This window comes from Streptomyces sp. NPDC093071 (assembly GCF_044754545.1).
Classification (GTDB): Bacteria; Actinomycetota; Actinomycetes; order Streptomycetales; family Streptomycetaceae; genus Streptomyces.
Map to the genome: position 1 here is coordinate 104,611 of NZ_JBIVPH010000014.1, position 45,746 is coordinate 150,356.

Here is a 45,746-nt window from a genome sequence, read left to right on the forward strand (position 1 = left end):
CTTGTTGACGGCCTCGCCCGCGTCGCCGGCCTTGAGGACCTTGACGGTGAAGCCGGTCTGCTTGGTGAACTCGGCCAGGACCTCCTTGGAGGCGTTGAACGAGTCGTGGCTCACGAGGGTCACGGTCTTCGGCGCGGGCGCGCCGGACTTGCCGGCGTCCTGGCCGGCGCCGTCGGTGCCGCAGGCGGCGAGGGCGGTGACGCCGAGCGCCGCGAGGACCGCGACGGCGGCCTGCTTCTTGATGCTCACTGAAGTTTTCCTCCTGGGTGGGACCAGGAAGAGACGCGGCCCTGCCCGTGTCCGGCGGACCGGACGCGGGCAGGGCGCAACAGCTCGAGTTACGACCGAACTTCCTACCCAGAATGACCTGGGCGAGGTTCAGAGGGTCTGCGGTCTGACGGACACCGCACTCTCAGCGCTGTGGCGCTCCCCTGTCGGAATATGGAGATGTGTTCGAGCTCAGAGTACAAGCTCAGCGCTCGGCGGCGGCCAGCTGTCCACAGGCACCGTCGATCTCCTGACCTCGGGTGTCCCTCACGGTCACCGGCACGCCGTGCCGCGCGATCGCCTCCACGAAGGCCTTCTCGTCCTCCGGGCGGGACGCCGTCCACTTCGAACCGGGCGTCGGGTTCAGCGGGATCAGGTTGACGTGCACCCGCTTGCCCTTGAGCAGCCGGCCGAGGAGGTCGCCGCGCCAGGCCTGGTCGTTGATGTCCCGGATGAGGGCGTACTCGATGGAGATCCGGCGGCCGGACTTCTCCGCGTACTCCCAGGCCGCGTCGAGGACCTCCCGGACCTTCCAGCGCGTGTTGACGGGCACGAGGGTGTCGCGCAGCTCGTCGTCGGGGGCGTGCAGCGAGACCGCGAGGCGGCACTTGAAGCCCTCGTCGGCGAAGCGGAGCATCGCGGGCACGAGCCCGACGGTGGAGACGGTGATGCCGCGCTGGGACAGGCCCAGGCCGTCCGGCTCGGGGTCGGTGAGACGGCGGATGGCGCCGACGACCCGCTTGTAGTTGGCGAGCGGCTCGCCCATGCCCATGAAGACGATGTTCGAAAGCCGCGCCGGGCCGCCGGGGACCTCGCCGTCGCGCAGGGCCCTCATGCCGTCCACGATCTGGTGCACGATCTCGGCGGTCGACAGGTTCCGGTCGAGGCCGGCCTGCCCGGTCGCGCAGAACGGGCAGTTCATCCCGCAGCCGGCCTGCGAGGAGATGCACATGGTCACCCGGTCCGGGTAGCGCATGAGCACCGACTCGACGAGGGTGCCGTCGTGCAGCCGCCACAGGGTCTTGCGGGTGGTGTCGTCGTCGCACGAGATGTGCCGCACCACGGACATCAGGTCGGGCAGCAGCTCCCCGGCCAGCTTCTCCCGCGAGGCGGCCGGGATGTCGGTCCACTCGGCGGGGTCGTGCGCGTACCGCGCGAAGTAGTGCGTGGACAGCTGCTTGGCGCGGAAGGGCTTCTCGCCGATCGCGGCGACGGCCTCCTTCCGCTCGGCGGGCGTGAGGTCGGCCAGGTGCCGCGGCGGCTTCTTGGCTCCGCGGGGGGCGACGAAAGTGAGTTCTCCGGGCTTGGGCATGGTGCTACCAGTGTCGCAGAGATACGAAGAGGGACCCGCCGCCCTGTGGACAACGGGTCCCTCCTCCAAAGAACCGCAGGTCAGCCGGTCCATGCCGTGTCGACGTGCGACTCCGCCGCGTGGACCGTGACCGGTCAGCCGGTCCCGACGAACAGCGCGAGCAGCAGCCACACCACCGGCGCCGTCGGCAGCAGCGAGTCCAGCCGGTCCATGATGCCGCCGTGACCGGGCAGCAGCGTGCCCATGTCCTTGATGCCCAGGTCCCGCTTGATCATCGACTCGCCGAGGTCGCCGAGCGTCGCGCTCGCCGCCACCGCGAGGCCGAGGATCAGACCCTGCCACCAGATCCCGTCGTCGATCATGAACTGCATACACAGCGCGCCCGCCGCCATCGCGAACGTCACCGCGCCGACCAGGCCCTCGCGGGTCTTGCCGGGGCTGATCCTCGGCGCCAGCTTGTGCTTGCCGAAGCGCCAGCCGATCGCGTACGCCCCGGTGTCGCTGACCACCGTCAGGATCAGGAAGGTGAGCACCCGCTCCGGACCGTCGTCCGCGGTCAGCAGCAGCGCCACGAACGTCGCCAGGAACGGCACGTAGAACGCGGCGAACACGCCCGCCGTGACGTCCTTCAGATAGCCCTCGGGCGGCTCCGTCATCCGCCACACCAGGACCGCGAGCGCCGTCAGGGCCATCGCGACCCAGGCACCCTCGGCACCGCGCACGTACCCGGCGACGACCATCGCCGCGCCGCCGACCGCGAGCGGTACCAGCGGCGCCTTGATCTGCTTGCGCTCCTGGAGCCGGGACGTCAGCTCCCACAGCCCGACGACCACGGCGACCGCGATCACCCCGACGAACGCCGGCGCCCAGATGTACAGCGAGGCGATGATGACGGCGCCGAGGCCGACCCCGACCCCTATGGCCGCGCCCAGGTTCCGCCCCGCGCTCTTCTTCTGCCGTGGCGCCGGCGGCGCGGGCGGCGGAGGCGGGGTGGGGCTGGGCATGGGCTCCTGCGGGTGCTCGTGCGGCGTCTCGTCACGGAACAGGGGACCGCTCGGGTGAGCGGCCCCCCGGCCGTGACCGTCCTGGAATCCGCCGGTGGGAACGTCGGGCACGATGGGCATGGGCCGAGTCTGCGCCGCCCGGTGCCGATCGTGTGCGGGACCCGCCGGGGCGGGACCCTGGTGGGGTCCCCCGCGGCCGGAACCGGCCGGGGCATCCCAGGAAGAGTCGTTCATCAGACCTCGAGCAGCTCGGCTTCCTTGTGCTTGAGCAGCTCGTCCACCTGCGTGACGTACTTCGCGGTGGTGTCGTCGAGCTCCTTCTCCGCGCGGCGGCCCTCGTCCTCGCCGACCTCGCCGTCCTTGACGAGCTTGTCGATGGACTCCTTGGCCTTGCGGCGCACCGAGCGGATCGAGATCTTCGAGTCCTCGGCCTTGCCCTTGGCGACCTTGATGTACTCGCGGCGGCGCTCCTCGGTCAGCTCGGGGAACACCACCCGGATGATGTTGCCGTCGTTGCTCGGGTTGACGCCGAGGTCCGAGTCACGGATCGCCTGCTCGATGTTGCGCAGCGCGCTCTTGTCGAACGGGGTCACCACGGCCATCCGCGGCTCCGGGACGGAGAAGGAGGCCAGCTGGTTGATGGGGGTGATGGCGCCGTAGTAGTCCGCCACGATCTTGTTGAACATCGCCGGGTGCGCACGGCCGGTGCGGATCGCGGCGAAGTCCTCCTTGGCGACCACGACGGCCTTCTCCATCTTCTCCTCGGCCTCGAGGAGGGTCTCTTCGATCACCACTTGCTCCTGCGTGTCGTCGCGTTGTGTCCTGCACGGTGTACGACCGGCAGGGCTCTGTCCATCCCCTGGCGGGGCGGTTCCCGGTTCGGGTCAGGCCCGGGTGCCCTGGTCGCTCACGAGCGTGCCGATCTTCTCACCCTTCACCGCGCGCGCGATATTGCCCTCGGCGAGCAGTTCGAAGACGAGGATCGGGAGGTTGTTGTCCCGGCACAGGGTGACGGCGGTGGCGTCGGCGACCTTGAGGTCGCGGGCGATCACCTCGCCGTACTCGAGCGCGTCGAACTTGACCGCGTCGGGGTTGCGCTTCGGGTCGGAGTCGTACACGCCGTCGACGCCGTTCTTGCCCATGAGCAGGGCCTCGGCGTCGATCTCCAGGGCGCGCTGGGCGGCGGTGGTGTCCGTGGAGAAGTACGGCATTCCCATGCCCGCGCCGAAGATGACCACGCGGCCCTTCTCCAGGTGGCGCACGGCGCGCAGCGGGATGTACGGCTCGGCGACCTGGCCCATGGTGATGGCGGTCTGGACGCGGGAGTCGATGCCCTCCTTCTCCAGGAAGTCCTGGAGCGCGAGGCAGTTCATCACGGTGCCGAGCATTCCCATGTAGTCGGAACGGGCCCGGTCCATGCCGCGCTGCTGGAGCTCGGCGCCGCGGAAGAAGTTGCCCCCGCCGATCACGATGGCGATCTCCGCGCCGTCGCGGACGACGGCCGCGATCTCACGCGCGATGGCGTGCACGACATCGGGGTCGACGCCGAGGCCGGTGCCGCCGGAGAAGGCCTCCCCGGACAGCTTCAGCATGTAGCGGCCGGCCTTTTTGCCGTTGTTGTCGTCGCCCTGTACGGCGCCCTGGTTCATGGAGCTCTCCTCGTGCACATACGAAGGAGGCCATTGCCTTGGGTCCTCGCGGTATCCCGTGCGGCAATGGCCTCCTCGTCAGATCTGCGGTCGTCCTGCGCGGGCGCGGACGACTGCTTCAGACCCTACCGGGGTCCGGTGTCCGTCGCGTTCGCGACCGGACTCAGATGCCGACCTTGATGCGGGTGAAGCGCTTCAGGGTGACACCGGCCTCGTTCAGGACCTGCTGGACGGACTTCTTGTTGTCCAGGGCGTACGGCTGGCCGAGCAGCGTGGCGTCCTTGAAGAAGCCGTTGACGCGACCCTCGACGATCTTGGCGATCGCGGCCTCGGGCTTGCCCTCGGCGCGGGTGGTCTCCTCGGCGATGCGGCGCTCGGACTCGACGACCTCGGCCGGGACGTCCTCACGGGTGAGGTACTTCGGCGCGAAGGCGGCGATGTGCTGGGCGACGCCCTTGGCGACGGCGGCGTCGGCCTTGTCGAACTCGACGAGGACACCGATCTGCGGCGGCAGGTCGGGCATCGTGCGGTGCATGTACGCGTAGACGAAGCCGTCGGCGTACTGCGCGAAGCGGTCGAGGACGATCTTCTCGCCGAGGTTGGCGTTGGCCTCGTCCACGTAGGCCTGCACGGTCTTGCCGGGCTCGATCTCGGAGGCGAGGAGGGCCTCGATGTCGGCCGGGGCGGTCGCGGCCACGTGGGCGGCGAGCGCGTTGGCGACGGCGAGGAACTTGTCGCCCTTGGCGACGAAGTCCGTCTCGCACTTCAGCTCGACGAGGACGCCGGAGGTGTTGTCGTCGGCGATGAGGGAGACCACGGCGCCGTTCTCGGCGGAGCGGCCCTCACGCTTGGCGACGCCCTTCTGGCCCTTGATGCGCAGGGCCTCGACGGCCTTGTCGACGTCGCCGTCGGCCTCGTCCAGGGCCTTCTTGCAGTCCATCATGCCGGCGCCGGTGAGCTCGCGGAGCTTCTTGACGTCAGCGGCGGTGTAGTTCGCCATGAGTCTGTTTCTCTCTCGAAGTCTGAAAGATCGGGCGGGTCCACGGGTGGACGGCGGGGGCTTCGTGGGCCCCCGCCGTCGTCACCCGAAGGTCCTGTTCCTGAAGGGTCAGGCCTGCTCGGCGGCCTCGGCCGGAGCCTCGGCGGCCTCGGCGTCCGCGACCTTCTCGGTCTCGGCGGAGGTCTGGACCTCGGCGGCCTCGGCGGCGGCCGGGGCCTCGGTCTCGTCGGCCTTCTTCTCGCCCTCGAGCAGGTCGCGCTCCCACTCGGCGAGCGGCTCGCCCTGGGCCTTCTCGCCCGGCTTCGAGTCGCCGGTCGCGGCGCCGGAGCGGGCGATGAGGCCCTCGGCGACGGCGTCGGCGATCACGCGGGTGAGCAGGGTGACGGAGCGGATCGCGTCGTCGTTGCCCGGGATCTTGTAGTCGACCTCGTCGGGGTCGCAGTTGGTGTCGAGGATCGCGACGACCGGGATGTGGAGCTTGCGCGCCTCACCGACGGCGATGTGCTCCTTCTTGGTGTCGACGATCCAGACGGCGCTGGGCACCTTCTGCATCTCGCGGATACCACCGAGGGTCTTCTCCAGCTTGGCCTTCTCGCGGGAGAGGACCAGGAGCTCCTTCTTGGTGAGACCCGAGGCGGCGACGTCCTCGAAGTCGATCTGCTCGAGCTCCTTGAGGCGCTGCAGACGCTTGTAGACGGTGGAGAAGTTGGTGAGCATGCCACCGAGCCAGCGCTGGTTGACGTACGGCATACCGACGCGCGTCGCCTGCTCGGCGATGGCCTCCTGGGCCTGCTTCTTCGTACCCACGAACATGATGGAGCCGCCGTGCGCGACGGTCTCCTTGACGAACTCGTAGGCGCGGTCGATGTACGACAGCGACTGGAGCAGGTCGATGATGTAGATGCCGTTGCGCTCGGTGAAGATGAAGCGCTTCATCTTCGGGTTCCAGCGACGGGTCTGGTGACCGAAGTGGACGCCGCTCTCCAGCAGCTCCCGCATCGTGACGACGGCCATGGCCGTATCTCCTTGGGTTTCTCGGTTGTGTTCCTGACGCCCCGGCGCGCCATGCCCACGAGGGACCGAAAGGCGCTGCCACCGTCTGAGGACCGTGGCGGGGCGTGCGAAGTCGACCCGGTGACCCGAGTCGCCATAGGAAGTGTACGGGACCCGGGGGGCGGCGGGTGACGGCGCTGTCCACAACCGGTGAGCGGTCCACAGAAACCGTCCGCGACCCCCGTGAACCGGACGGCCGGGGGAGCCTCCCCCCATGCGCTTCACGACGTACGTCACGGCCCTGCTCCTGGCCCTCGGCTCCTTCTGGCCGGTGGGTCCGCCCCCGCCCGGGATCGTCCGCGGCTGGCAGCCGCCGCCGGGCCCGTACGCGGCGGGTCACCGCGGCGTCGACCTCGCCGCACCGCCGGACGCCCCGGTCGTGGCCCCCGCCGCGGGCACGGTCACCTTCGCGGGTCCGGTCGGCGGCCGGGGCGTCCTGACCCTGACCCTCCCGGGCACGGGCGCTCCCCCGCTGCGCACGACCTTCTCCCCGGTGACCCCGCTGGTCCCGGCCGGCACCACCGTCGCCGCGGGCACCCCGATCGCCCGGGTCGCCCCCGGTACCCACTGCCCGGAGACCTGCCTCCACTGGGGCCTCCGCAGGGGCGACCGGTACCTGAACCCCTTGCTCCTGCTGAGAAGGGGCCCGTCACGGCTGCTGCCGCCGGGCCCATGAGGGGGCGGGGAAGCCCCCGGAGTTCCTTCGGGCGCTCAGGCCGGGGAGCCGTTGACGCCGTGGAGGGCCATCGTGACCGCCGCCTCGGTGATCTCCGCAGGGTCCTCGGCCGCGCCGAGTTCGAGGCGGCGGACGGCGGCGTCGACGACGCCCTGGAGGAGCATGGCCGCCAGGCGGGGCCGGGGCTGGCCCAGGGCGGCGAGCGCTTCGACGACCATGGAGACGAGGCCGCCGTGGGCCGCGCGGATCTTCTCGCGGGCGCCGTCGTCCAGCTCGCCCGCGGAGATGGCGACGACCGCGCGGTGGCGCCGGTCCCCGACCAGTTCCAGCTGCTTGCGGACGTACGCCTCGACCTTGTCCTGGGGCGTCGCGGCGTCGGCCATGGCCAGCTCGACCTCGGCGGCCCAGACCGGGAAGTCGACGGCGCACAGCTCCTCGACGACGGCGGCGCGCGATCGGAAGTACTCGTAGACCGACGAGCGGGCGAGGCCCGTGCGCTCGGCGAGTGCGGGGAAGGTCAGCGCCTCCGTCCCGCCCTCGGACAGCAGGGAACGCGCGGCGTCCAGCAGGGCGCCGCGCTGCATCGTCCGGTGCTCGGCCACGGAGGCCGCTCGAATCCTGGGCACGGCTCCACTGTACGACCGGACCGCGGCGCTCAGCGTCCGACGTCGGCCAGCTTGGCCCGGAGCTGAAGCACGGATTTGGTGTGGATCTGGCTGACCCGGCTTTCGGTGACGCCGAGGACGTGGCCGATCTCGGCGAGCGTGAGGCCCTCGTAGTAGTAGAGGGTGACGACCGTCTTCTCCCGCTCGGGGAGCGTGTTGATGGCGCGGGCGAGCAGGCGGCGCAGCTCGCGGTCCTCGGCTACCTCGACGGGGTTGTCGGCGGCCGTGTCCTCCAGGGTGTCCATCAGGGAGAGCCGGTCCCCGCCCTCGCCGCCGACGTGCAGCAGCTCCTCCAGGGCGACCACGTTGGCCAGGGACAACTGGCTGAAAACCGAGTGCAGTTCCTCCAGCGTGATGTCCATCTCCGCGGCGACCTCGCTCTCGGAGGGGGTGCGGCGGAGCTGGGCCTCCAGTGTGGCGTAGGCGCGTTCGACGTTGCGCGCCTTCTGCCGGACGGAGCGCGGGATCCAGTCGAGGGCGCGGAGCTCGTCGATCATGGCGCCGCGGATGCGGGTGATGGCGTACGTCTCGAACTTGATGGCGCGCTCGACGTCGAACTTCTCGATGGCGTCGATGAGGCCGAAGACGCCCGAGGAGACGAAGTCGGCCTGTTCCACGTTGGACGGCAGCCCGACGCTGACCCGTCCCGCGACGTACTTGACGAGGGGCGAATAGTGCAGGATCAGCTGCTCCCGCAGCCGCTCGTCGCCCGTGTCCTTGTACGAGCGCCACAGCTCGTCGAGGGAGGTCGGTGCGGGTGGTCGCACGGTGCCCCGGGCTGCTGGGGGCACCGCAGCGCGGTCAGACCCGGAGGTGTGCTGGGGCATTCGTTGCCTTGAGCCGTTCTGCTGTCGGGTGTGTCGGTGCGGGTGTCCTGGAGGGAATCCCGGTGAGCGTAGCGTGAGTGCGCCGTCGCGGTGAGCGAACAACGGTGGATCGCGCCGCTCCGGGTGGACGCCGTCGGCCACATCTTCGAACCGGGGCCGTGGCGCGGGTCGGCCCCTCGGGCGCGGCCGAGAGAACTCGATTGTTCATCGCCATCACCTTTTCACCCGAATGCTCCAGGTCAAGTACCGCCTCGCCGCGCGTTCGACGCTTGTGTGGCGGTGTTCGTCAACCGCCAGCCCTCCCCGTGCCGTTCGACGAAGCCGAGGGAGTGGAGTTCGTACAGCTTGGCGAGGGTCTCGTCGGGGTGGGTCCCGGCCCGGCGGGCGATGGCGGTGGTGGGGGTGGGTCCGCGGGCGGGTACGGCTTCCAGGACGTGGGCCGTGGCGGGGGCGAGGAGGTCGCGGGGCAGGACGGGCCCCCGGCGCTCCGGGGCGAGCTGGCCCATGTCCCCGACGAGCTCGACGATCTCCTCGGCGTCGGTGACGAGGGTGGCGTCGCCCCTCAGGAGCTCGTGGACGCCTGCGGAGAGCGCGCTGGTGGCCGGGCCGGGGACGCCCATGGTGTGGCGGCCGAGCCGGGCGGCGGCGCGGGCGGTGGAGAGGGAGCCGCTGCGGTGTCGCGCCTCGACGACGACGGTCCCCCGGGTGAGGGCGGCGATGACGCGGTTGCGGAGGATGAAGCGGCTGGGGGTCGGATGGCTTCCGGGCGGCAACTCCCCGATGACGAGGCCTTGTTCGGTGACGCGCCGGATGAGCCGGTCGTGGCCCCGGGGGTACGGGACGTCGACGCCGCAGGCGAGCACGGCGATGGTGGCGCCGTCGGCGGCGAGGGCTCCCCGGTGGGCGGCGCCGTCGATGCCGTAGGCGGCTCCGGAGACGACGACCCAGCCCTTTCTCGCGAGACCGGTGGCGAGGTCGGTGGCGAGGTGGGCGCCGTAGGGAGTGCAGGCGCGGGCGCCGACCAGGGCGACGGAGCGCAGGGCCCAGGTGCGCAGGTCGGCGGGGCCCCGGAGCCAGAGGCCGAGGGGGCGGGCGTCTCCGAGGTCGTCGAGCTGCCGGGGCCATTCGGTGTCGCCGGGAACGAGGAAGCGGCCGCCGAGGGCGTGGACGGCGTCGAGGTCGCGGGCGGGCTCGGCGGCGGTGGCGCGCAGCCGCCAGGAGGCGACGCGCTTGCGGCCGGTGCCGGGGAAGTCCTCTTCGCCGGGAGAGCCCGGCGGCCCCGACGAACCCGGAGAGGCGGCGGAGACGCTGTCGGGTCGGAGGAGCCGTTCGAGGAAGCCGATGGCCCCGTACCGGCGGATCCAGCGGCCGGCGTGTTCGTCGCCGGGTTCGACGGTACGGGTGAGGGCGGCACGGGCGAGCCGCTCGTCCATGAATGCCGGGGAGCCCAGGGAGCCCGTAGGGACGGTAGAGGCGGTGGGGGTGGCGGGGTCGGTGGCGGTCATGCGCGGTCTCCCGTTCCTACGGGTACGCCCCGGGTGACGCCGGTGCGCAGTTCCAGGGCGAGGGCGACGTCCCGGCCTTCGGGCCGGTCGTGGCCCGCCAGGTCGGCGACGGTCCAGGCCACGCGCAGGACGCGGTCGAGGCCTCGGGCGGTGAGGAGTCCGCGTTCGATGTCGCGTTCGGCCTCGGCGAGGGCTCCGGGCGCGGCGTGGTAGCGGGTGCGGAGTTCGTGGCCGGGGATCTCGCTGTTGACCTTCCAGGGGGTGTCGGCGAGACGGGCGGCGGCCCGGTCGCGGGCCTCGCGGACGCGCGCGGCGACGGTGGCGGTGGCCTCTCCCCTGCCGCCCTGCCCGAGCAGGTCGGCGCGGGTGACGGGCTCGGCCTCGACGCGGAGGTCGACCCGGTCGAGCAGGGGCCCGGAGAGCCGCGCCTGGTAGCGGCGGACGAGTGAGGGCGGGCATTCGCAGCCGGCGCCGTGCAGGGTGTGCCGTCCGCAGGGGCAGGGATTGGCGGCGAGGGCCAGGAGGAAGCGGGCCGGGAGGCGGACGACGCCGGCGGCGCGGGCGATGACGACGTGCCCGGATTCGAGGGGCTGGCGGAGCGCGTCGAGCGCCTTGCCCGAGAATTCGGGGGCTTCGTCGAGGAAGAGGATGCCCCGGTGCGCGAGGGAGACGGCGCCGGGCCTGGGAAGTCCGTTTCCGCCGCCGACGAGGGACTGCATGGTGGCGGAGTGGTGGGGCGCGCAGTAGGGGGCGCGGCGGACGAGGGGTTCGCCGGGCGGGAGGATGCCGGCGACGGAGTGGACGGCGGTGACCTCCAGGGACTCCTGCCGGGTGAGGGGCGGGAGGATGCCGGGCAGGCGCTCGGCCAGCATGGTCTTCCCCGCTCCGGGCGGACCGGAGAGCAGCAGGTGGTGGCTGCCGGCGGCGGCGACCTCCAGGGCGCGGCGGGCGTGGTGCTGACCGGCGACGTCGGCGAGGTCGGGTCCTTCGGCGGGGTCGGCGGCCAGCCCGGTGCCGATGCCGGCGCCGGGGACGAGGAGCCCGGCGAGCATGGCGTCGGGCCGTCCCTCCTCGGTGGGCTCCTCGTCGGGGACGGGTTCGTCGGTGAGGACGGCGATCAGCTGGCGGAGGCTGCGGATGCCGAGGACGGAGACGCCGGGGACGAGCGAGGCCTCGCCCGCGGTCTGTTCGGGGACGACGACCTGCCGGTATCCGGCGTCGGCGGCGGCGAGGACGGCGGGCAGGGTGCCGCGGACGGGGCGGACGCGTCCGTCGAGTCCGAGTTCGCCGATGAGGACGAGGTCGGCGATGGTGCGCGGGTCGATGCGCTCGGCGGCGCCGAGGACCGCCGCGGCGACGGCCAGGTCGAAGCCGCTGCCGCCCTTGGGGACGGACGCCGGGCTGAGGCCGACGGTGAGCTTCTTCTGGGGCCATTCGGCGCCGGAGTTGACGACGGCGGCGCGGACGCGGTCACGGCTCTCGGTGAGGCTCTTGTCGGGGAGGCCGACGAGGGTGAAGGCGGCGACGCCGGGTTCGAGGTCGGCCTGGACCTCGACGACGACGCCCTCGACGCCGACGAGGGCCACGGAGCAGGTGCGGGCGAATCCCATCACGCCACCCCCTGGGCGTGGGTGAGGACGGGGGCGCCGCGACGGGGCAGGACGATGCCGACGAGGTCGATGCGGACGCCGCCCGCGGGGGCCGGGGCGCCGCTGCGGTCGAGCCAGCAGTCGGCGAGGCGGCGGAGCCGCTCGGCCTTGCGGGGCGTGACGGCGGCCATCGGGTGCTCGTAGGCCCCGTGGCGCCGGGTCTTGACCTCGCAGATGACGAGGGTGTCGCCGTCGCGGGCGACGATGTCGATCTCGCCGGTCCGGCCGCAGCGCCAGTTCCGGGCGAGGATGTGCATCCCGGTCGCGGTGAGCCGGCGGGTCGCCAGCTCTTCCCCGTACCGTCCGAGCGCGCGGGTGGCGCTGGTCTTGTCGGTCGTGTTCATACGGACCACCTCCGTCACCGACTGTGACGGGGTGGAGCGTTCCGCGTGCGGGGCTGTGGACGGCCGAGGGGGCTGTGGAGAACTCCCTCACTCGTGGGGGTGGTTCCGGGGGGCCGGGGCCGGAGCCGGTGTGCCTGCGGCGTCCCCGCCGCCGTCCTCAGCTGCCGGGGAGTTCGAGGTCGCTCTTGTTGAGCTCCTCGATGTTCACGTCCTTGAACGTAAGGACGCGGACCTGCTTGACGAACCTGGCCGGCCTGTACATGTCCCAGACCCAGGCATCGGCCATGCTGACCTCGAAGAAGACCTCGCCCTGCACCGAGTGCACCTGCATCTCGTAGTCGTTGGTGAGGTAGAACCGCCGCTCGGTCTCGATCACGTATTTGAACAGCCCGACGACGTCGCGGTACTCCCGGTAGAGCTTCAGCTCCATCTCGGTCTCGTACTTCTCGAGGTCCTCGGCGCTCATGGCATGTTCCCCTTCAGCCGTGCGTCCCCCCATTGTGCGCCAGCCGTACGCGCCCCTAGACGATTTCCGGGGCGAGGGCGACCGGTGCAGGAGGAGGTCCCTCGTCGAGCAGCGTGCGCAGCAGCTCGGCGAGCCTGGTCGGGTACACCGTCTCACGGGCGGCCGACAGTTCGGCGGAGGTCCACCATCTCAGGCCCGAGAGGCTGCGGGTCTCCAGCTCCGTGAGGGCCCGGGGCCCGGGCTCGGCCCCGGTCCGGCGGGTGCGGGCGAGGTAGTACCACTCGTCCTGGTCCCAGCGGCGTCCGTCGAAGGGGAAGGAGCAGCTCCGGGTCCACAGGACGGGTCCGAGGTCGGCGTCGGTGATGCCGGTCTCCTCCGCGAGCTCGCGCAGTGCCGCCGCTTCCCGGGTCTCGTCGCCCTCCAGGCCCCCGCCGGGGGTGAACCACCAGGTGAGGCCGGGATCGTCGGGCTCGTGTCCGTGCAGCAGCAGGACCCGGTCGTCGGGGTCCAGCAGAACGACCCGCGCGACCTTCCGCACCACGCGCCCCGCGTCCGCGCCCGTACCCCGTACCCCCTCCGCGTCCGAACCCGCGCCCGCACCTCGTACCGGCTCCGCGTCTACGCTCCGTACCCGCTCCGTCACGCCCCTGCCCTCTCCCGCGTTCCGGTCCGCCGGCCGTTCGGTCGTCGGGTCAGGAGTCGCGTCACCGGTCCGTACGCGGCCCCCGCGAAGACCAGTATGCCGCCGGCCGCGATCATGGTGAGGAGGGTCGTGAACGGTCCCGGCCGCGAGAGGCCGCCCGGCAGGTCGGCGAAGCCCGTCGGCCGGTCGAGGAGGCCCTTGGCGGGCCAGACGACGGCGTCGACCCTGGCGACGACCGTGGAGCGGGGCACGGAGCCCTGGCCCGCCTCCTCCAGGTGGGTGCGGGAGTCGAGCGAGGTGTGCCGGTCGTCGCCGAGGAGGAAGAGGCTGTCCTCGGGGACGGTCACGGAGAACTCCTTGTCGGAGGCGACCTTCCGGCCGTTCATCCCGGTCCCGAGGTACGGCTCGTCGACGGCCTTGCCGTCGACGGTGAGCCGCCCCTCCCCGTCGCAGCAGGCGACCGTGTCTCCGCCGACGGCCACGACCCGCTTGACCATGGGCGAGGAGCCCCAGAGGGGGTCGTTGAAGACGACGACGTCGCCGCGCTTCACCTCGGCCCCGTCGACGCGCTCGGCGAGCACCCGGGAGTTGACGTCGAGGGTGGGGGTCATGGAGTCGGTGGGGACGGTGTACGGCCGGTAGAGCAGGGCGCCCCAGACGAACCCGCCGAGGAAGAGCGCACAGCCGACGGCCACGGCCAGCCCCGACAGCACGCTGCCGAGGCGGCCGTGGCCGTCCTTGCTCCGTATGGTTCCGCTCATGTGCACCCCAGAGGTCTGTCGACGGTCCGGGACGGCACACTACCCGCGGGTCGTTACCCGGCGGTATGCCGCGCGAGCTGCTTCTTCCGGCGCCACAGCACCAGCGGGACCGCTCCGGCGAGGCTCGCCGCGCCGAGCGGGGCGGCGGCCACCGCCTTGTTGAGCGCGGGGTTGTCGAAGATGCCCGGCACCGGGAGCGTGGCCCAGCGGGTGACCGGCCAGGCGACGACGACGGCGCGGCCCACGACCAGGTCGTTGGCGACGGTGCCGCCGCCGGGGAGCTCCTGGTGGAAGCGGGAGTCCAGGGAGTTCTGGCGGTTGTCGCCCATGACCCAGATGCGGCCCTCGGGGACCTTGATCGGGCCGAAGGAGTCCTGGCAGGGCACGGAGCCGGGGTAGAGGTACGCGGTCTCGTCCAGCGGCACGCCGTTGAGGACGACCTTGCCGCCCTCCTTGCAGGAGACGGTGTCGCCGCCGACCGCGATGACGCGCTTGATGAGGTCCTTCTCCTCGGCGGACGGCATGAGGCCGATGAAGCTGAGGAACTTCTGCACGACGTTCGGCTTGGGCGTCTCCGCGGTCTCCAGCCAGCCGCCCGGGTCGTGGAAGACGACGACCTCGCCGCGCTCGGGCTCGGAGCCGAACCACGGGGTCAGCTTGTCGACGAGGACCCGGTCGCCCTTCTTGAGGGTGTTCATCATCGATTCCGAGGGGATCGAGAACGCCTGCACCAGGAAGGTCTTGATCAGCAGGGCGAGCACCAGCGCGATGCCGACGAGGAGGGGCAGCTCCTTCCAGAAGGACCGCTGCTTCTTGGGGGCCCTGCCGGACCCGCCCGTCCCGTCGTCGTGCGGCGTCCCGCCGCCGTGCGACCCCTCGTCACCCGTCACGTTGTCACCCGTCACGTCGTCAGCCCCGGCCTCGTGGGCCCTCTTCTCGGGCCCATCGTGTCCGGATCGTGCGCCGACGGCCAAATCCCCCACATCCACTCCTCAGTCCGTGCGAACGCCCGTCCCGGAACAGGGACAGGCCCACCACTCCCATAACGAGCAGAAGTTCCGCAGGGGTCGGGAGCCCGGGCAATCCGTTCAGATTCCGCTGGGACACACTATGCGACGCGCCGGGCGCGGCACCGGAACCGGCACCGCCGTCCGGCACTCCGGCGAAGGTCCCCCGCTCCTCCAGGGTCCGCCAGTGGCCGACGGGCCAGACGATCACCACGGCGCGCCCCACGACCTGGTCCTCCGCGATGGTGCCGTGGTCCTTCTCGTCCAAGTGGAAGCGGGAGTCGGCCGAATCGGAGCGGTGGTCGCCGAGGACGAAGATCCGGCCCTCGGGGACCTTCACCTCGAAGGGGATGGTGGACGGCGCGTTCCCCGGATGCAGGTACGGCTCGTCCAGCGGTACGCCGTTGACGGTGAGCCGCCCGTCCTCGCCGCAGCAGCGGACGGTGTCGCCGCCGACGGCCACGACCCGCTTGATGAGGTCCTGCTCGTCGGCCGAGGGCAGCAGTCCGATGAAGGTCAGGGCCTGCTTGGCCTGCTTGATGCCGACGGGGTCGTCGGCGGGCGGCACGGGGTCCTGGTGGAGCCAGTTGCCGGGGTCCTTGAAGACGACGACGTCGCCGCGCTGCGGGCGGGAGCCGAACCAGGGGGTGAGCTTGTCGACGAGCACCCGGTCCTGGATCCGGATCGTCTGTTCCATGGAGCCGGAGGGGATGACGAACGCCTGGACGAGGAAGGTCTTGAGGACGAGGGCGATGAGCACGGCGACCGTGACCAGGATCGGGATCTCCCGGATCGCGGAGCGCCGCCGGCGCCGCTTGACCTTGCGGGCGAGCTTGCGGCGCTCGGCCCGTCCGGGCAGTGCGGTGCCCTGCTCGGGCGCGTGGGCGGCCCCGCCGGCCGGCCGGCCCCGGCTACCCACGGGGCCCCGCTCCGCCGTCCCCGGAGGACGCCCCGCCGCCGGTCCCGCCGTCCCCGGATCCCGGCGCGCCGCCGGCTCCCGGTCCCGTCGGGTGTCCGCCGGCCGGTGGCGCCGGTACGGCGTCGAAGGCGTCCGTGCCCGCCACGCCGCTCCAGCGGCCGAAGGGCCAGACGATCCAGTCGGCGCGGCCGACGACCCTGTCGACGGGAACCATGCCGCCGCCGGGGCTGCCCAGGTGGTCGCGGGAGTCGCTGGACTGGCTGCGGTGGTCGCCCATGACCCAGAGCCTGTCGGCGGGGACGACGATGTCGAAGGGGACGCCGGAGGGCGGGTCGCCGGGCATCAGGTACCGCTCCACGACGGTGACGCCGTTGACCGTGAGCCGGCCGTCCTCGTCGCAGCAGACGACCCGGTCGCCGCCGGTGCCGACGACCCGCTTCACGAAGTCGGTCTCGGCGGGCTCCGCGAGCCCGAGGGCGGCGGCCCCGTCGCGCAGCAGACCGGTGACGGGGTCGCCCGCGGCCTCCTCGCGCACGAAGGACCCGGTGCCGTCGAAGACGACGACGTCACCTCGGTGCGGCTCGTCCCCGAAGCGGTACGCCAGTTTGTTCACCAGGATCCGGTCGCCGACCCGGAGCGTCGGTTCCATGGAGCGGCTGGGGATCAGGAACGGCTGGGCCACGAAGTGGCTCAGGAGCAACAGGAAGGCCACGCAGGCGGCGCCCAGGAGGGCCGTGCGCCGCCAGGAGGGCGCACGCTCGGGGTCCTCAGCGCGCTCGGGGTCCTCAGCACCCACGGGGTCACCGGAGCCCGCAGGGTCCTCGGCGCCCTCGGAGTCGCCGGAAACGCGCGCGGAGCGCGGCCCTTCCTCCGTACCGGAATCCCTGTCGGGGTCCGTGTCGGAAGAGGGGCCGCGCTCCGTGTGCTGTGCTTCGGTGTCCATCGCCGGGCAAGCCTATCCGGCCTGCCTGTGAGGGGAACCGGAAGCGCGGTGCGTGCCGGGAGCCGGGGCTCAGCGGTCGCGCTTCTCCTTGATCTTGGCGGCCTTGCCGCGCAGCTCGCGGAGGTAGTAGAGCTTGGCGCGACGGACGTCACCGCGGGTCACGAGCTCGATCTTCTCGAAGATCGGGCTGTTGACCGGGAAGGTGCGCTCGACGCCGACGGAGAACGAGACCTTGCGGACCGTGAAGGTCTCGCTGACGCCCGAGCCCTGGCGGCGGATGACGACGCCCTTGAACTGCTGGATGCGGGAGCGGTTGCCCTCGATGACGCGGACGTGCACGTTGACGGTGTCGCCCGGGCGGAAGGCGGGGAGGTCGGAGCGGAGCGAAGCCGCGTTGACCTGGTCGAGCAGGGAGGCCATGGAGGTCTCTTTCCTCGCTGATGCCACAGGTCATCAGCGGTACGTTCGAAGGGGTTTCGAGGACCGTCCACTCCTGGCGGCGTCGTTCCCCCTGTGGCAGGGGCGCGCGCCGGACGGACGGCAGCGGCCTATTCTTCCACGCCCTCGACCCTGCGCCAAAATCGGCCGCCGGGCTCGGGGGCCCACCCCATCATGGAGAGGATCTCCCGGTCCTTCTTGTCGAAGGCGGCCGGGTCGCAGCGCTCGATGAGGTCGGGCCGGTGGGCGGCGGTGCGGCGGAAGGCCTCGTCGCGCCGCCAGCGGGAGATCTTCCCGTGGTGGCCGCTGAGGAGGACGTCGGGGATGCCCCGGCCGCGCCACTCGGGGGGCTTGGTGTAGACCGGGCCCTCCAGGAGGTTGGCCATGGCCCCGGGCGCGAAGGAGTCGTCCCGGTGGGACTCGGCGTTGCCGAGGACGCCGGGCAGGAGGCGGGCGACGGCCTCGGTGACGACGAGGACGGCGGCCTCGCCGCCGGCCAGGACGTAGTCGCCGATAGAGACCTCGTAGACCGGCATCCGGGTCGCGTACTCGTCCACGACCCGGCGGTCGATGCCCTCGTAGCGGGCCGGGGTGAAGATCAGCCAGGGCCGCTCGGAGAGTTCGACGGCCAGTTCCTGGGTGAAGGGGCGGCCGCTGGGGGTGGGGACGACGAGGACGGGGCCGTGGGCGCCGGCCTCGTAGCCGTCGGCGAGCGTCTGGTCGAGCGCGTCGCCCCAGGGCCCGGTCTTCATGACCATGCCGGGGCCGCCGCCGTACGGGGTGTCGTCGACCGTGTTGTGCCGGTCGTACGTCCACGCGCGCAGGTCGTGGACGTGGACGTCGAGCTGTCCGCGCGCGCGTGCCTTGCCGACGAGGGAGACGTTCAGCGGTTCGAGGTACTCGGGGAAGATCGTGACGACGTCGAGCCTCACGCGTCCCCCTCGCGGGACTCGTCGCCGGCCTCGTCCTCGGACTCCTCGCGGGAGGAGGCGATCTCGGCGCGGTCGTCGATCAGGCCGGGCGGCGGGTCGATCACGGCCCGCTGCTCCTCCAGGTCGATCTCGGTGACGATCTCCCCGACGAAGGGGATCATCAGCTCGGTGCCGTCGGGGCGTTCGACGATGAAGAGGTCCTGGGACGGCAGGTGGGAGATCTCGGTGATCCGCCCGATCTCGGTGCCGTCGGCGAGGACGACGTCGAGGTCGATCAGCTGGTGGTCGTAGTACTCGTCCTCCTCCTCGGGCATCTCCGTGGGGTCGACCTCGGCGATGAGGAGGGTGTTGCGCAGCGCCTCGGCGCCGGTGCGGTCGCGGACGCCCTCGAAGCGCAGCAACAGGCGGCCGCTGTGGACGCGGCCGGTCTCGATGGTCAGCGGCCCGGTGGAGGCCGGGTCGGTGAGCAGGACGGCGCCGGGGCCGAGCCTGAGCTCGGGCTCGTCCGTGCGCACCTCGACGGTGACCTCGCCCTTGATGCCGTGGGCGCGCCCGATCCGCGCGACTACCAACTGCACTGCTTCATCTCTCCTGTCACACGGCTCGTACGACAACGGGCCGGGGCGGGCTCGTAAGCCCTCCCCGGCCCGTGCCGGCACAACTCAAGGTGATGCTGCCGAACTTTTCAGCGGACCTGGTCCACGTCGACGAGGTCGACCCGGATCCCACGGCCGCCGATGGCCCCCACGACGGTGCGCAGCGCACGCGCGGTGCGGCCGTTGCGGCCGATCACCTTGCCGAGGTCGTCGGGGTGGACCCGGACCTCCAGCACGCGGCCCCGGCGCAGGTTGCGCGAGGCGACCTGCACCTCGTCGGGGTTGTCGACGATGCCCTTCACGAGGTGCTCGAGAGCCTCCTCGAGCATGATCAGGCCTCGGTCGACTCGGTGGACGCGGCCTCGGCCTCGTCCGCCTTCTTGTCGGCCTTCTTGGCCTTCGGGGTGATGGCCTCACCCTTGTCGTCGCCGCCCTCGAGGGTCTTCGCGAACTCGTCGAACGAGGCGCGCTTCGCCTCCTTGGTGGCGGGGACGAGCAGCGCCTTCTCGGGGGCCGGGAGGCCCTTGTGCTTCTGCCAGTCGCCGGTGAGCTTCAGGATGGCGAGGACCGGCTCGGTCGGCTGGGCGCCGACGGACAGCCAGTACTGCGCACGCTCGGAGTCGACCTCGATACGCGACGGGTTGTACGTCGGGTGGTAGAGGCCGATCTCCTCGATCGCACGACCGTCGCGGCGGGTGCGCGAGTCGGCGACGACGATGCGGTAGTGCGGCTGGCGGATCTTACCGAGGCGCTTGAGCTTGATCTTGACTGCCACTGGAGTGGTGTCTCCTGGTCTATGACGTGGTTGGGCACTTGAGATGCCACGTGGGGTTGCGGTACTCGGATGCCCGATGGACGCGTCAGCCGGAGGAGAGAGGGGTCCTGTGCGACTGTCGAGTACAGCTAGCCATTGTGCCACACGTCGCGGGGTCAGTTGGCGGCGCCCACCGTCTCCGGGATGCGGAAGGGCTTGCCGCAGCCGCCGCAGACGATCGGCGCCTGGGCGAGCACCGACGGGACCACGCGCACGTTGCGCCCGCAGTCGCAGACGGCCTTGACCCGCACGCCGCCGCCCGAGGAACCGTGCCGGGCGGCCGGTCCGCGGAAGGAGCGCTTGGTGTCGGCGGCCGTGGCGACGGTGTGGGCCTTGAGGGCGCGGTGGAGCCGTTCGATGGTGGGCCGGTAGCGCCGCCTGGCCTCCGCGTTGAGCGTGACCAGGGAGAAGCCGCTGCTGGCGTGCGGCTCCTCGGGGTGGTCGAGGCCCATCTCCTCGGCGATCGCGAGGAAGCGGCGGTTGTGGTAGCGGCCGGCGCGGGAAGTGTCGCGGACGCCTCTGGCGGCGGCGATGCCGTGGACCGCCTCGTGGAGGAGTCGTTCGAAGGAGAGTTCCGCGCCGCAGGCGGACGAGGACTCTCCGATGAGGGATTCGGGCGCGGCAAGGTCGGGCAGCTCGGGGTGGTGCCGCTGAATGTCGGCCCACGCCTGTGCCAGCTCTGCGGCGAGAACAGGTGGTGTCGTGCTCACGTCGGGTACAACGAGCCGGAGCGCCCCCGGGTTCCATTCCGGGGCATCCCAAATATTTTGCACTTACCAGTCAGTTGCCCTTGATGCGTCCCGACGAGGGCCAGTGCGCCGAACTGCGGAGAAGCCACGCGGGGAGTCGCAAGCCCGTACGTAGCGGCGCATACGCCCCGGCGCGTAGACCGGCTACGCGCGCCCCGGAACCGCCCCCGAAACCGGAGGTCCCGCGCACGCGTGCCCCCTCCGTCCGGAGGCCCGGGGCGGGCACGAAGTGTTGCGGGGACATTACCGGGTGCGCGTGCGCGGGCGCACACCGCCCCTCCCCCGGACGAATCGGTCCGCCCCTACCACTGGACGCGGCCCCGGATGCGGAGTTCCCTGACTACGGGGGGCTGTCGTCCGAGCACTGATTGGGGCGCTTTTCCATGACACCTACGCTCGTCCCGCACCACCCCGCGCGCGACTGGGCCGAGATCCAGGAACGGATGCTCGTCCCCCTCTACGAGGCGGTGTACGACCGCCTCGGCGTGGGCGGGAACTCCCGGGTCCTCGGCCTGGGCTGCGGCTCGGGCCTGGCCCTCCTGATGGCGGCCGCGCGGGGCGCCCGGGTGGCCGGCGCGGACCGGGACCACGCGCGCGTGGAGCTGGCCAGGGAACGGCTCCCGGAGGACGTAGCCGTCACCGACGGACCGCCGGAGTGCGCCCCGTACGACGTGGTCACGGCCTTCCACGCGACGGACGGTCTGCTCCCGGAGCTGAGGGAGGTCACCCGTACGGCCCAACCGGGCACGACCGTCGTGCTCGCCGGCTGGGGGCCGCCGGAGCGGTGCGCCACGGAGCCGGTGCTGCGGGTCGCGGCCCGGCTCGCGGACCGCCGCCCGGCGGCCGGCCCCGGACCCGACCTGGACGAGCTCGCGGCCGCGGCGGGGCTGCTGCCGACCGGCTCCGGCCGGGTCGCCTGCCCCTTCGGCTACGCCGACGAGGCCAGCGCGCTGCGGGGGCTCCTGTCGACGGGCGCCTTCGACGAGGCGGTCCGGGCGACGGACCCCTCCCAGGTGGAGAAGGAGATCGAGGAGGCGCTCGCCCCGTACGTCCGCCCGGACGGGACGGTCTGGATGCCGAACGTCTTCCGGTACGTGATCACCCGCACGCCCTGAGACCCGTACGGACCCCCGGGGAGGCGCCCCGTCACGCCCCCGGCCGCTCCGGGTTCGGGCCCACGCCCGGCTCGGGGGCCGGGGCCGGGCGGGTGATGCCCGCCGCCCGGTAGGCCGCGTCCTCCTCCAGGGTCTCGTTCGCCAGGAGGGCCTCGGCCAGGGCGTCCAGCTTGTCTCGGTGGTCGTCCAGCCGCCGCAGGGCGACCTCGTAGCACTCGTCGACGATCCGCCGCATCTCCCGGTCGACGGTGTCGAGGGTCGCGGGGGCCGCCGACAGGCCGTACGCCTGCTGGGCGTCGCTCGGGATGGCGGTGAGCCGGCCGACGCGCTCGCTCATCCCCCACCGCCCCACCATGCCCCGGGCGAGGGCGGTGACCTGCTCCAGGTCGCTCTCGGCGCCGGTGGTGATCACCCCGAAGACGACCTGCTCGGCCGCCATCCCGCCGAGGGCCCCGATGATCCGGCCGCGCAGGTACTCCTCGGTGTAGGCGTACTTGTCGGCGTCCGGGGTCGACAGGGTGACGCCCAGGGCCCGGCCGCGCGGCACGATGGTGATCTTCCGGACCGGGTCGGCGCCGGGCTGGAGCATCCCGAGCAGGGCGTGGCCGCTCTCGTGGTACGCGGTCCGCCGCCGCTCCTCCTCCGGCATCACCAGGGGCCGCTCCGCACCGAGCTGGACCTTCTCCAGGGCATCGGACAGATCGGACTGGGTGACGGCCCGCTGGTCGCGCTTGACCGCGAGGAGCGCGGCCTCGTTGGCGAGGTTGGCGAGCTCCGCGCCGGTCATGCCCGGGGTCGTCCGGGCCACCTGCTCCAGGTCGACGTCCTTGGCGAGCGGGATCTCCCGGGTGTGGATGCGCAGGATGGCCTCCCGGCCGCCCCGGTCCGGCGGGTTGACGTGGACGATCCGGTCGAAGCGGCCGGGCCGGGTGAGGGCGGGGTCGAGGACGTCGGCGCGGTTGGTGGCGGCGAGGACGATGACCCCCTCGGAGCCGGTGAAGCCGTCCATCTCCGTGAGGATCTGGTTGAGGGTCTGCTCGCGCTCGTCGTGGCCGCCCATCCCGGAGCCGCCGCCCCGGGCCCGGCCGATGGTGTCGATCTCGTCGATGAAAACGATCGCCGGGGCGACCTTGCGGGCCTCGGAGAACAGCTCCCGCACCCGGGAGGCGCCCACGCCCACGATCATCTCGATGAACCCGGAGGCGGAGGCCGAGAAGAACGGCACCCCGGCCTCGCCCGCGACGGCCCGCGCGAGGAGCGTCTTGCCGGTGCCGGGAGGTCCGGCCAGGAGGACGCCCCGGGGCATCTTGGCGCCCATCGCCCGGTAGGCGTCCGGGTTCTTGAGGAAGTCGACGACGTCGTTCAGCTCGCCCTCGACCTCGTCGATGCCGGCGACGTCCGCGAAGGTGGTGCGCTTCCCGGTCTCCAGCTCGACCGGCTTGGGCGGCTGCTTGCGGCCCAGCATTCCTCCGGCGCCGCCCATGCCCGCGCTCATCCGGCGGGCGATGAACACCCAGAGCAGGACGAGCAGCAGCATCGGGGCGAGCGAGAGGAGCAGATTGGCGAGGAAGCTGCGCTCCTGGACGACCGGCTCGGCGGTGACGACGACGTTCTGCTTGGTGAGCTGCGCCCACAGGTCGTCGTCGGCGAAGGCGGGCCGCTGGGTGGTGAACTTGGTGTAGTCGCCCTTGCCGTCGGGAACGGGCCGCTTCTCCTTCAGCTGCCCCTGGATCGCGTCGCCCTTGGAGTAGATCTTGGTGACGTTCCCGGCGGCGACCTGCTTGTCGAACTCGGTGTACGAGATCGTCGGGCCGTCGCCGTCGTTGAAGAACGACAGGACGATGTTGGTGAGCAGGTACACGGCGAGGGCGGTGAGGATCAGTCCGCCCCAGCCGCCCGGCATCCGCTTCTTCGGCGACGGGGGCGGCGGGGCCCCTTCCGAGCGCCAGGGCTGATCGGTCCGCTCGCGCGGGGGTGCGGGGTCGGCCACGTGACTCTCCTCGGGGCGGCAGTGGCCCCAGTATCGAAGAGCGGGAGGAACCGGGCATCGCGGGCGGTCCGGAGGGATGAAGGGGGACGAGGAGGGGCCCGGGGCGGTTTCGCACCGCCCCGGGCCCCTCCTCGTACGTGCCGTCAGCCCATGAACTTCTTGAACTCGTCCGGCAGCTCGAAGTCCTTCGGGCTCTGGCCCGCCCCGGGCAGGCCGAAGGCGCCGCCCTGCTGCGCCTGCTCGCGGCGCTCGGCGGCGGCCTGCTCCTCGGCCTTCCGCTTCATCGGGTTGCCGCTCTTGCGCTTGCCCTTGGCCTGCTTGACCTGCTTCTTCTGCCGGCCGGGGCCGCCGCCCATGCCGGGGATGCCGGGCATACCGGGAAGGCCGCCGCCCTGGGCCATGCGGGACATCATCTTGCGGGCCTCGAAGAACCGCTCGACCAGACCCTTGACCGCGCTGACCTCGACGCCGGAGCCCTTGGCGATGCGGGCGCGGCGGGAGCCGTTGATGATCGTCGGGTCCTGGCGCTCGCCCGGGGTCATCGACTTGATGATGGCGGCCGTGCGGTCGACGTCCTTCTCGTCGATGCTGTTGATCTGGTCCTTCATCTGGGCCATGCCGGGCAGCATCCCAAGCAGCTTGCTGATGCTGCCCATCTTGCGGACCTGCTCCATCTGGGCCAGGAAGTCGTCGAGCGTGAACTCCTGGCCCTTCTTCGACGCGAGCTTCGAGGCCATCTTGGCGGCCTCTTCCTCGTCGAAGGTCTGCTGGGCCTTCTCGATGAGGGAGAGCATGTCGCCCATGCCGAGGATGCGGGACGCCATGCGGTCCGGGTGGAACGCGTCGAACTCGTCCAGCTTCTCGCCGTTGGAGGCGAACATGATCTGCTTGCCGGTGACGTGCGCGATGGAGAGCGCGGCACCGCCGCGGGCGTCGCCGTCGAGCTTGGAGAGCACGACGCCGTCGAAGCCGACGCCGTCGCGGAAGGCCTCGGCGGTGTTGACCGCGTCCTGGCCGATCATGGCGTCGACGACGAAGAGGATCTCGTCGGGCGAGACCGCGTCCCTGATGTCCGCGGCCTGCTGCATCAGCTCCTGGTCGATGCCGAGGCGGCCGGCGGTGTCGACGATGACGACGTCGTAGAGCTTGGTGCGCGCGTACTCGATGGAGTCCTTGGCGACCTGGACCGGGTCGCCGACGCCGTTGCCCGGCTGGGGGCCGTAGAAGGCGACGCCCGCGCGGTCGGCGACGACGGAGAGCTGGTTGACGGCGTTGGGGCGCTGGAGGTCGCAGGCGACGAGCAGCGGGGAGTGGCCCTGGCCCTTGAGCCAGAGGCCGAGCTTTCCGGCGAGGGTGGTCTTGCCGGCGCCCTGGAGACCGGCGAGCATGATCACGGTCGGCGCGGTCTTGGCGAACCGGAGGCGACGGGTCTCCCCGCCGAGGATCGAGACCAGCTCGTCGTTGACGATCTTGATGACCTGCTGGCTCGGGTTCAGCGCCTTGGAGACCTCGGCGCCGAGGGCCCGCTCCTTGACGTTGCGGATGAACGCGCGCACGACCGGCAGGGCGACGTCGGCCTCGAGGAGGGCGATACGGATTTCCCGGGCCGCGCTGTCGATGTCCTGCTCGGAAAGGCGACCCTTGCCCCGGAGGTTCTTGAAGGTCGCGCTCAGGCGGTCGGAGAGAGTATCGAACACGGCGCTCGTCGGTCCTTGAGGTCGGGGGCGGAGAATCGCCCTCCAGGGTATCCGGCCCCGCGAAGAAAACGTCCCCGCCCATCGGTTCCCGGTGGGCGGGGACGCGCCCCCGGGTCATCCCAGCGCCGTCTCCAGCGTCCTCGCCAGGTCCACCGCCTCCTCCGGCGGCAGCAGGGAGCCGTCCGGGCGGGTCACGTAGAGGGTGTCGACGGCGTTGGCGCCCAGGGTGGAGACGTGCGCGCTCCTGACCCGTACCGCCGCCCCCTCCAGGGCGCGGCCGATGCGGTGGAGGAGGCCGGGGGCGTCCTGGGCGCGGACCTCGATGACGGTGGCGAGGCGGGAGTCGGCGGCGGCGACGGTGACGCGGGGCGGCGGGGCGGTGAGGCCCCGGCGCCGGGGGTAGGCGGCCTCGCGTTCGGCGAGGCGGGCGGAGATGTCGAGGGAGCCGTCGAGGGCGCGGACGAGGTCGGCGCGGAGCCGGGCGGCCTCGGGCAGGGAGCCGTACTCGGCGGCGACGCGCCAGTCGAGGACGAGGACGGAGCCGGTGCCGAGTCCGGTGGGGAGGTCGACGGCCCGCAGGTCGGCGGCGCGGACGGTGAGGCGGTGCAGGGCGAGGACGCCGGCGACGGCGGGCAGGACGCCGGGCTGGTCGGGCAGGGCGATGACGAGTTCGACGCCGACGGGCTCGGGGGCGGAGGCGTCGGATTCGGGGTCGGCCGCGTGCTCGTCCCGGGCGTGCAGGGCGAGGACGGGTTCGCCGGTGCGCAGGGCCTCGATGGCGAGGCGTTCCTGTTCGGCGCTGGGGGCGGCGGCCTCGGGGTCGGGCAGGGGTTCGCCCGCGAGCACGCCCGCGACCCGTTTGACCAGGTCGGCCACGAGCGAGGCGCGCCAGGAGGACCAGGCGGCGGGGCCGGTGGCGAGGGCGTCGGCCTCGGTGAGGGCGTGCAGGAGCTCCAGGGTGCCGAGGGTGCCGACGGCGGTGGCGACGGCCTGGACGGTGGCGGGGTCGTCGAGGTCGCGCCGGGTGGCGGTCTCGACGAGGAGCAGGTGGTGGCGGACGGCGGTGGCGACGACGGCGGTGTCGGTGCGGTCGAAGCCGACGCGGGCGGCGAGGTCGCGGGCGATGGTCTCGCCGGCGACGGAGTGGTCGCCGGGCCAGCCCTTGCCGATGTCGTGGAGGAGGGCGGCGACGAGGAGGAGGTCGGGGCGGCCGACGCGGCGGGTGAGCGAGGCGGCGCGGACGGCGGTCTCGACGAGGTGGCGGTCGACGGTCCAGGTGTGGACGGGGTTGCGCTGGGGGCGGCAGCGGACGCGTTCCCAGTCGGGGAGCAGCCGGGTGACGATCCCCTCGGCCTCCAGGGCCTCCCAGACGGGGACGGTGGCCTCTCCGGCGCCGAGGAGGGTGACGAGTTCCTCGCGCGCCTCGGCGGGCCAGGGCACGGGGAGGGGTTTGGCGGTGGCGGCGAGGTGACGTACGGCGTGCGGGGAGAGCGGCAGGCCGGACTGGGCGGCCGCGGCGGCGGCCCGCAGGGGCAGCACGGGGTCGCGTTCGGGTTTGGCGGTGCGGGCGAGGACGACCTCGCCGTCCATCTCGACGACGCCCTCGGCGAGCGGGGTGCGCTCGATCGGGGGCTTGCCGCCGGACCGTCCGCCGCCGGACCTTCCGAGGAGGGACCGGAGGCGGGGGCGGGCCGAGCGGGCCTTGAGGACGCGGTTGACCTCGCGCCAGGTGACGTCGGTGGCGTACGAGATGGTCCGGGCGGCCTCGTACACCTCGCGGAGCAGGGTGTCGGCGTCGAGGAGGCCGAGTTCGGCGGCGACGGCGTCCTGTTCCTGGAGGGCGAGCCGGTCGGTGGCGCGGCCGGTGACCAGGTGGAGGGCGTCGCGGGTGTCGAGGAGGCGGCGGCGGGCGCGGTCGAGTCCTTCGCGGGGGGCGTCGGCGAGCCAGGAGGCGGCGACGGCGCGGAGGGCCTGGGCGTCGCGCAGTCCGCCGCGGGCCTCCTTGAGGTCGGGTTCGAGGAGGAACTGGAGCTCGCCCGCGCGTTCGGCGCGTTCGCGGCAGAGTGCGTCGAGTTCGGGGAGGCGCTTGGGCGCCTGGTTGCGCCAGTCGGCGAGGACGGTGGTGCGCAGGGCGGCGACGAGTCCGGCGTCTCCGGCGAGGGGCCGGGCGTCGAGGAGGCCGAGGTGGACCTTGAGGTCATCGGCGGCGGTGGTGCGGGCCTCGGCGGGGGTGCGGACGGAGTGGTCGAGGGCGAGCCCGAGGTCCCAGACGGGGTACCAGATCCGGTCCGCGAGGGCGGCGATCGCGGCCTTGTCGGCGGTGCCGTCGTGGAGCAGGAGGAGGTCGAGGTCGCTGCGGGGGGAGAGTTCGGAGCGGCCGTAGCCGCCGACGGCGACGAGGGCGGTGCCGCGGGGCGGCGCGGCGGCGGCGAAGAGGGCGGCCAGCCAGTCGTCGGTGAGGCGGGCGAGGGCGGTACGGCGCGGCGGCCCGGACCGCTCCTTCTCGTGGAGGAGGAGCAGCCGGGCCGCCGCGTAGCCGGGTCCCGCGTCTTCGTTCTCTGCGCTGACTTCGAGGTTCGTCACCCGGCGGCTCCTCACGTGTTTCCTACAGTGCGTCCGGACCGCGCTCGCCGGTGCGGACCCGTACGGCGGTCTCGACCGGCACGCTCCACACCTTGCCGTCTCCGATCTTGCCGGTTCGGGCGGCCTTGACGACGACGTCGACGAGCTGTTCGGCGTCCTCGTCCTCGACGAGGACCTCGATGCGGATCTTGGGGACCAGGTCGACGGTGTACTCGGCGCCCCGGTAGACCTCGGTGTGGCCGCGCTGGCGGCCGTAGCCGCTGGCTTCGGTGACGGTGAGGCCGTGGACGCCGAACGCCTGGAGGGCCTCCTTGATCTCGTCGAGCCGGTGCGGCTTCACGACCGCGGTGATGAGCTTCATGCGTCCACCTTCTTGTTCTCCGTGACGGCCGGGGCGGGGGCGGCGGTGGTGCGGGAGGAGGTGCCGCCGCCGGCGCCGCTGAAGTCGTACGCGGTCTCGGCGTGCTCGACCTGGTCGATGCCGGAGACCTCGTCGTCCTCACTGACCCGCATCCCGATGGTCTTGTCGACGATCAGGGCGAGGATCGCGGAGGCGATCAGAGAGTAGGCGAGGACCGCGAAGACGCCGACGGCCTGCTTGCCGAGCTGCTCCAGGCCGCCGCCGTAGAAGAGGCCCTTGGCGTCGGACTGGACGCCGCCGGTGGCGAAGAAGCCGACGAGGAGGGAGCCGACGACACCGCCGACGAGGTGGACGCCGACGACGTCGAGGGAGTCGTCGTAGCCGAACTTGTACTTGAGGCCGACGGCCATGGCGCAGAGGAGGCCGGCGACGGCGCCGACGGCGATCGCGCCGAGGGGGCTGACGGAGCCGCCGGCGGGGGTGATGGCGACGAGGCCGGCGACCGCGCCGGAGGCGGCGCCGAGGGTGGTGAAGGAGCCGTGGCGGATCTTCTCGTAGGCGAGCCAGGCGAGCATGGCGGCGGCGGTGGCGACCTGGGTGTTGACGAACATCACGGCGCCCACGCCGTCGTCGTTGCCGAGCCAGGAGCCGGCGTTGAAGCCGAACCAGCCGAACCAGAGGAGCGCGGCGCCGAGCATGACCAGCGGGAGGCTGTGCGGGCGCATCGGGTCCTTTTTGAAGCCGACGCGCTTGCCGATGACGAGGATGACGCCGAGGGCGGCGGCGCCGGCGTTGATGTGGACGGCCGTGCCGCCGGCGAAGTCGATGACGCCCATCTCGAAGAGCCAGCCGCCGGAGCCCCAGACCCAGTGGGCGACGGGGAAGTACACGACGGTGGCCCAGAGGGTGATGAAGAGGGCCCAGGCGGTGAACTTGACGCGGTCGGCGAGGGCGCCGCTGATGAGGGCGGGGGTGATGACCGCGAACATCAGCTGGAAGACGGCGAAGACGTAGACGGGGATGGTGTAGCCGTCCCACAGTTCGGTGATGCCGATGCCGCTGAGGCCGACGTAGTCGGAGGACCAGCCGACGATCGAGCCGACGTCGGTGCCGAAGGCGATGCTGAAGCCGTAGAGCACCCACAGGATTGTGACGATCCCGAGGCTGACGAAGCTCATCATCAGCATGTTGAGGGTGGACTTGACGCGGACCATGCCTCCGTAGAAGAAGGCGAGTCCCGGGGTCATCAGCATGACCAGGGCGGAGCAGATGAGCATGAACCCGGTGTTGGCGGCGGACAGCGCGGGGGCGTCTGCGGCCAGGGTCGTGATGGCTGGTGCCATCGGCGTCTCCTCGTCGTCGGTACGGCCTGTGCGGGGCGGGGCCGGAGAGCGGCCGGCCGTGAGGGGTGGCCGGTTATGGGCCAGAGATTCGCGCAGCGCGGTTTCCGGCGGTGCCGCTCGATGTTTCGGAGCCGTGACGAAGGGGTGGGGCGTGTTACGTGACCGTGAACACGCGGGTCACGGGCAGGTAACGGCGTACTCTCCGCGCGGACGGCGCCGGGCGGGCGGCCGGGACGGGGCGGGGGACGCGAACCGGCCGCGTCGGCGTCCGTGTGTCCGTGCGGCGGGGGAGCCGGGTCGGGCAGTACGGGACGTCCGGCGCGGCCGGGGTCCGGGCGGGCCCTCCGGGGCCCGGGCGGGAGGGGTCAGACGGCTTCGGCGGCCTCGGGGAGGAGCTGGGCGAGCCGGTCGGTGAGCTGGACGACCTCGGCGACGTCGCCGAAGCCGCGGGCGGCGTGGTCGACGGTCTTGCGGAGCCGGGTGTTGACCCGCTCGGAGCGGATGCTGCGGGCGACGCCGAGGGCCTTCTCGGCGAGGACGACGGACTGCTCGGGCTCGCGCTTGAGGAGGTGGACGGTGGCCAGGCCGATCAGGTTGAGGGCGTACGACCGCTGGTGGTCGGCGTCCTTCTCGAAGAGCTCGACGGCCCGCTCCATGAGGGGCTCGGCGAGCGAGGCGTACGTCGGGGAGCGGCCCGCGACGTAGGCGAGGTCGCGGTAGGAGTGGGAGTTCTCGCCGTTGAGCTCGGCCTCGGAGAAGAACCGGATCCAGTCGGGCTCGGGCTCCCCTTCCAGGCCGACGTCGGCGAAGGTGTCCTCGGCCATCCGGACGGCCCGCTTGCACTTGGAGGGCTGGCCCATGTTGGCGTAGGCGCGGGCCTCCATCGCATACAGCATGGCCTGGGTGCGGGCGGTGGCGCAGTCCCGGCTGCCGTACTGGGCGAGGTGGATGAGTTCGAGGGCGTCGTCGGGCCGGCCGAGGTGGATCATCTGGCGGCTCATGGACGACAGGATGTACGAGCCGAGGGGCTTGTCGCCGGCCTCCTTGGCGGCGTGCAGGGCGAGCACGAAGTACTTCTGGGCGGTGGGCTGGAGGCCGACGTCGTAGCTCATCCAGCCGGCCAGCTCGGCGAGTTCGGCGGCGCAGGTGAAGAGGCGCTTGGAGACGTCGGCCGGGTGCGGCTCCTGGAGGAGGTCGGTGACCTCGTGGAGCTGTCCGACGACGGCCTTGCGGCGCAGTCCGCCGCCGCACTGGGCGTCCCACTTGCGGAACATCGCGGTGGTGGACTCCAGGAGGTTGAGCTCGACCTCGGAGAGCCGGTGCGGGCGGCGGGCGTCGGCGAGGGGGGTGGGGTGCTCGGCCTCGCCCGTCGGGGTGGGGACGAGCCAGCGCTGCATCGGTTCGATGAGGGCGGGCCCCGCGGCGAGGGAGAGGGAGGAGCCGAGGAAGCCCCGGCGGGCGAGCATGAGGTCGCTGCGGGAGAACTCGCTGAGCAGGGCGACGGTCTGGGGCCCGGCCCAGGGGAGGTCGACCCCGGAGACGGAGGGCGACTGGTGGGCGGCGCGCAGGCCGAGGTCCTCGACGGCGACGACGGATCCGAAGCGCTCGGAGAACAGCTCGGAGAGGATCCGCGGGATGGGCTCGCGGGGCTGCTCGCCGTCGAGCCAGCGGCGCACGCGCGAGGTGTCCGTGGAGATGTGGTGCGCGCCCATCTGGCGCGCCCTGCGGTTCACCTGGCGCGCCAGTTCGCCCTTGGACCAGCCGCTGCGCACGAACCACGAGCCCAGCTGCTCGTTCGGGCGCTTGCCGGCAGTCGTACCGTCTGCGCCGTTGCCGCCCACTGGAACGCCCCCATCCACCTGATTGCCTGTCGTGCGAACCCTTATCAGAATGCCGTGTCGCGCGGCATCCGTCCGGCGTTCGCACTCCTTCGAACTGGAAACCGGGTTGCCACCGGCATACCCACGGGTGCAGTGCGCCCCACGGTTCGAGTACCGAAAGTAATCCTACGATCACCCCTCTACGAGGGGGATTCAAGAAACGCCACCATTCGCCACCCCTTCGAATGAACCCGCCACCCGTGGAACGCGCTTCACTTGACATGCGACGAACCGGAGTCGGCGGACGGATGCGCGGAGAGGCGCGTGTTCCGGCCCGCACCACCCCCCGCACGACCGTGCGCCACCCTCGGCGACAGAGCGTGACGGGGAGTGATGGCGGTGCTCCCGGTCGTAACCACCGGCGCGCTCGACCCGTTGGAGGGGACATGGGTTTCACGATCGGCGGCATTCGTGAGATGCGGTCCGGCGCACGCCGCCGCGTACGCGCCACGGAGTGCACAGCGGTGGCGGAGTACACGGGGCTGTGGGGCTGGGACGTGGTCCCCGGCGCGCGGGCCGTCTCCGGTCAGTGCTCCTGCGGCGATCCGGTGTGCGCGGCCCCCGGGGCGCACCCGCTCTCCTTCGCGGAGCCGGTCCCGGCGGGCGCCGGGCTCGACGACGCGACCAAGGCCTGGTCCGAGTATCCGGGGGCGGCGCTGCTCCTCCCGGTGGGCCGGGCCTTCGACGTGATCGAGGTGGCGGAGGCGGCGGGCCGACGGGCCCTGGTCCGGCTGGAGCGGATGGGCCTGCCGCTCGGTCCGGTGTGCGCGACCCCGACCGGCCGGGCGCGGTTCTTCGTGGCGCCGGGCGCGGCGGCCGAACTGCCGCAGCTGCTGTACCGGATGGGCTGGGACGACGCCGATCTGGACCTGCACTGTCTGGGCCCCGGCTCCTACGTCACCGCTCCCCCGTCGGACCTGGGCGGCCTCGGGCCGGTGCGGTGGCTGCGGCCGCCGACCCTGGACACGGCGGGCGCGCCGCCGCAGGCGCGGCTGCTGCTGGGGACGCTGGCGTACATCTGCCACCGCACGCACTTCTGACGCCGTACAAAGCGCTTCTCCCCCTGTACGGGTGAAGGGCCCCCGCCGGAGAACGGCGGGGGCCCTTCACGTGTGCGCGGGAGGGGCGCGGTCAGTCGCCGATCAGGGCGTCGACGAAGGCGCCCGGCTCGAAGGGGGCCAGGTCGTCCGGGCCCTCGCCCAGGCCGATGAGCTTGACCGGGACGCCCAGCTCGCGCTGGACGGCGACGACGATGCCGCCCTTGGCGGTGCCGTCGAGCTTGGTCAGGACGATGCCGGTGATGTCGACGACCTCGGCGAAGACGCGGGCCTGGATCAGGCCGTTCTGGCCGGTGGTGGCGTCGAGGACGAGGAGGACCTCGTCGAGCGGGCCGTGCTTCTCGACGACGCGCTTGACCTTGCCGAGCTCGTCCATGAGGCCGGTCTTGGTGTGGAGGCGTCCCGCGGTGTCGATGAGGACGACGTCGGCGCCCTCCGCGATGCCCTCCTTGACCGCGTCGAAGGCGATCGACGCCGGGTCGCCGCCCTCCGGGCCGCGGATGGTGCGGGCGCCGACGCGCTCGCCCCAGGTCTGGAGCTGGTCGGCGGCGGCCGCGCGGAAGGTGTCGGCGGCGCCGAGGACGACGGACTTGCCGTCGGCGACGAGGACGCGGGCCAGCTTGCCGGTGGTGGTGGTCTTGCCGGTGCCGTTGACGCCGACGACCATGACGACGCCGGGGACGTCCGCGGGGCTCTCGGTCTTCACCGTGCGGTCGAGATCGGGGCCGAGGAGGGTGATCAGCTCCTCGCGGAGGAGGCCGCGCAGCTCCTCGGGGGTGCGGGTGCCGAGCACCTTCACGCGCTCGCGCAGCCGCTCGACGAGCTCCTGGGTGGGGGCGACGCCGACGTCGGCGGTGAGGAGGGTCTCCTCGATCTCCTCCCAGGTGTCCTCGTCGAGGTGCTCGCGGGACAGGAGCGTGAGCAGCCCCTTGCCGAGCGAGTTCTGGGAGCGGGCGAGGCGGGCCCGGAGCCGTACGAGACGGCCGGCCGTGGGCTCGGGGATCTCGATCACGGGGGCCGGGGGCTCGGCGACGACCGGGTCCTCGACGGCGGTCGGCGTCCCCGTGGCCTCCTCGGCCGTGGGGAGCTGGACCTCCTCGACCGTGCGGCGTGGTTCTTCCCGCGGTGTCTCCGCCTCCTCGCCGACGTGCGGTTCGGCGGGCGGAGCGGTGATGGTCGGCGGGGTGGACGGCGGCTCGGCCGGGGGCAGCTGCTTCTTCTTGCGGCCGCTGACCACGAGCCCGCTCGTCACGGCGACCGCGACGACCAGAGCGATGACTACAGCAAGGATGAGTTCCATAACGGGTCCAGTATGGCGTCACCCCGCCCGCGTCCCCCGTACTCCCCGTGGGGCACGCCCCCGCGCACCGGGCCGGTCCGCCGTTCGGCGGTGCCGGACGCGGAGACCGCCCCGGTCCGGGCGCGGGGCCGGGACCGGGGCGGTCTTCGTGGGTGAGGAGGGGGGCAGCGGGGATCAGCCCATCTCCTCCAACGCCTTGCCCTTGGTCTCCTTGACGTACCGGAGCACGAAGGGGATCGAGAGCACGGCGAAGACCGTGTAGATGATGTAGGTGCCGGAGAGGTTCCAGTCCGCGAGGGACGGGAAGCTGGCGGTGATGGCCCAGTTGGCGATCCACTGCGCGGAGGCGGCGACGCCGAGGGCGGCGGCGCGGATCTTGTTGGGGAACATCTCGCCGAGGAAGACCCAGACCACCACGCCCCACGAGAGGGCGAAGAAGAGCACGAAGACGTGGGCGGCGACGAGGGCCACGACGCCCTGGGTCTCGGGCAGCTTGCCGTCGACGAGGTCGGCGGAGAAGGCCCAGGCCTCGAAGGCGAGGGCGATGGCCATGCCGACGGAGCCGACGAGGGCGAGCGGTTTGCGGCCGACGCGGTCGACCAGGACCATCGCGATCACGGTGCCGATGATGTTGATGATCGACGTGGTGAACGAGTAGAAGAACGAGCTCGACGGGTCGATGCCGACGGACTGCCAGAGGGTCGCGGAGTAGTAAAACGCGACGTTGATGCCGACGAGCTGCTGGAAGACCGAGAGTCCGATGCCGACCCAGACGATGGGCAGCAGCTTGAAGCGGCTGCCGGTGACGAACAGGTCCCAGAAGGTGGACTTGTGCTCGCGGCGCATGGCCTGCTTGATCTCGTCCACCCGGTGGTCCAGGTTCACGCCCTTGCCCTCGACCTCGGCGAGGACCTCCTTGGCCTTGTCGGTCTTGCCGACGGAGATCAGGAAGCGGGGGGACTCGGGGATCGCGAAGGAGAGCAGGCCGTAGAGGAGGGCGGGGACGACCATCACGCCGAGCATCCACTGCCAGGCCTCCAGGCCGCCGATCTTGCCGCGCTGGTCGCCGTCGGCGAGCTGGAGGATGCCGTAGTTGACCAGCTGGGAGATGGCGATGCCGATGACGATGGCGGCCTGCTGGAAGGAGCCGAGCCGGCCGCGGTAGGCGGCGGGGGCGACCTCGGCGATGTAGGCGGGGCCGATGACGGAGGCCATGCCGATGGCGAAGCCGCCGACGATCCGCCAGAAGGCGAGGTCCCAGAGGGCGAAGGGCAGCGCCGAGCCGACGGCGCTGACGGTGAAGAGGACGGCGGCGATCTGCATACAGCGGATGCGGCCGATGCGGTCGGCGATCCGGCCGGCGGTGGCGGCGCCGATGGCGCAGCCGATCAGAGCGATCGCGATGACCTGGGCGAGGGTGCCGGAGCCGATGTCGTACCGGTGGCGGATCGCCTCGACGGCACCGTTGATGACGGAGCTGTCGTAGCCGAAGAGGAAGCCGCCCATCGCGGCGGAGGCCGTGATGAAGATGACGTGACCGAGGTGGTCCGGTTGGGCGGCGCGGCCTTCGGAGGGGGGCGGCGGGGGCGCCGACTCAGTGCTGGTCACATGGACTCCTGGTTGCTCCGGCAGCGTTGTCGGGGCGTGGGGGGCGAGCCCTTCAAGTGGCGCACAACTTCACGCCGCCCACCACTTGAAGGTAAAAGCAACGTTGCAGAGACTATGCGTTCAAGTTTCGAAGTCAATAGTTCCCGTCCTGTGAATTTGAGGGCAGGGTTGCACTACTTAGGTTCAACTCTTGAAGGCGACTCGATGGTGGCCAGGAGCGGCGTCGCTACCGCAGCCTTTGGCTGATGACCTTGGATACCCCGTCGCCCTGCATGGAAACGCCGTACAGCGCGTCCGCGACCTCCATGGTCCGCTTCTGGTGCGTGATCACGATCAGCTGCGAGGACTCCTGGAGCTCCTGCATGATCCGGATCAGCCGCTGGAGGTTGGTGTCGTCGAGCGCCGCCTCGACCTCGTCCATCACGTAGAACGGGCTGGGCCTGGCCTTGAAGATGGAGACGAGCAGCGCCACGGCCGTCAGCGAGCGCTCGCCGCCGGAGAGCAGCGAGAGCCGCTTGACCTTCTTGCCCGGCGGGCGGGCCTCCACCTCGACGCCGGTGGTGAGCATGTCGTCCGGATCGGTGAGGACGAGACGGCCCTCGCCGCCCGGGAAGAGGCGCGAGAAGACGCCCTCGAACTCGCGGGCCGTGTCCCGGTAGGCCTCGGTGAAGACCTGCTCGACGCGCAGGTCCACCTCCTTCACGACCTGAAGCAGGTCGGTCCGGGTCTTCCTCAGGTCCTCCAGCTGCTCCGAGAGGAACTTGTGCCGCTCCTCCAGGGCCGCGAACTCCTCCAGGGCCAGCGGATTCACCTTGCCGAGCTGGTGGTGGGCGCGCTCGGCGGCCTTCAGCCGCTTCTCCTGCTCCGAACGGACGAACGGCCGGGGCGCGGCGGGCTCCGCGCCCTCCTCCCCCTCGACCGCGGGCGGCGGGGGGACGGGCTGGTCGGGGCCGTACTCGGCGACCAGGGCGGCCGGTCCGACGCCGAACTCCTCCAGGGCCTTCGCCTCCAGCTGCTCGATCCGCAGCCGCTTCTCGGCGCCGAGGACCTCGCCCCGGTGGACGGAGTCGGTCAGCTTGTCCAGCTCGGCCTTGAGGTCCCGGCCCCGGGCCCGGGCCGCCGTGAGGCCCTGCTCCCGGTCGGCCCTGGCCGCCTCGGCGACCGCCCGCTCCCGCTCGGCGCGGGACAGCGAGACCTCGACGTGGGCCAGGAGCGTGCGGGCTCCGGCGGCGACGGCTCCGGCGACCTCCGCCTCGTGGCGGAGCCGGGTCCTCCTCCGCTCGGCACGCGCGCGTGCCTCCCGTTCGGCGCGGGCGGCCCGGTCGAGGGAGTCGGCCCGCCCGGCGAGCCCCCTGACCCGCTCCTCGTGGGTACGGACCTGGAGCCGGGCCTCCATCTCGGTCTGGCGCGCCCGGGAGCCGTCGGCCGCGAGCCGGTCGCGCGCGGAGGTGTCGGGCTCCTCGTCGCCGCCCTCGTCCGCGGCGGCCTCCTCGGCCACCAGGAGCCGCTCGGCCAGTTCCTCGGCGTCGGCGGTGGCCTTCTCCAGGGCCTCCTGGGCGCGGGCGGCGGCCGCGGCGGCGCGCTCGGCCTCCCCCGCCGCTCCCCTGGCCTGTCCGGCGAGCCCGCCGAGCCGCTGGGCGACGGCGGACTTCTCGCGCTCGGCGGTACGGCGGCGGGCGTCGAGCTCCTCGACGAGCGCGGCGGCGGTGCGGCGCCGCTCGCCGGCCTCCTCCCGGGCGGTCGCCAGCTCCTCGCACCGGGCGGCCAGTTCGTCGAGTTCGGCGGCGGCCTCGGCCACGGAGGCCTGGACTTCGAGGAGGCTGGGGGCGCCGGCGGAGCCGCCGTGCGCGAGGTGCGCGCCGAGCAGGTCGCCCTCGGTGGTGACGGCGGTCAGCGCGGGCCGGGTCCTGACCAGCTCCGCGGCCTCGTCCAGGTCGTCCACGACGACGACGCCGTCGAGCAGGCGGCGGACGGCGCCCATGAGTTCGGCGGGTCCCCGGACGAGGTCGGCGGCGTACGGGCGGCCGCCGGGAGCGGGGCCCACCGGCTCCGGGTCCGGGTCGGGGGCGCCGGTGAGGAGCAGGGAGGCCCGGCCCGCGTCCTGCTTGCGCAGCAGGCGGAGGGCGTCGACGGCGGCGGCGGGACCGGCGGCGACCGCGTCGGCGGCCGCGCCGAGGGCGGCGGCGACGGGGACCTCGTACCCGGGGGTGACGGTGAGGAGGTCGGCCGCCGGGCCGAGGAGGCCGGTGAGTCCGGCGGCGAGCAGGGCTCCGGTGCCGTCCTTGCGACGCAGTCCGAGGGCGAGGGTGTCGTGCCGGGCCCGGGTCGCGGCGCGGCGGCGCTCGGCGGCGTCGAGGGCTTCGCGAGCGGCGCTCAGGGCGGCCTCGGCCTCGGCGAGCCCGTGGCGGGCGGCCTCGTGCCGATCGGCGTGCTCGGTGCCCTCCGCGTCGAGACCGTCGACCTCCGCCTTGAGCCGTTCGTACTCCTCCTGGGCCGTGGCGGCCCGCTCGGCCGCCTCGTCGCGGGCCTCGGCGAGCCGGTCGATCTCGGCCCGGGCGGCGGCGGCGCGCGAGCGGGCCGCGTCGGCCTGACCGTGGAGGCGGGCGAGGCCCTCGCGCCGGTCGGCGAGGGCGCGGGCCGCGTCCTTGAGGCGGCGCTCCTCGTCGGTCAGGGCCCGCTCCAGGTCGGAGCGGTGGACGACGGCGTCCTCCAGGGCGCGTTCGGCCGCCTCCAGGGCGGCTTCGAGTTCGGTCTCCTGCTCGCGGACGCGGGCCGCCTCGCGTTCCAGGTCCTCGGGGTCGCGGCCGCGCCGCTCCTCGGGGGGCGCGGTGGTGGCGCTCTTCACGCGCGCGTCGGCCAGGGAGACGGTGCCCCGGACGCGTTCGGCGAGCTGGGAGAGGTCGTACCAGGTCTGCTGGGCGCGCTCCAGGCGGGGCACGAGCGCGCGTGCCTCGGCCTCCAGGGCGGCCTCCCGGGCGAGGGCGGCTTCGAGTTCGGCCTCGGTGGCCTCCTTGCGGGCGAGGAGGGCGGTCTCGTCGGCGACCTCGGCGGTGAGCGCCGCCCGGAGGCGGACGAGGTCGTCGGCGAGGAGGCGGAGGCGCGCGTCGCGCAGGTCGGCCTGGATGACGACGGCCCGGCGGGCGACGGCGGCCTGCCGGCCGAGCGGCTTGAGCTGGCGGCGCAGCTCGTCGGTGAGGTCCTGCACGCGCGCGAGGTTGGCCTGCATCGCGTCGAGCTTCCGCAGCGCCTTCTCTTTCCGCTTGCGGTGCTTGAGGACGCCGGCGGCCTCCTCGATGAAGGCGCGGCGGCCCATCGGGTCGGCGTGCAGCACGGAGTCGAGCTGTCCCTGTCCGACGATGACGTGCATCTCGCGTCCGATGCCGGAGTCGGAGAGCAGGTCCTGGAAGTCGAGCAGGCGGCAGGTGTCGCCGTTGATCTGGTACTCGCTGCTGCCGCCGCGGAACATGATCCGGGTGAGGGTGACCTCGGCGTAGTCGATGGGCAGGGCGCCGTCGGAGTTGTCGATGGTCAGCGAGACCTCGGCGCGGCCGAGCGGGGGGCGCCCGGCCGTGCCGGCGAAGATGACGTCCTCCATCTTGCCGCCGCGCAGCGACTTGGCGCCCTGTTCGCCCATGACCCAGGAGAGGGCGTCCACGACGTTGGACTTGCCCGAGCCGTTGGGGCCCACGACACAGGTGATTCCCGGTTCGAACCTCAGTGTGGTGGCCGAGGCGAACGACTTGAATCCGCGGAGCGTCAGGGCCTTGAGGTGCACGTCGGGGACTCTACCGGGGCCCGCGCGTTTCACCCGCGAACGTGGAGGGCAGATCCTCGGATGAGAAGGGGGAGGACATGGGGGACTCCGGGGAAACGGCGGGTGAAAGCAAGAAGGGACGCCGAAGCGTCCCTTGCGTGTTCAGCCGACATGCGTCGAGCTCCATATGCGGCTGTGTGGCGGTCGGCCTCGCCGACCTGTGTGTTTCCCACCTGGCCCCTCGGGGCTGGGCTGTCAGGTGAGCGCAGGCTCCGCCTGGGGTACGTCGAGGTCGATGCTGTCCAGCAGCGACTCTCCCTGGTGGTGAGCGGCGGCAGCGGCGAGCGCGTCGTTCTCGGACTGGATCCGTACCAGCTCGGATTCGAGGTCCTGGACGCGCTGCTGGAGCCGTCGCATCTCGGCGAGGAGTCGCGGGTCGGAGCCGCCGACGTAACCGAGAAGCGCCTTTGCCATGATGGATGGTCCTCCACAATGAGTGACCGACCGAAGCGGTGTGGGTCGTGAGGGATTCGCACCCGCGGTGTTCGGCAGTGACTTGTTGTGCCGGTTCCACTGCCCCACAGCCAAGGTGCGCGGGGCTTCCAGAGTCTCACCAAAAAGTTTGACGGTCAACACGATCACGCCCCGTTCGAGGGGACGACCGGGGAGTCCACGGCCGCTCAGGGGCGGTCGCGCCTCTCGACCCGGCGCCTCGGGGCGTCGCGATCATTCTCATCGGGCAGCCTTCCACGGCGGGCGCTTCTTGGCAACCACCAGGCGCTTTCCCCTTTACGCACCCGTTACGGCGCGTTCGTACGAGGCCCCTCCGGGTCACCGGAAGGGGTCTCGGAGAGTGATCGTCAGCGGATGGCGAAGCCGTCGTAGCCGCCGCGCGGGGTGTCCCAGATCTCAGTGACTCCGTCCACGCGTCCGGGTGTGTCGTCGGAGTGGAGCCAGTCGAGCAGACGGTGGCAATTCTCACGCGGGCCCTCGGCCACGACCTGCACCCGGCCGTCGTCGAGGTTGAGGGCGAAGCCCACCAGGCCGCCGATCTCCAGGGCGTTTGCCCTGGTGAACCAGCGGAAGCCCACTCCCTGTACCCGGCCGCGTACCCAGGCGGTCATCCGTACGTCGTCGCTCATGGCTGCACGCTAACGGGGAGGGCACCCGACGAGCACATCGCCCCCCGCTTCCCACTCGCGTACAGTCCCGACGAACGCGTCTCACCCGTTCGGGCGCGCGCCGTTCGACGATCGGACCGCAACGGTACCGACCGCAAAGATCAGCAAAGATTCGCAAAGATCCGCAGAGAAGACCAGCAGGAGGGCAGAGCCATGGGACGCCACCGTCGCTCCGGCGCCGCACCCGCCGCAGAAGACTACGCGGCCGGTACGGACCGCCGGCACCGGGGTGACCGCCGCAGGCGGTCCGTGCGCAACGGTCTGCTCGGCGCCTCCGCGGCGGTCGCGGTCGGCGCGGTCGCGGTCACCTCGGGCCTCCTGCCCGGCGGGGACGTGCTCACGGTCGGCAGCACCGGCACGGCCGAGCGCCAGACGCAGACGCAGTCCCCATCCCAGTCCCGGCAGGCGCCGGAGCTGACGACGCAGGGCGGGGCGACGGAGACCCCGGCGGGCACGGGCACCGGGAAGCCGGCCGCCCCGTCGGCGAAGCCGAGCGCCGCGCCGAGCAAGAAACCGAGCGCGAAGCGGACTGCGAAGCCGAGCGCCGAGCCGAGCCCGAAGCCCTCGAAGACCACGGCGTCCCCGAGCGCGAAGCCGAAGCCGAAGGCGACCCCGTCGCCCGAGAAGCCCAAGGTCACGAAGACGGCGGCCCCGAAGAAGGCCGCTCCCAAGCCCGCCGCGCCGAAGACCTCGGCCGCGCCCACCACCGAGGCGCCCGCGCCGAAGCCGGCCCCGACCACCCAGGCGCCGACCCGGAAGGCCGCGGCCGCCTCCACCGCGAGCCGGGGCGACGCCGCCGAGGCGGAGATCCTGCGCCTGGTCAACGCCGAGCGCGCCACCGTGGGCTGCACCCCCGTGAACGCCGACGCGCGGCTCGCCTCCCTGGCGGGCGCGTTCAGCGCGGACATGGCCGCCCGCGGCTTCTTCGACCACACGGACCCCGACGGGGACACCCCGTGGACGCGCGCCCAGCAGGCGGGCGTCCCGAACCTGGCCGGCGAGAACATCGCCCGCGGCCAGACGGACGCGGCGGCCGTGATGAAGTCCTGGATGAACAGCGACGGCCACCGCGCCAACATCCTGAACTGCGACTTCAAGACGATGGGCGTGGGCGTGCACTTCGGCGACGGCGGCCCCTGGTGGACCCAGGACTTCGGCTACTGAGATTCCTGCAGGTCAGAGCCCTACCTTTCTGTGTGGGCCGTCCCGGGGCCGTGATCGGCATCCGGGGCGGCCCACACTGCGTCTACGGCGGCCCGCGTGCGCGTCTGACTCGACGGCATGAGGTGGGTGTAGGTCCGCAACGTGAACCCGGGGTCGTGGTGCCCCAGATACTCGCTCAGTGCCTTGATGCTCTCCCCCGCGTCCAGGAGCACGGACGCGTAGAAGTGGCGCAGCGCGTGCATTCCGTTGTCCCGGCCGCCCACGATGCCGGCAGCACGAAGGGCCGGACGCCACTGCCGGTCATTGAAGCGGTTCCGGTTCAGCGAGAACCCCTCTGGACTCCGGAAAATCAGCTTCGCCGTGACCGGAGGACCGTCGAGCGTCTTCCAGGGCAACGTCACCTCGGCGGCCGGGAACTGGTGAAGGTGATCCGTGAGCGCGAGGGCGATGGACTCGGGCAGGGGTACGTCACGTTCCTTGCCGCCCTTGGGCGGGGCAAAGACCGGACGGTTGCGGAGCAGTTTCACCTGCCGAACGACGTGGACGACACCACCCTTGAGGTCCAGGTCCTCGACGGCGAGGCCGAACACCTCCCCTTGGCGCAGACCGCACCCGGCGGCGGGATCGACAAGCGCCTGGTACCGCTCTGGTAGCTCGGCCCGGGCCGCCATGACACGGGCAGTCGACCACGGCTTGACCTTGCGAGGGTCGAGCCGGGGCGCCTTTACAGACCGGGCGCTACAGGGGTTGACCCTGATGACCCGGTCCTCCACTGCGGCCGTGAAGACCGTGGAGACGTGCGCGAAGATTCCACGCCGATAGGAAGCGGAGAGGCCCGCGTCTTCCAGCGTCCGCATCCACAGTCGAAGGTGCGTCGGGTTGAAGGAGCTCATGGGACGCGTCCCTATGTGCGGAAGCGCGTGGAGCCGGAGCCGCATCTCGACAGATTCCCTCGTGGAGGGGTCGGTTCCCTGAGTCTTGATCCACTGGTTCGCGTACTGCTCGAACGTGACCTTGCCTGCCTCCGGAGCGATGTAGTCGCCCCGGGACATGTCCGCCTCGATGTTGGACAGCCAGACCTCAGCCTTGCGCTTCTGCTTGTCCGGGAAGCTCTTCGACTTCTCTGTTCCGTCCGGGCCGATGTAGCGGGCGCGGTATCGCAGGCCGGTCCCGTGGCGCTCCGTCTTGACCCGCTGAGGCTTGCCGTCCGGGCCGTTCTCTACCTTGAACCAGCGGTCCTGGATGTGTCCGGCCATCAGGCAGCTTCCTTATACATAAGGGAGGCCACCCAGACACGAACGTCCTCGGGGTCGAAGCGGAGATGCCGGCCGACTCGAAAGCCCCTGGGGCCGGTGTCCTTCCGGCGCCACTGGTAGATGGTCTCCAGCGGAACGCCCAGGAGGTCAGCGAGGTCGGTCGGCGTGAGGTATCGATCGGGCAGAGCACGGGCCATGGTCACCACTCCCCCATGTCGGTGGCTTCAAGTTCGGTACGGATCTCGCGGGCGTGTTCGCGGTTGTGTTGGATGTCGCGGCGGATGTTGGCGGCGAGCCAGGATTCGCCGGGGGTGTGGCCGTGTCCGGCGTAGGTCCAGTGGGCGACGGTGAGGACGGTGGCTTCGGGGTGTTCGTTGGGGTCGGGGAGGCCGAGGGCGGTGCGCTGCTGTGCTGCGCGGTAGTCGGCGCGGACCTGTCGGAGGGCGCCGAGGGTGGTGGAGTAGTTGCGGGATTTGGTGGAGAAGTGGCCGCGGAAGCCGAGCATGTGGGCCCAGTCGCGTAGGCGGCGGTCGGGGTAGGCGGCGTGGAGGTCGAGGCAGGCTTCCATCAGGCGCCGGGGGTGGTCGGGGATGTCGAGGAGGATGAGGGCTTCTTTGTTGCCGACGGGGTGGTCGGTGGTGCCGGTGGTCTCGGCGGCTTTGGTGGCGTACTTGGCGACGTAGGAGGCGACGGCCTGTTCGGTGAGGTCTTCGCCCTGGCCGAAGGCTTTGATGGGCTGGATGTCGAGCTGGGTGCCCCAGGTGAGGGCGAGGTCCTGGCCGACGCCGTGCGCGGGGGCGGCGGGCACGGTGACCTGGACGCGGGTGGCGGCGGCGCGGATGGCGTCGGTGAGGAGGTCGAGGGTGGCCCAGGCCGGGGGCGGGGTGTGAGGGCCCTTGGGGCCGTCGAAGCGGATGACGGCGTGGAAGTGGACGGCGCCGCGTTTCTGGTATTCGGCGACCTTGCCGAAGGAGACGCGGGACTGTTCGCGGGCGGCTTTCTGGGTGAGGCCGGCGCGGGCGGCGATCTCGCGGCGCAGGTAGATCGTGAAGTAGCGCCACAGGTCGGAGGCGTGGTTGTTCCACAGCACCGCGGCCGCGTAGTCGTAGGTGGACGGGTCGAGCGGGGTGCCCAGCTCAGGAGCATCCTCCGGGTGGCGGGTGCCGCAGCGGCAGGGCCGGGTGCCGGGCCGGTTGTGCACCGGGCCGAAGGACGGAGCGGTCAAAGTGGCGAAGACCCGGGGATGGTCCCGGATCGTCTCCGGGGTGCCCTTGTCGGGGGCGCCGGTGAGGCCGGCGCGGATGAGGTGATAGGTGTCGCCCGCGTAAGTCCAGGCGCAGGCCGGGCAGCGCGAGGCCCGCCGGTTACCGCACGCCACCCGCAGCACCCCGCCGGGTTCGGCGTCGGTGGTGTAGGCGTGCAGCACGGTCTTGGTGGCGGGGTCGAGGAGCTTGGTGCCGCCGGTCAGGCGGATGGGGTTGGTGCAACCGCCGGTGCGACGGAGCTATTCGGTGAGACGGTCGAAGCCGGGAGACCCGGCCACCCGGAGCAGATCACTCAGGGTGGCCGGGTCCAGGCCCGCCGCAATGGCGGTGTCGGTCACGCGGGAACCTCCGTTGCTTCGGTGGTGAGGGTGTCGAGGACGGTGGCGGCTTCGGTCGCGGCGGTGGCAAGGGTGCGCAGGGCGTCGGCCGAGCCGGAGGAGACCAGGAGCGCGATGTCGATGGCGTCGCCCTCGATACGTAGGCTCACGAACGGGCGGAGACGGTCGGGGAAGGGGGTGACGCGGATGCGGGTGTCCACCTGGAGGTGGCCGTTGACCGAGATACCGTTCACGGCAGTCACTTCCCGGCGTGGGTGAGAGCGGCGGCCGTAGTGCGGGTGCCGGTGCCCTTGCACGTGGGGCAGATGGCGGCCAGGGTGCGGCGCTGTCCGTCGGGGGTGGTGCTGCCGGTGGTGATGTGGACGACGGGGAAGCCGTCGCAGTGGGAGCAGACGCGGGTGGCCGGGGTCTGGGGCATCATGGGTTTTCCCTTTCGGGTCCGGTGGATCTGGAGGGGGTTGAAGGCGCCCGGGGCGGCGGAAGTTTGGCGACCGAGGCCGTCCCGGGGGCCGCTCAGTGTGTGTTGCGCCTGCCGTGGCCCTTGGCCGCGTACATCGCCTTGTCGGCGGCGGACAGGGCGTCGGTGAGGGTGGGGACCGGCAGGTGGGCGGGGTAGGCGAAGCCGACCGAGGCGGAGACCGGCAGGGTGTGCCCGTGGTGGGTGACCGGGCTGTCCAGGGCGGACCAGAGGGCGAGAAGGCCGGCGGTGCGGTCGGGGTGGGCGACGATGGCGGCGAACTCGTCCCCGCCGAGCCGGGCCGCGACCCCGGACCGTCCGCACCAGTCGCTCAACCGCTGGGCTGTGGCGGTGAGGACGGTGTCTCCGGCGGCGTGGCCGTGGGTGTCGTTGACGGCCTTGAAGTCGTCCAGGTCGACCAGGAGCACGAGGGCGCCGGGGTGTTTGGTGATGAGGCGTTCGGCGCGGGCGGTCCATCCGGCGCGGGTGTGCAGGCCGGTCAGGGGGTCGCGGCGGGCGGTGGCCAGACGGCGCGAGAGCAGCCCGCCGTGCAGGGCCCACCCGAGGGCCGGTAAGCCCGCGGCCGCCATGGTGTACGTGTCCATGCTGGTCACCGGCCCTTGCGTCGGGTGCGGGTGGGCTTGATGGGCGGGATGGCGTCGTAGGCGTCGCGGCCCTGCTGGAAGGAGGCTCGGTCGGTCTCGCTGACGTGGGAGGTGCCGAGCTGGCGGGTGATGCGGCCGATGGTCTTGCGGTCGCCGTGCCGTTTGGCGATGGCGTACTCGCGGCCCAGCTCGGCCATCTGCGGGTTGGCCGGGGTCTCGTCGGTCTTGCGGCGGAACAGGCCCATGTCAGTGCTTCCTTTCCTGGTTGATCAGGGACTTGAGGACCACGGCGCACACGGCGACGGAGACGCCGGTGATGGCGACCGCCAGGAGCATCGAGACCAGAACGGCACCGACGACCAGGACGACCGCGCCGCCGCCGGCCGCAAGGGCGAGCGCGCTGCCGGGGGTGAGCTGGACCGCCGTACGAGCCGGAACAACCGGAACCGGGGCCGGGGCGGGCGCGGTCGGTTCGACGTCGGCGGCCGGGTCGGGGGCCGGGTGGTTGAGGGGGATGGGGGTGCCGGTCGGGAGCGGGTTGACCGGGATGCGGGGCTGGAGCATGAGGCGGG

General features: G+C 72.1%; 46 protein-coding genes, 1 pseudogene and 1 riboswitch (1 of these 48 running past the window's edge). Of the genes and pseudogenes, 4 read left to right on the plus strand and 43 right to left on the minus strand.

The features are described from left to right. The 7 genes from ACIQD7_RS32350 to rpsB form a co-directional block, all read right to left on the minus strand. Nucleotides 1–249: the 5' portion of a thiamine ABC transporter substrate-binding protein gene (locus ACIQD7_RS32350; protein WP_161375080.1), read on the minus strand. The gene continues 846 nt to the left of window position 1, outside the view; 249 of the gene's 1,095 nt are visible here — the first part of the coding sequence; its start codon is at nucleotides 247–249; its stop codon lies beyond the left edge, outside the window. 83 nt (nucleotides 250–332) lie between these two features. After that, a riboswitch (TPP riboswitch) is annotated at nucleotides 333–443 on the minus strand. Between the two features lie 29 nt (nucleotides 444–472). After that, nucleotides 473–1,579 (minus strand): 23S rRNA (adenine(2503)-C(2))-methyltransferase RlmN, encoded by a 1,107-nt coding sequence (gene rlmN / locus ACIQD7_RS32355; protein WP_125661713.1) that lies wholly within the window; start codon nucleotides 1,577–1,579, stop codon nucleotides 473–475. A 134-nt stretch (nucleotides 1,580–1,713) separates the two neighbouring features. Then, nucleotides 1,714–2,817 (minus strand): phosphatidate cytidylyltransferase, encoded by a 1,104-nt coding sequence (locus tag ACIQD7_RS32360; RefSeq protein WP_161375078.1) that lies wholly within the window; start codon nucleotides 2,815–2,817, stop codon nucleotides 1,714–1,716. Continuing rightward, nucleotides 2,817–3,374, minus strand: coding sequence for a ribosome recycling factor (gene frr / locus ACIQD7_RS32365; RefSeq protein ID WP_053646719.1), 558 nt, complete (start codon nucleotides 3,372–3,374; stop codon nucleotides 2,817–2,819). The genes ACIQD7_RS32360 and frr overlap by 1 nt, the downstream gene beginning before the upstream one ends. 93 nt (nucleotides 3,375–3,467) lie before the next feature. Further along, complete coding sequence (pyrH, locus tag ACIQD7_RS32370) at nucleotides 3,468–4,232, minus strand: UMP kinase (RefSeq protein ID WP_030217948.1); 765 nt, start codon at nucleotides 4,230–4,232, stop codon at nucleotides 3,468–3,470. Between the two features lie 163 nt (nucleotides 4,233–4,395). Then, complete coding sequence (tsf, locus tag ACIQD7_RS32375) at nucleotides 4,396–5,232, minus strand: translation elongation factor Ts (protein ID WP_121832367.1); 837 nt, start codon at nucleotides 5,230–5,232, stop codon at nucleotides 4,396–4,398. A 108-nt stretch (nucleotides 5,233–5,340) separates the two neighbouring features. Further along, entirely contained in the window at nucleotides 5,341–6,246 is a 906-nt protein-coding gene (gene rpsB, locus ACIQD7_RS32380) for a 30S ribosomal protein S2 (protein WP_121832366.1), read from the minus strand. A gap of 253 nt (nucleotides 6,247–6,499) precedes the next feature. Between rpsB and ACIQD7_RS32385 the strand changes: the two genes are divergently transcribed. Beyond that, nucleotides 6,500–6,961 (plus strand): murein hydrolase activator EnvC family protein, encoded by a 462-nt coding sequence (locus ACIQD7_RS32385; protein ID WP_402446569.1) that lies wholly within the window; start codon nucleotides 6,500–6,502, stop codon nucleotides 6,959–6,961. Nucleotides 6,962–6,996: 35 nt separating this feature from the next. Here ACIQD7_RS32385 and ACIQD7_RS32390 read toward each other — a convergent pair whose 3' ends face one another. From ACIQD7_RS32390 to ACIQD7_RS32470, 17 genes are all read right to left on the minus strand, one after another. After that, nucleotides 6,997–7,563 (minus strand): TetR/AcrR family transcriptional regulator, encoded by a 567-nt coding sequence (locus ACIQD7_RS32390; RefSeq protein ID WP_402446624.1) that lies wholly within the window; start codon nucleotides 7,561–7,563, stop codon nucleotides 6,997–6,999. Nucleotides 7,564–7,616: 53 nt separating this feature from the next. Further along, nucleotides 7,617–8,453 (minus strand): RNA polymerase sigma factor WhiG, encoded by an 837-nt coding sequence (whiG, locus tag ACIQD7_RS32395; RefSeq protein WP_351970001.1) that lies wholly within the window; start codon nucleotides 8,451–8,453, stop codon nucleotides 7,617–7,619. 239 nt (nucleotides 8,454–8,692) lie between these two features. Next, nucleotides 8,693–9,886 carry a DNA-processing protein DprA gene (gene dprA, locus ACIQD7_RS32400; protein WP_402446627.1) on the minus strand — a complete coding sequence of 398 codons (1,194 nt, stop codon included), beginning with the start codon at nucleotides 9,884–9,886 and terminating at the stop codon, nucleotides 8,693–8,695. Between the two features lie 68 nt (nucleotides 9,887–9,954). Further along, on the minus strand, nucleotides 9,955–11,568 hold the full coding sequence (locus ACIQD7_RS32405) for a YifB family Mg chelatase-like AAA ATPase (RefSeq protein ID WP_402446572.1): 1,614 nt from the start codon (nucleotides 11,566–11,568) through the stop codon (nucleotides 9,955–9,957). Continuing rightward, the gene (locus tag ACIQD7_RS32410) at nucleotides 11,568–11,951 is read right to left on the minus strand and encodes a YraN family protein (protein ID WP_053644491.1); all 384 of its coding nucleotides are present in this window, start codon (nucleotides 11,949–11,951) and stop codon (nucleotides 11,568–11,570) included. The genes ACIQD7_RS32405 and ACIQD7_RS32410 overlap by 1 nt, the downstream gene beginning before the upstream one ends. Nucleotides 11,952–12,108: 157 nt before the next feature. Next, complete coding sequence (locus ACIQD7_RS32415) at nucleotides 12,109–12,417, minus strand: DUF2469 domain-containing protein (RefSeq protein WP_005311352.1); 309 nt, start codon at nucleotides 12,415–12,417, stop codon at nucleotides 12,109–12,111. A gap of 55 nt (nucleotides 12,418–12,472) precedes the next feature. Further along, nucleotides 12,473–12,958, minus strand: coding sequence for an NUDIX hydrolase (locus tag ACIQD7_RS32420; RefSeq protein WP_121832360.1), 486 nt, complete (start codon nucleotides 12,956–12,958; stop codon nucleotides 12,473–12,475). A 98-nt stretch (nucleotides 12,959–13,056) separates the two neighbouring features. Further along, entirely contained in the window at nucleotides 13,057–13,821 is a 765-nt protein-coding gene (gene lepB / locus ACIQD7_RS32425) for a signal peptidase I (RefSeq protein ID WP_402446575.1), read from the minus strand. 53 nt (nucleotides 13,822–13,874) lie between these two features. Beyond that, nucleotides 13,875–14,795: a signal peptidase I gene (gene lepB / locus ACIQD7_RS32430; RefSeq protein WP_121832358.1), complete on the minus strand. Its 921-nt coding sequence runs from the start codon at nucleotides 14,793–14,795 to the stop codon at nucleotides 13,875–13,877. Then, nucleotides 14,731–15,747 (minus strand): signal peptidase I, encoded by a 1,017-nt coding sequence (lepB, locus tag ACIQD7_RS32435; RefSeq protein ID WP_383407823.1) that lies wholly within the window; start codon nucleotides 15,745–15,747, stop codon nucleotides 14,731–14,733. The genes lepB (ACIQD7_RS32430) and lepB (ACIQD7_RS32435) overlap by 65 nt, the downstream gene beginning before the upstream one ends. Further along, nucleotides 15,740–16,690, minus strand: a complete 951-nt coding sequence (lepB, locus tag ACIQD7_RS32440; RefSeq protein ID WP_402446579.1) for a signal peptidase I — start codon at nucleotides 16,688–16,690, stop codon at nucleotides 15,740–15,742. Before lepB (ACIQD7_RS32440) ends, lepB (ACIQD7_RS32435) begins: the two co-directional genes overlap by 8 nt. A gap of 69 nt (nucleotides 16,691–16,759) precedes the next feature. Continuing rightward, entirely contained in the window at nucleotides 16,760–17,110 is a 351-nt protein-coding gene (gene rplS / locus ACIQD7_RS32445; RefSeq protein WP_030223083.1) for a 50S ribosomal protein L19, read from the minus strand. 128 nt (nucleotides 17,111–17,238) lie between these two features. Next, nucleotides 17,239–18,060 carry a tRNA (guanosine(37)-N1)-methyltransferase TrmD gene (gene trmD / locus ACIQD7_RS32450; protein ID WP_351969993.1) on the minus strand — a complete coding sequence of 274 codons (822 nt, stop codon included), beginning with the start codon at nucleotides 18,058–18,060 and terminating at the stop codon, nucleotides 17,239–17,241. Further along, nucleotides 18,057–18,638, minus strand: coding sequence for a ribosome maturation factor RimM (rimM, locus tag ACIQD7_RS32455; protein WP_121833844.1), 582 nt, complete (start codon nucleotides 18,636–18,638; stop codon nucleotides 18,057–18,059). The genes trmD and rimM overlap by 4 nt, the downstream gene beginning before the upstream one ends. Nucleotides 18,639–18,745: 107 nt before the next feature. After that, a complete protein-coding gene (locus ACIQD7_RS32460; protein WP_020868149.1) occupies nucleotides 18,746–18,985 on the minus strand; it encodes an RNA-binding protein in 240 nt (79 codons plus the stop codon). Between the two features lie 2 nt (nucleotides 18,986–18,987). Further along, nucleotides 18,988–19,431, minus strand: a complete 444-nt coding sequence (gene rpsP / locus ACIQD7_RS32465) for a 30S ribosomal protein S16 (RefSeq protein ID WP_015036470.1) — start codon at nucleotides 19,429–19,431, stop codon at nucleotides 18,988–18,990. Nucleotides 19,432–19,586: 155 nt separating this feature from the next. Further along, nucleotides 19,587–20,180: a hypothetical protein gene (locus tag ACIQD7_RS32470; RefSeq protein WP_053644513.1), complete on the minus strand. Its 594-nt coding sequence runs from the start codon at nucleotides 20,178–20,180 to the stop codon at nucleotides 19,587–19,589. Nucleotides 20,181–20,602: 422 nt separating this feature from the next. Here ACIQD7_RS32470 and ACIQD7_RS32475 point away from each other — a divergent pair, with 422 nt between their 5' ends. Next, nucleotides 20,603–21,334 carry a class I SAM-dependent methyltransferase gene (locus ACIQD7_RS32475; protein ID WP_402446584.1) on the plus strand — a complete coding sequence of 244 codons (732 nt, stop codon included), beginning with the start codon at nucleotides 20,603–20,605 and terminating at the stop codon, nucleotides 21,332–21,334. Between the two features lie 31 nt (nucleotides 21,335–21,365). Here ACIQD7_RS32475 and ftsH read toward each other — a convergent pair whose 3' ends face one another. The 6 genes from ftsH to ACIQD7_RS32505 form a co-directional block, all read right to left on the minus strand. After that, complete coding sequence (gene ftsH / locus ACIQD7_RS32480; protein WP_402446587.1) at nucleotides 21,366–23,324, minus strand: ATP-dependent zinc metalloprotease FtsH; 1,959 nt, start codon at nucleotides 23,322–23,324, stop codon at nucleotides 21,366–21,368. Nucleotides 23,325–23,467: 143 nt separating this feature from the next. Continuing rightward, entirely contained in the window at nucleotides 23,468–25,021 is a 1,554-nt protein-coding gene (gene ffh / locus ACIQD7_RS32485) for a signal recognition particle protein (RefSeq protein WP_383417319.1), read from the minus strand. A 114-nt stretch (nucleotides 25,022–25,135) separates the two neighbouring features. After that, nucleotides 25,136–27,604 carry a [protein-PII] uridylyltransferase gene (locus ACIQD7_RS32490; RefSeq protein WP_402446589.1) on the minus strand — a complete coding sequence of 823 codons (2,469 nt, stop codon included), beginning with the start codon at nucleotides 27,602–27,604 and terminating at the stop codon, nucleotides 25,136–25,138. Between the two features lie 22 nt (nucleotides 27,605–27,626). Further along, nucleotides 27,627–27,965: a P-II family nitrogen regulator gene (locus ACIQD7_RS32495; RefSeq protein WP_053644524.1), complete on the minus strand. Its 339-nt coding sequence runs from the start codon at nucleotides 27,963–27,965 to the stop codon at nucleotides 27,627–27,629. Continuing rightward, entirely contained in the window at nucleotides 27,962–29,308 is a 1,347-nt protein-coding gene (locus ACIQD7_RS32500) for an ammonium transporter (RefSeq protein WP_402446592.1), read from the minus strand. Before ACIQD7_RS32500 ends, ACIQD7_RS32495 begins: the two co-directional genes overlap by 4 nt. A 365-nt stretch (nucleotides 29,309–29,673) precedes the next feature. Continuing rightward, a complete protein-coding gene (locus ACIQD7_RS32505) occupies nucleotides 29,674–31,149 on the minus strand; it encodes a hypothetical protein (protein WP_402446595.1) in 1,476 nt (491 codons plus the stop codon). Nucleotides 31,150–31,574: 425 nt separating this feature from the next. On the opposite strand from ACIQD7_RS32505, the gene ACIQD7_RS32510 reads away from it, so the two are divergent. Then, nucleotides 31,575–32,228, plus strand: coding sequence for a bifunctional DNA primase/polymerase (locus tag ACIQD7_RS32510; protein WP_121832891.1), 654 nt, complete (start codon nucleotides 31,575–31,577; stop codon nucleotides 32,226–32,228). Nucleotides 32,229–32,319: 91 nt separating this feature from the next. Here the strand turns inward: ACIQD7_RS32510 and ftsY are convergent, their stop codons facing one another. From ftsY to ACIQD7_RS32535, 5 genes are all read right to left on the minus strand, one after another. Beyond that, on the minus strand, nucleotides 32,320–33,546 hold the full coding sequence (gene ftsY / locus ACIQD7_RS32515) for a signal recognition particle-docking protein FtsY (protein ID WP_121832890.1): 1,227 nt from the start codon (nucleotides 33,544–33,546) through the stop codon (nucleotides 32,320–32,322). A gap of 174 nt (nucleotides 33,547–33,720) precedes the next feature. Next, nucleotides 33,721–35,154 (minus strand): sugar porter family MFS transporter, encoded by a 1,434-nt coding sequence (locus ACIQD7_RS32520; protein ID WP_402446599.1) that lies wholly within the window; start codon nucleotides 35,152–35,154, stop codon nucleotides 33,721–33,723. A 226-nt stretch (nucleotides 35,155–35,380) separates the two neighbouring features. After that, on the minus strand, nucleotides 35,381–38,929 hold the full coding sequence (smc, locus tag ACIQD7_RS32525) for a chromosome segregation protein SMC (protein ID WP_402446600.1): 3,549 nt from the start codon (nucleotides 38,927–38,929) through the stop codon (nucleotides 35,381–35,383). 234 nt (nucleotides 38,930–39,163) lie between these two features. Continuing rightward, complete coding sequence (locus ACIQD7_RS32530; RefSeq protein ID WP_053644539.1) at nucleotides 39,164–39,382, minus strand: hypothetical protein; 219 nt, start codon at nucleotides 39,380–39,382, stop codon at nucleotides 39,164–39,166. 386 nt (nucleotides 39,383–39,768) lie between these two features. Next, entirely contained in the window at nucleotides 39,769–40,050 is a 282-nt protein-coding gene (locus ACIQD7_RS32535) for an acylphosphatase (RefSeq protein WP_030690661.1), read from the minus strand. Between the two features lie 192 nt (nucleotides 40,051–40,242). Between ACIQD7_RS32535 and ACIQD7_RS32540 the strand changes: the two genes are divergently transcribed. Continuing rightward, nucleotides 40,243–41,253, plus strand: a complete 1,011-nt coding sequence (locus ACIQD7_RS32540) for a CAP domain-containing protein (RefSeq protein WP_402446604.1) — start codon at nucleotides 40,243–40,245, stop codon at nucleotides 41,251–41,253. Nucleotides 41,254–41,273: 20 nt separating this feature from the next. Here the strand turns inward: ACIQD7_RS32540 and ACIQD7_RS32545 are convergent, their stop codons facing one another. The 8 genes and pseudogenes from ACIQD7_RS32545 to ACIQD7_RS32580 all read right to left on the minus strand — a co-directional run. Continuing rightward, nucleotides 41,274–42,509: a tyrosine-type recombinase/integrase gene (locus tag ACIQD7_RS32545; RefSeq protein WP_402446607.1), complete on the minus strand. Its 1,236-nt coding sequence runs from the start codon at nucleotides 42,507–42,509 to the stop codon at nucleotides 41,274–41,276. Beyond that, nucleotides 42,509–42,706 (minus strand): AlpA family transcriptional regulator, encoded by a 198-nt coding sequence (locus ACIQD7_RS32550; RefSeq protein WP_152370832.1) that lies wholly within the window; start codon nucleotides 42,704–42,706, stop codon nucleotides 42,509–42,511. Before ACIQD7_RS32550 ends, ACIQD7_RS32545 begins: the two co-directional genes overlap by 1 nt. A 2-nt stretch (nucleotides 42,707–42,708) precedes the next feature. Further along, nucleotides 42,709–44,112: pseudogene (gene repSA / locus ACIQD7_RS32555) on the minus strand (replication initiator protein RepSA). Beyond that, nucleotides 44,109–44,345, minus strand: coding sequence for a hypothetical protein (locus ACIQD7_RS32560; RefSeq protein WP_402446611.1), 237 nt, complete (start codon nucleotides 44,343–44,345; stop codon nucleotides 44,109–44,111). The pseudogene repSA and the gene ACIQD7_RS32560 overlap by 4 nt, the downstream one beginning before the upstream one ends. 5 nt (nucleotides 44,346–44,350) lie before the next feature. Further along, nucleotides 44,351–44,533 (minus strand): hypothetical protein, encoded by a 183-nt coding sequence (locus ACIQD7_RS32565; protein WP_402446613.1) that lies wholly within the window; start codon nucleotides 44,531–44,533, stop codon nucleotides 44,351–44,353. Between the two features lie 92 nt (nucleotides 44,534–44,625). Continuing rightward, nucleotides 44,626–45,174, minus strand: a complete 549-nt coding sequence (locus ACIQD7_RS32570; protein WP_402446630.1) for a GGDEF domain-containing protein — start codon at nucleotides 45,172–45,174, stop codon at nucleotides 44,626–44,628. A gap of 5 nt (nucleotides 45,175–45,179) precedes the next feature. Further along, nucleotides 45,180–45,419 carry a hypothetical protein gene (locus tag ACIQD7_RS32575; RefSeq protein ID WP_402446615.1) on the minus strand — a complete coding sequence of 80 codons (240 nt, stop codon included), beginning with the start codon at nucleotides 45,417–45,419 and terminating at the stop codon, nucleotides 45,180–45,182. A 1-nt stretch (nucleotide 45,420) separates the two neighbouring features. Continuing rightward, nucleotides 45,421–45,746: SpdD-like protein (locus ACIQD7_RS32580; protein ID WP_402446618.1), on the minus strand; the 326-nt coding region annotated here is incomplete at its 5' end.

Bases quoted from the DNA above. Each gene is read 5' to 3' on its own strand.
- ACIQD7_RS32385 (WP_402446569.1), top strand. From the start codon at position 6,500: ATGCGCTTCACGACGTACGTCACGGCCCTGCTCCTGGCCCTCGGCTCC.
- ftsY (WP_121832890.1), bottom strand. From the start codon at position 33,546: ATGGAACTCATCCTTGCTGTAGTCATCGCTCTGGTCGTCGCGGTCGCC.
- rplS (WP_030223083.1), bottom strand. From the start codon at position 17,110: ATGGCCTCCCTGCTCGACCAGGTCAACGCGGCTTCGCTCCGCTCCGAC.
- tsf (WP_121832367.1), bottom strand. From the start codon at position 5,232: ATGGCGAACTACACCGCCGCTGACGTCAAGAAGCTCCGCGAGCTCACC.
- ACIQD7_RS32500 (WP_402446592.1), bottom strand. From the start codon at position 29,308: ATGGCACCAGCCATCACGACCCTGGCCGCAGACGCCCCCGCGCTGTCC.
- rlmN (WP_125661713.1), bottom strand. From the start codon at position 1,579: ATGCCCAAGCCCGGAGAACTCACTTTCGTCGCCCCCCGCGGAGCCAAG.
- ACIQD7_RS32360 (WP_161375078.1), bottom strand. From the start codon at position 2,817: ATGAACGACTCTTCCTGGGATGCCCCGGCCGGTTCCGGCCGCGGGGGA.
- ACIQD7_RS32550 (WP_152370832.1), bottom strand. From the start codon at position 42,706: ATGGCCCGTGCTCTGCCCGATCGATACCTCACGCCGACCGACCTCGCT.
- ACIQD7_RS32535 (WP_030690661.1), bottom strand. From the start codon at position 40,050: ATGAGCGACGACGTACGGATGACCGCCTGGGTACGCGGCCGGGTACAG.
- lepB (WP_402446575.1), bottom strand. From the start codon at position 13,821: ATGAGCGGAACCATACGGAGCAAGGACGGCCACGGCCGCCTCGGCAGC.
- ACIQD7_RS32565 (WP_402446613.1), bottom strand. From the start codon at position 44,533: ATGATGCCCCAGACCCCGGCCACCCGCGTCTGCTCCCACTGCGACGGC.
- ACIQD7_RS32475 (WP_402446584.1), top strand. From the start codon at position 20,603: ATGACACCTACGCTCGTCCCGCACCACCCCGCGCGCGACTGGGCCGAG.
- dprA (WP_402446627.1), bottom strand. From the start codon at position 9,886: ATGGACGAGCGGCTCGCCCGTGCCGCCCTCACCCGTACCGTCGAACCC.
- ACIQD7_RS32540 (WP_402446604.1), top strand. From the start codon at position 40,243: ATGGGACGCCACCGTCGCTCCGGCGCCGCACCCGCCGCAGAAGACTAC.
- ACIQD7_RS32405 (WP_402446572.1), bottom strand. From the start codon at position 11,568: ATGGGATTCGCCCGCACCTGCTCCGTGGCCCTCGTCGGCGTCGAGGGC.
- ACIQD7_RS32545 (WP_402446607.1), bottom strand. From the start codon at position 42,509: ATGGCCGGACACATCCAGGACCGCTGGTTCAAGGTAGAGAACGGCCCG.
- ACIQD7_RS32575 (WP_402446615.1), bottom strand. From the start codon at position 45,419: ATGGGCCTGTTCCGCCGCAAGACCGACGAGACCCCGGCCAACCCGCAG.
- pyrH (WP_030217948.1), bottom strand. From the start codon at position 4,232: ATGAACCAGGGCGCCGTACAGGGCGACGACAACAACGGCAAAAAGGCC.
- ACIQD7_RS32415 (WP_005311352.1), bottom strand. From the start codon at position 12,417: ATGAGCGCCGAGGACCTCGAGAAGTACGAGACCGAGATGGAGCTGAAG.
- lepB (WP_402446579.1), bottom strand. From the start codon at position 16,690: ATGGACACCGAAGCACAGCACACGGAGCGCGGCCCCTCTTCCGACACG.
- ACIQD7_RS32460 (WP_020868149.1), bottom strand. From the start codon at position 18,985: ATGCTCGAGGAGGCTCTCGAGCACCTCGTGAAGGGCATCGTCGACAAC.
- rpsB (WP_121832366.1), bottom strand. From the start codon at position 6,246: ATGGCCGTCGTCACGATGCGGGAGCTGCTGGAGAGCGGCGTCCACTTC.
- ACIQD7_RS32530 (WP_053644539.1), bottom strand. From the start codon at position 39,382: ATGGCAAAGGCGCTTCTCGGTTACGTCGGCGGCTCCGACCCGCGACTC.
- ACIQD7_RS32570 (WP_402446630.1), bottom strand. From the start codon at position 45,174: ATGGACACGTACACCATGGCGGCCGCGGGCTTACCGGCCCTCGGGTGG.
- ACIQD7_RS32410 (WP_053644491.1), bottom strand. From the start codon at position 11,951: ATGAACACGACCGACAAGACCAGCGCCACCCGCGCGCTCGGACGGTAC.
- ACIQD7_RS32495 (WP_053644524.1), bottom strand. From the start codon at position 27,965: ATGAAGCTCATCACCGCGGTCGTGAAGCCGCACCGGCTCGACGAGATC.
- whiG (WP_351970001.1), bottom strand. From the start codon at position 8,453: ATGCCCCAGCACACCTCCGGGTCTGACCGCGCTGCGGTGCCCCCAGCA.
- ACIQD7_RS32510 (WP_121832891.1), top strand. From the start codon at position 31,575: ATGGGTTTCACGATCGGCGGCATTCGTGAGATGCGGTCCGGCGCACGC.